This window comes from Aeromonas sp. R2-2, from assembly GCF_040908355.1.
In the GTDB taxonomy this organism is placed as follows: domain Bacteria; phylum Pseudomonadota; class Gammaproteobacteria; order Enterobacterales; family Aeromonadaceae; genus Aeromonas; species Aeromonas veronii.
The window spans coordinates 1-57,424 of the sequence record NZ_JBFODQ010000052.1 but is presented as its reverse complement, the minus strand read 5'-3'; the positions used below and the strand labels follow the sequence as shown (position 1 = coordinate 57,424).

Annotated in this window: 50 protein-coding genes, 2 tRNA genes and 1 riboswitch (1 of these 53 cut by a window edge); of the genes, 18 read left to right on the top strand and 34 right to left on the bottom strand. The window is 58.0% G+C overall.

Annotated elements, in window-relative coordinates; translation table 11 throughout:
- Together ppk1 and ppx are read left to right on the top strand one after the other, a co-directional pair.
- Positions 1 to 1,416, top strand: the 3' portion of a protein-coding gene (ppk1, locus tag AB5Z09_RS09455) for a polyphosphate kinase 1 (RefSeq protein ID WP_368195135.1). It extends 654 nt beyond the left edge of the window; only the last 1,416 of its 2,070 coding nucleotides appear in the window; its start codon lies off the left edge, out of view; it ends in the stop codon at positions 1,414 to 1,416.
- Positions 1,406 to 2,896, top strand: a complete 1,491-nt coding sequence (ppx, locus tag AB5Z09_RS09450) for an exopolyphosphatase (RefSeq protein ID WP_368195134.1) — start codon at positions 1,406 to 1,408, stop codon at positions 2,894 to 2,896. The genes ppk1 and ppx overlap by 11 nt, the downstream gene beginning before the upstream one ends.
- A gap of 60 nt (positions 2,897 to 2,956) precedes the next feature.
- Here ppx and mgtE read toward each other — a convergent pair whose 3' ends face one another.
- From mgtE to AB5Z09_RS09380, 14 genes are all read right to left on the bottom strand, one after another.
- On the bottom strand, positions 2,957 to 4,300 hold the full coding sequence (mgtE, locus tag AB5Z09_RS09445) for a magnesium transporter (protein ID WP_368195133.1): 1,344 nt from the start codon (positions 4,298 to 4,300) through the stop codon (positions 2,957 to 2,959).
- A 122-nt stretch (positions 4,301 to 4,422) separates the two neighbouring features.
- A riboswitch (M-box (ykoK) riboswitch) is annotated at positions 4,423 to 4,592 on the bottom strand.
- 183 nt (positions 4,593 to 4,775) lie between these two features.
- Positions 4,776 to 5,984, bottom strand: coding sequence for a flagellar hook-associated protein FlgL (flgL, locus tag AB5Z09_RS09440; RefSeq protein ID WP_107685157.1), 1,209 nt, complete (start codon positions 5,982 to 5,984; stop codon positions 4,776 to 4,778).
- 4 nt (positions 5,985 to 5,988) lie between these two features.
- On the bottom strand, positions 5,989 to 7,992 hold the full coding sequence (locus AB5Z09_RS09435; protein ID WP_368195132.1) for a flagellar basal body rod C-terminal domain-containing protein: 2,004 nt from the start codon (positions 7,990 to 7,992) through the stop codon (positions 5,989 to 5,991).
- Between the two features lie 3 nt (positions 7,993 to 7,995).
- On the bottom strand, positions 7,996 to 9,069 hold the full coding sequence (gene flgJ / locus AB5Z09_RS09430; protein WP_088869426.1) for a flagellar assembly peptidoglycan hydrolase FlgJ: 1,074 nt from the start codon (positions 9,067 to 9,069) through the stop codon (positions 7,996 to 7,998).
- Between the two features lie 43 nt (positions 9,070 to 9,112).
- The gene (locus AB5Z09_RS09425; protein ID WP_005350664.1) at positions 9,113 to 10,210 is read right to left on the bottom strand and encodes a flagellar basal body P-ring protein FlgI; all 1,098 of its coding nucleotides are present in this window, start codon (positions 10,208 to 10,210) and stop codon (positions 9,113 to 9,115) included.
- Positions 10,211 to 10,218: 8 nt separating this feature from the next.
- Entirely contained in the window at positions 10,219 to 10,890 is a 672-nt protein-coding gene (gene flgH / locus AB5Z09_RS09420) for a flagellar basal body L-ring protein FlgH (protein WP_005350662.1), read from the bottom strand.
- Positions 10,891 to 10,904: 14 nt separating this feature from the next.
- Positions 10,905 to 11,693, bottom strand: a complete 789-nt coding sequence (gene flgG, locus AB5Z09_RS09415) for a flagellar basal-body rod protein FlgG (RefSeq protein ID WP_005334158.1) — start codon at positions 11,691 to 11,693, stop codon at positions 10,905 to 10,907.
- A 14-nt stretch (positions 11,694 to 11,707) separates the two neighbouring features.
- A complete protein-coding gene (flgF, locus tag AB5Z09_RS09410) occupies positions 11,708 to 12,454 on the bottom strand; it encodes a flagellar basal-body rod protein FlgF (RefSeq protein ID WP_005334159.1) in 747 nt (248 codons plus the stop codon).
- 144 nt (positions 12,455 to 12,598) lie between these two features.
- Positions 12,599 to 13,966, bottom strand: coding sequence for a flagellar hook protein FlgE (gene flgE / locus AB5Z09_RS09405; RefSeq protein WP_019446134.1), 1,368 nt, complete (start codon positions 13,964 to 13,966; stop codon positions 12,599 to 12,601).
- 10 nt (positions 13,967 to 13,976) lie between these two features.
- Complete coding sequence (locus tag AB5Z09_RS09400; RefSeq protein ID WP_368195131.1) at positions 13,977 to 14,717, bottom strand: flagellar hook assembly protein FlgD; 741 nt, start codon at positions 14,715 to 14,717, stop codon at positions 13,977 to 13,979.
- A gap of 15 nt (positions 14,718 to 14,732) precedes the next feature.
- A complete protein-coding gene (flgC, locus tag AB5Z09_RS09395; RefSeq protein WP_005350658.1) occupies positions 14,733 to 15,152 on the bottom strand; it encodes a flagellar basal body rod protein FlgC in 420 nt (139 codons plus the stop codon).
- On the bottom strand, positions 15,152 to 15,550 hold the full coding sequence (gene flgB, locus AB5Z09_RS09390; protein ID WP_005334169.1) for a flagellar basal body rod protein FlgB: 399 nt from the start codon (positions 15,548 to 15,550) through the stop codon (positions 15,152 to 15,154). Before flgB ends, flgC begins: the two co-directional genes overlap by 1 nt.
- A 295-nt stretch (positions 15,551 to 15,845) precedes the next feature.
- Positions 15,846 to 16,670 carry a protein-glutamate O-methyltransferase CheR gene (locus AB5Z09_RS09385; RefSeq protein WP_005350656.1) on the bottom strand — a complete coding sequence of 275 codons (825 nt, stop codon included), beginning with the start codon at positions 16,668 to 16,670 and terminating at the stop codon, positions 15,846 to 15,848.
- Positions 16,671 to 16,687: 17 nt separating this feature from the next.
- Entirely contained in the window at positions 16,688 to 17,599 is a 912-nt protein-coding gene (locus AB5Z09_RS09380; protein ID WP_005334174.1) for a chemotaxis protein CheV, read from the bottom strand.
- Positions 17,600 to 17,743: 144 nt separating this feature from the next.
- Here AB5Z09_RS09380 and flgA point away from each other — a divergent pair, with 144 nt between their 5' ends.
- The 3 genes from flgA (at position 17,744) to AB5Z09_RS09365 (ending at position 19,252) form a co-directional block, all read left to right on the top strand.
- Complete coding sequence (gene flgA / locus AB5Z09_RS09375; protein ID WP_279624447.1) at positions 17,744 to 18,427, top strand: flagellar basal body P-ring formation chaperone FlgA; 684 nt, start codon at positions 17,744 to 17,746, stop codon at positions 18,425 to 18,427.
- Positions 18,428 to 18,518: 91 nt separating this feature from the next.
- Entirely contained in the window at positions 18,519 to 18,839 is a 321-nt protein-coding gene (gene flgM, locus AB5Z09_RS09370; protein WP_005334177.1) for a flagellar biosynthesis anti-sigma factor FlgM, read from the top strand.
- Entirely contained in the window at positions 18,836 to 19,252 is a 417-nt protein-coding gene (locus AB5Z09_RS09365) for a flagella synthesis protein FlgN (protein WP_368170950.1), read from the top strand. Before flgM ends, AB5Z09_RS09365 begins: the two co-directional genes overlap by 4 nt.
- Positions 19,253 to 19,288: 36 nt before the next feature.
- Here AB5Z09_RS09365 and yfcE read toward each other — a convergent pair whose 3' ends face one another.
- Complete coding sequence (yfcE, locus tag AB5Z09_RS09360) at positions 19,289 to 19,831, bottom strand: phosphodiesterase (RefSeq protein ID WP_129504308.1); 543 nt, start codon at positions 19,829 to 19,831, stop codon at positions 19,289 to 19,291.
- Positions 19,832 to 19,841: 10 nt separating this feature from the next.
- Positions 19,842 to 21,479: a peptide ABC transporter substrate-binding protein gene (locus AB5Z09_RS09355; protein ID WP_368195129.1), complete on the bottom strand. Its 1,638-nt coding sequence runs from the start codon at positions 21,477 to 21,479 to the stop codon at positions 19,842 to 19,844.
- 156 nt (positions 21,480 to 21,635) lie between these two features.
- On the opposite strand from AB5Z09_RS09355, the gene AB5Z09_RS09350 reads away from it, so the two are divergent.
- A complete protein-coding gene (locus AB5Z09_RS09350) occupies positions 21,636 to 22,535 on the top strand; it encodes a DMT family transporter (protein ID WP_043823314.1) in 900 nt (299 codons plus the stop codon).
- 19 nt (positions 22,536 to 22,554) lie between these two features.
- On the opposite strand, the gene rsuA is transcribed toward AB5Z09_RS09350, so the two are convergent.
- Entirely contained in the window at positions 22,555 to 23,247 is a 693-nt protein-coding gene (gene rsuA / locus AB5Z09_RS09345; RefSeq protein ID WP_139747477.1) for a 16S rRNA pseudouridine(516) synthase RsuA, read from the bottom strand.
- Positions 23,248 to 23,415: 168 nt separating this feature from the next.
- On the opposite strand from rsuA, the gene AB5Z09_RS09340 reads away from it, so the two are divergent.
- Positions 23,416 to 24,615, top strand: a complete 1,200-nt coding sequence (locus tag AB5Z09_RS09340) for an HD-GYP domain-containing protein (RefSeq protein WP_005350638.1) — start codon at positions 23,416 to 23,418, stop codon at positions 24,613 to 24,615.
- A gap of 17 nt (positions 24,616 to 24,632) precedes the next feature.
- Here AB5Z09_RS09340 and AB5Z09_RS09335 read toward each other — a convergent pair whose 3' ends face one another.
- Entirely contained in the window at positions 24,633 to 24,812 is a 180-nt protein-coding gene (locus AB5Z09_RS09335; RefSeq protein ID WP_021231068.1) for a hypothetical protein, read from the bottom strand.
- Between the two features lie 130 nt (positions 24,813 to 24,942).
- A complete protein-coding gene (fsa, locus tag AB5Z09_RS09330) occupies positions 24,943 to 25,596 on the bottom strand; it encodes a fructose-6-phosphate aldolase (protein WP_368195128.1) in 654 nt (217 codons plus the stop codon).
- A 128-nt stretch (positions 25,597 to 25,724) separates the two neighbouring features.
- Between fsa and AB5Z09_RS09325 the strand changes: the two genes are divergently transcribed.
- The 4 genes from AB5Z09_RS09325 (at position 25,725) to AB5Z09_RS09310 (ending at position 31,878) form a co-directional block, all read left to right on the top strand.
- Positions 25,725 to 26,621, top strand: coding sequence for a glycyl-radical enzyme activating protein (locus AB5Z09_RS09325; protein WP_368195126.1), 897 nt, complete (start codon positions 25,725 to 25,727; stop codon positions 26,619 to 26,621).
- A gap of 4 nt (positions 26,622 to 26,625) precedes the next feature.
- A complete protein-coding gene (locus AB5Z09_RS09320) occupies positions 26,626 to 29,058 on the top strand; it encodes a formate C-acetyltransferase/glycerol dehydratase family glycyl radical enzyme (protein WP_368195125.1) in 2,433 nt (810 codons plus the stop codon).
- Between the two features lie 95 nt (positions 29,059 to 29,153).
- On the top strand, positions 29,154 to 29,900 hold the full coding sequence (locus AB5Z09_RS09315) for a DNA-binding transcriptional regulator YciT (RefSeq protein ID WP_368195124.1): 747 nt from the start codon (positions 29,154 to 29,156) through the stop codon (positions 29,898 to 29,900).
- A 127-nt stretch (positions 29,901 to 30,027) separates the two neighbouring features.
- A complete protein-coding gene (locus AB5Z09_RS09310) occupies positions 30,028 to 31,878 on the top strand; it encodes an extracellular solute-binding protein (protein ID WP_368195123.1) in 1,851 nt (616 codons plus the stop codon).
- 94 nt (positions 31,879 to 31,972) lie between these two features.
- On the opposite strand, the gene AB5Z09_RS09305 is transcribed toward AB5Z09_RS09310, so the two are convergent.
- Positions 31,973 to 32,365: a DUF2750 domain-containing protein gene (locus tag AB5Z09_RS09305; RefSeq protein ID WP_005334204.1), complete on the bottom strand. Its 393-nt coding sequence runs from the start codon at positions 32,363 to 32,365 to the stop codon at positions 31,973 to 31,975.
- 159 nt (positions 32,366 to 32,524) lie between these two features.
- On the bottom strand, positions 32,525 to 33,073 hold the full coding sequence (locus tag AB5Z09_RS09300; RefSeq protein ID WP_107685144.1) for a hypothetical protein: 549 nt from the start codon (positions 33,071 to 33,073) through the stop codon (positions 32,525 to 32,527).
- Positions 33,074 to 33,318: 245 nt separating this feature from the next.
- Here AB5Z09_RS09300 and AB5Z09_RS09295 point away from each other — a divergent pair, with 245 nt between their 5' ends.
- Positions 33,319 to 33,567 carry a TIGR02647 family protein gene (locus AB5Z09_RS09295; protein WP_005334209.1) on the top strand — a complete coding sequence of 83 codons (249 nt, stop codon included), beginning with the start codon at positions 33,319 to 33,321 and terminating at the stop codon, positions 33,565 to 33,567.
- Here AB5Z09_RS09295 and AB5Z09_RS09290 read toward each other — a convergent pair.
- The 6 genes from AB5Z09_RS09290 to AB5Z09_RS09265 form a co-directional block, all read right to left on the bottom strand.
- Positions 33,554 to 33,859 carry a hypothetical protein gene (locus tag AB5Z09_RS09290; RefSeq protein ID WP_323892499.1) on the bottom strand — a complete coding sequence of 102 codons (306 nt, stop codon included), beginning with the start codon at positions 33,857 to 33,859 and terminating at the stop codon, positions 33,554 to 33,556. The genes AB5Z09_RS09295 and AB5Z09_RS09290 overlap by 14 nt on opposite strands.
- Positions 33,860 to 33,949: 90 nt before the next feature.
- The gene (locus AB5Z09_RS09285; RefSeq protein WP_005302803.1) at positions 33,950 to 34,159 is read right to left on the bottom strand and encodes a cold-shock protein; all 210 of its coding nucleotides are present in this window, start codon (positions 34,157 to 34,159) and stop codon (positions 33,950 to 33,952) included.
- Between the two features lie 208 nt (positions 34,160 to 34,367).
- Positions 34,368 to 35,468: a dihydrolipoamide acetyltransferase family protein gene (locus tag AB5Z09_RS09280; RefSeq protein ID WP_005359484.1), complete on the bottom strand. Its 1,101-nt coding sequence runs from the start codon at positions 35,466 to 35,468 to the stop codon at positions 34,368 to 34,370.
- Positions 35,465 to 36,451 (bottom strand): alpha-ketoacid dehydrogenase subunit beta, encoded by a 987-nt coding sequence (locus tag AB5Z09_RS09275; protein WP_021231077.1) that lies wholly within the window; start codon positions 36,449 to 36,451, stop codon positions 35,465 to 35,467. The genes AB5Z09_RS09280 and AB5Z09_RS09275 overlap by 4 nt, the downstream gene beginning before the upstream one ends.
- On the bottom strand, positions 36,444 to 37,532 hold the full coding sequence (pdhA, locus tag AB5Z09_RS09270; protein ID WP_139444028.1) for a pyruvate dehydrogenase (acetyl-transferring) E1 component subunit alpha: 1,089 nt from the start codon (positions 37,530 to 37,532) through the stop codon (positions 36,444 to 36,446). Before pdhA ends, AB5Z09_RS09275 begins: the two co-directional genes overlap by 8 nt.
- Before the next feature lie 269 nt (positions 37,533 to 37,801).
- On the bottom strand, positions 37,802 to 38,791 hold the full coding sequence (locus AB5Z09_RS09265; RefSeq protein WP_368195122.1) for a hypothetical protein: 990 nt from the start codon (positions 38,789 to 38,791) through the stop codon (positions 37,802 to 37,804).
- A 168-nt stretch (positions 38,792 to 38,959) separates the two neighbouring features.
- Between AB5Z09_RS09265 and AB5Z09_RS09260 the strand changes: the two genes are divergently transcribed.
- Both AB5Z09_RS09260 and AB5Z09_RS09255 read left to right on the top strand, forming a co-directional pair.
- A complete protein-coding gene (locus tag AB5Z09_RS09260; RefSeq protein ID WP_368195121.1) occupies positions 38,960 to 40,921 on the top strand; it encodes a TonB-dependent receptor in 1,962 nt (653 codons plus the stop codon).
- Positions 40,922 to 41,046: 125 nt separating this feature from the next.
- Positions 41,047 to 42,111, top strand: coding sequence for a 3-deoxy-7-phosphoheptulonate synthase (locus tag AB5Z09_RS09255; RefSeq protein WP_368195120.1), 1,065 nt, complete (start codon positions 41,047 to 41,049; stop codon positions 42,109 to 42,111).
- Positions 42,112 to 42,188: 77 nt separating this feature from the next.
- On the opposite strand, the gene AB5Z09_RS09250 is transcribed toward AB5Z09_RS09255, so the two are convergent.
- The 3 genes from AB5Z09_RS09250 to AB5Z09_RS09240 all read right to left on the bottom strand — a co-directional run bounded on the left by AB5Z09_RS09250 (position 42,189) and on the right by AB5Z09_RS09240 (position 47,870).
- Positions 42,189 to 43,187, bottom strand: coding sequence for a LacI family DNA-binding transcriptional regulator (locus AB5Z09_RS09250; RefSeq protein WP_005350588.1), 999 nt, complete (start codon positions 43,185 to 43,187; stop codon positions 42,189 to 42,191).
- Between the two features lie 177 nt (positions 43,188 to 43,364).
- On the bottom strand, positions 43,365 to 45,266 hold the full coding sequence (locus AB5Z09_RS09245; RefSeq protein ID WP_368195119.1) for a transglycosylase SLT domain-containing protein: 1,902 nt from the start codon (positions 45,264 to 45,266) through the stop codon (positions 43,365 to 43,367).
- A 99-nt stretch (positions 45,267 to 45,365) separates the two neighbouring features.
- On the bottom strand, positions 45,366 to 47,870 hold the full coding sequence (locus AB5Z09_RS09240; protein WP_236293808.1) for a bifunctional diguanylate cyclase/phosphodiesterase: 2,505 nt from the start codon (positions 47,868 to 47,870) through the stop codon (positions 45,366 to 45,368).
- Between the two features lie 368 nt (positions 47,871 to 48,238).
- On the opposite strand from AB5Z09_RS09240, the gene raiA reads away from it, so the two are divergent.
- Complete coding sequence (gene raiA / locus AB5Z09_RS09235) at positions 48,239 to 48,577, top strand: ribosome-associated translation inhibitor RaiA (protein WP_005334257.1); 339 nt, start codon at positions 48,239 to 48,241, stop codon at positions 48,575 to 48,577.
- A gap of 111 nt (positions 48,578 to 48,688) precedes the next feature.
- Here the strand turns inward: raiA and AB5Z09_RS09230 are convergent, their stop codons facing one another.
- Positions 48,689 to 49,198 carry a VC2046/SO_2500 family protein gene (locus AB5Z09_RS09230; RefSeq protein ID WP_042080361.1) on the bottom strand — a complete coding sequence of 170 codons (510 nt, stop codon included), beginning with the start codon at positions 49,196 to 49,198 and terminating at the stop codon, positions 48,689 to 48,691.
- A 124-nt stretch (positions 49,199 to 49,322) separates the two neighbouring features.
- On the opposite strand from AB5Z09_RS09230, the gene AB5Z09_RS09225 reads away from it, so the two are divergent.
- Together AB5Z09_RS09225 and AB5Z09_RS09220 are read left to right on the top strand one after the other, a co-directional pair.
- Positions 49,323 to 49,407: transfer RNA gene (locus AB5Z09_RS09225), tRNA-Tyr, on the top strand.
- Between the two features lie 34 nt (positions 49,408 to 49,441).
- A tRNA-Tyr gene (locus AB5Z09_RS09220) sits at positions 49,442 to 49,526 on the top strand.
- A gap of 177 nt (positions 49,527 to 49,703) precedes the next feature.
- On the opposite strand, the gene AB5Z09_RS09215 is transcribed toward AB5Z09_RS09220, so the two are convergent.
- The 3 genes from AB5Z09_RS09215 to tnpA form a co-directional block, all read right to left on the bottom strand.
- Complete coding sequence (locus AB5Z09_RS09215) at positions 49,704 to 53,504, bottom strand: translocation/assembly module TamB domain-containing protein (RefSeq protein WP_368195117.1); 3,801 nt, start codon at positions 53,502 to 53,504, stop codon at positions 49,704 to 49,706.
- 61 nt (positions 53,505 to 53,565) lie between these two features.
- Entirely contained in the window at positions 53,566 to 55,341 is a 1,776-nt protein-coding gene (locus tag AB5Z09_RS09210) for an autotransporter assembly complex family protein (RefSeq protein WP_005334265.1), read from the bottom strand.
- 396 nt (positions 55,342 to 55,737) lie between these two features.
- Positions 55,738 to 56,154 (bottom strand): IS200/IS605 family transposase, encoded by a 417-nt coding sequence (gene tnpA / locus AB5Z09_RS09205; protein ID WP_064338318.1) that lies wholly within the window; start codon positions 56,152 to 56,154, stop codon positions 55,738 to 55,740.
- Between the two features lie 21 nt (positions 56,155 to 56,175).
- Here tnpA and AB5Z09_RS09200 point away from each other — a divergent pair, with 21 nt between their 5' ends.
- Positions 56,176 to 57,381: an RNA-guided endonuclease TnpB family protein gene (locus tag AB5Z09_RS09200; protein ID WP_149153227.1), complete on the top strand. Its 1,206-nt coding sequence runs from the start codon at positions 56,176 to 56,178 to the stop codon at positions 57,379 to 57,381.
- Positions 57,382 to 57,424: the final 43 nt, after the last annotated feature.

Genomic DNA, 57,424 nt, shown 5'->3' with positions numbered 1-57,424 from the left:
GACGAGATTGCCGCCTATGCGGTGAAGCTGACCCGGGATGCCGAATATGATCTCTCCGACCAGCTGGACTTGAGCCTGGTGGACAAGATGAGTGACGGCTTGAAGCAGCGCCTCACCGCAATGCCGGTGCGCTTCGTCTATGAGCGGGAGATGCCCGCTGCCATGATAAGCTTCCTCAAGCTCAAGCTGCAGATCAGCTCCTACGATGCCATCATGCCGGGCGGGCGTTACCACAACTTCAAGGATTTCATCGGCTTCCCCAACGTGGGTCGTGACTATCTGGAAAACCCCAAGCTGCCGGCCCTCGATTGCCGCGATTTTGACGGTTTCGTCAACGCCTTCGATGCGATTACCAAGCAGGATATCCTGCTCTACTACCCGTACCACAAGTTCCACCACTTCACCGAGCTGGTGCGCCAGGCGGCGTTCGATCCGGCGGTGAGCGCCATTCGCATCAATATCTACCGGGTCGCCAAGAAGTCGCGGATCATCCACTCCCTCATCGATGCCGCCAACAACGGCAAGAAGGTGACCGTGGTGGTCGAGCTGCGCGCCCGTTTCGACGAGGCGGCCAACATCGACTGGGCCAATATTCTCACCGATGCCGGGGTCAAGGTGGTGTTCGGGGTGCCGAGCCTCAAGATCCACTCCAAGCTCTGCCTCATCACCCGCCACGAAAATGGCGAGGCGGTGCGCTATGCCCATATCGGCACCGGCAACTTCAACGAGAAGACCGCCAAGATCTACACCGACTTCTCGCTGCTGACCCGCAATCCGGATATCACCGCCGAAGTGGAAGGGGTGTTTGAATACATCGAGTACCCCTATAAGCGATACAAATTCAACCACCTGCTGGTCTCCCCCATCAACAGCCGCCGTCAGCTCTATCGTCTCATCGACAACGAGCTATCCAACGCCAAGGCGGGTCAGCCGAGCGGTATCATCCTCAAGATCAACAATCTGGTGGACAAGGATCTCATCAACCGCATCTATGCCGCCGGGCAGGCGGGAGTATCGATCCAGATGATCATCCGTGGCATGTGTGCCCTGCGTCCGGGCGTACCGGGCCTCAGTGACAACATCAAGGTGATCAGCATCATCGACCGCTTCCTCGAGCACCCGCGGGTGATGGTGTTCCACAACAAGGGCAACCCCCAGCTCTATATCTCCAGCGCCGACTGGATGAGCCGCAATATCGACGGCCGTATTGAGGTGGGCACCCCCATTTATGATGAGCGCCTCAAGCAGCGCATCATGGACATTCTCGAACTACAACTGAGTGATACATGCAAGGCGCGGGTCATTGATGCCGACCAGCAGAACGAATATGTGAAGCGGGGCAACCGCCGCAAGATCCGCTCTCAGGTGGCGATTTACGACTATCTCAAACGTATCGAGTCAAACAATGGACAATAGTCTCTATGCCGCCGTGGATCTCGGCTCCAACAGTTTTCATATGGTGATCGCCCATCTGAGCGAAGGGCGTTTTCGCATCGTCGATCGCATCAAGGAGCGAGTACGGCTGGCGGAAGGGATGGATGAGCAGAAGCGGATGAGCCCGGAGGCGATGGAACGCGGCCTCGCCTGCCTGTCACTCTTTGCCGAGCGCCTCACCAATATTAAACCGGACCAGATCCGCATCGCAGGTACCTATACCCTGCGCCGTGCCAGCAACGCGCGCGAATTTGTGAGTGAAGCAGCCAAGGTGCTCAACCACCCCATCGAGATCATCAGCGGGCAGGAAGAAGCACGCCTCATCTATCAGGGGGTTGCCCATACCCAGCATATCGAGGGCCAGGTACTGGTGATCGATATCGGCGGCGGCAGCACCGAACTCATCATCGGTGAAGGGTTTGAACACAAGGCCCTCACCAGTCGCAAGATGGGCTGCGTCAGCTTTACCCAAAGCTTCTTCGCCAGCGGCAAGCTGAGCGAGAAAAACTTCACCAATGCCGTGCTGGAGGCGCAGCACCAGCTCGCCCCCATCGTCAACCAGTACCGCAAGCTGGGCTGGCAGAGCTGCCTTGGCAGCTCAGGTTCCATTCGTACGGTACGGGATATACTGCAGGGTGAAGGGCTGACTGACGGCAGCATTACGCTGGAGGCGCTGGAGCGGCTCAAGGCGCTGATGATTGAGCGCAAGCGAGTCGATAACCTCAAGCTGACAGGGCTGACCGAGGAGCGCCAGGAGGTGTTTGCCGCTGCGGTCGCCATCCTGCTCGGGCTGTTTACCTCGCTGCCCATCGAGCGGCTCGACTACTCCGACGGTGCCCTGCGCGAAGGGTTGCTTTATGAATTCGAGGAGCGCTTGCAGCACCACGATATTCGCGAGCGTACCGCACAGGCGCTCGGCACCCACTACCGGATGGACCGCAAACAAGCCGCCCGGGTGGAGCAGAGCGTGCTGACGCTGTTCGATGCCTTGCAAGAGCCCTGGCAGATGGAGATAGAGCCCTATCGCGCCATCCTAGGCTGGGCGGCGCGGCTGCACGAAATTGGCCTTGCCATCAACTACAGCGGCATTCACCGTCACTCCGCCTATATCCTGCAACACACCGACCTGCCCGGCTTCAACCAGGACGATCAGGCCCTGCTGGCGGCGCTGGTACGCTTTCAGCGCAAGGGGCTCAAGCTCTCCGAGCTGCCGCCCCTGCCCAACCACGACATGCAGACGGTGCTGCGCTGCATCCGCATCCTGCGCCTCGCGGTCGCCGCTCATCACAAGCGCCAGGACGACCTGCTGCCTGAGTGGAAAGTCGCGGTACAAGGGGATCAGCTGGTCGTGACCCTGCCGATCGACTGGTGCGAAGAGAACCGTCTCCTGATGCAGAATCTGGAGAAGGAGCACCGCTACTGTCAGGAGCAGGGCTGGCCACTGTTGTTCCAGCTCGGCTAAACCGGAAAGATAAATACAAAAGGCAGCCCAATGGCTGCCTTTTTCATATCAATCTCCCGATTACTGCAACTCGGGCAACAACCACTTGGCCATCTCGAAGTAGATGATAAGGCCGGTACCATCCACCAGCGTCGCGATGAATGGCGCAGAGACCACCGCCGGATCGATGCGGAAACGGCGCAGCACCATGGGAATAATGGACGCGACCGTGGCACTCCAGAGCACGATAGCGATGATGGTAAAGGTCACCACCATGCCAATCTGGGGACCGACGCCAAGACTCCATGCCCGTACCCAGGCCGCCATGGCAATGGCACCCGAAATGAGCAGACCGGTGGAGAGCTCCTTTTTCAGCACTGTGCCGAGATTGCGCAAACTCACCTCCCCGACCGCCATGGCTCGTACTATGGTGGTGGTGATCTGGGTGCCGCTGTTACCACCAGTACCGATCAGGAGCGGAATGAAGAAGGCCAGCGCAATGGCCGCTTCCAACTGCTCCTCGAATGCCCGCAGAACAGTGCCGGTGTAAGCTTCCGCCACAAACAGGATAAGCAGCCAGCCCACCCGTTTGCGCCACAGCTGCCAGGGAGTCGCCTGCAGATAGGGAGTATCGAGTGGCGAGGAGCCACCCTGCATCTCGGCATCCTCGGTGGATTCGAGCTCCAGAATATCCGCAGCATCATCGACGTGGAAAATACCGACCAGTCGCCCCTGATCCTCGACCGGCAATACCGACAGGTCGCGGTCGATCAGCAGGCGCGCTGCCAACTCCTGATCCGCACGGGCGTTGATCCGCACCGTCTCCCGATCCATCAGTGTCGCGACGTTGGCCAGCGGGTCGGCGATCAGCAAGGTCTTGAGGGAGAGGCTCCCTTGCAGACGACCATCCCCGTTGACCACATAGATATGGCGAAACAGCTGGGCATTGTCCCAGGCATCGTGGATCAGCTGTTTGGCGTGACCGACCGTGTCCTCCTCCCGCACCGCCAGATATTCGTGGCGCATGTTGGCACCCACCGACTCGGTGGGCCAATCCAGTAGGGAGTAATACATGGCCTGCGCCTGGGTCGGGAAGCGAGCCAGCAACATGGTGCGATCCTGACGACCCAGTTTGCGCAGGATGGCGACCATCTCACGGCGGGGAATAGCCTCCTGCAACACGCTGACGATGCTGCCATGGAGCCGCTGCAACAGGCGCCCGGCACTCTCGGCCGAGAGTGAACCAAGCAGTTCGGCCCCTTGTGGGATTGGCAGGGTATCAAAGATGCAGTTGAGCTCTTCCGGACGCAGGGTCAACAGTTGATCGGCGCGCTGAACCGGATCCAGATTATGTTCCAGCCAACCCTGCAGGGAGGCCAGATCGAGCAGTTGGTGACGGTTAAGAATGGTATGTGTTTTCTTCATCACAGATATCCTCATGTGATTTCAGGCGAGCCTGAATGCCTCCGGAAATAGCCGGAGGCAACGACAAGAAAACAGCAATTTGATTGACGAGTAATAGGCAGGAAATGACGCCGTTCGGCGTGTCATCATCCCCACGTACCAGCTTTAGCACTGTATAACGTATCCGGCATGCCGGAAGCCACTTGGGTTTACACCTTAATCCGATGAAAACTGTCCTGATCTTGGGCGTCTCTGGACGTCGTGAGATCAGTGGCCTGTGTTTATACAGGAGCCTCGCCTAACGAGATGCTGCAAATAATTCGCACAACCCTCTGTTGTGCGGGCGGCATGATTATCCAATCCCGCTGGGAGGTCAACCCCGCAACCACCATTAAATTGGCAACGGCAACAGCTTGTTACAATTGGCAGGAGATGACACGGAACCAATTTACAAAACCTGGATAAAAGAAAAGGCCCCAAAGGGGCCCTTCTTTAATTAACGAATATAGTCAAATAGCGTCAGACGGCTTATTTTGCTGAAAGAGAGTTGCGAGGCACTCAATGCCGCATCCTCTTTTGACAGCGCGGAAATCACTTCATAGAGATCCGCTTCCGACACCTTGGCTCTCGCCTCGGCGTTGAGGGTACTCAATCCCTCATTGGAGCCCATAGCCTGTTCCAGACTGTTCATCCGGCCGCCCAACTCACCCAACCCATGATCGATATTCAGGCGGGCATTTTTCATATGAACGGTGGCATCGGCTATTTTCTGCTCGAAGGTCTCGGCAGAAATAGCCGGATCTCGCAGAGCCGTAATAAAGTCCGACATACCATTCAATATGTTGTCATTCTTCGGTGGATTAAGATCAAACTGCTGAGCCGCACCACCTGCAGGCAAATCAAGGGTCAACTCCAGACCATTAAAGGGGATCTTGGTGCCAGCAGTATAGTTACCGGTTTGCAGGGTAGTACCACCGGCATCCTTGATATCATAGGTATCAGGTGGGCCTATGGTGGTTGATACGGTATAGGTGTTGCTAGGCAGTGCCGAGTTATAATTGGACTTGTAGAAAGTATCAAAGTTACCCTGATCGCCGACCCCGACCTTGATATTTGCGGTGGTTGCACTGGCGGTTCTTCTGGTCGCCACTATTTCAAACAGATCCTGCCCGGAATCATTGGCAGCGATTTGTACTGTGGGTGAGACCTGAATATTTCGCTGACCTGGATCACCCTGATAAATATATTTTCCGTTGACGTCTTTTATATATGGCTGGGTCTTGCTCTGATTGCCACCAAATATAAATTCACCCGATGAGTTTTTGCTATTCATCAGGTCGAACATCTGCTGCTGTAACCCTTCAAGCTCGCTGGCGATGGCCTTGCGATCATCGTCACTGATAGAGCCGTTATTTGACTTCTGGATCAGGGTCTGGGCACTGAGCATTGCCGTATTAAGAGAATCCAATACTGTCTCTTCATGCCCCAGGCTGTTTTCCAGCAAGCTGCCATTGACACTGTACTGCTTGAACAGGTCAATCTCCTTGGTCAGTGCCATCTTCTGACTCATCCCTGCGGGATCTTCTCCAGCTGTCTGAAATTTATTGCCGGTTTGCAGTTGTTGATAGGCAGTATTCAACCGCTCGTTGGCACTGTTGAGGGAATATAAATTCCGGTCGTAGATCATGTTGGTGGTGATGCGCATGACGTTACCTCACGGAAGAGAGCAGTGTATCGAAAATGGTTTTGGCCGTGCTGACGATTTGCGCCGATGCCGCATAGGATTGCTGGAAGCGGATCAGATTGGCCGCCTCCTCCTCCAGATTGACCCCTGACACGCTTTCAAAGATGCCGGTGCTCTGGATAAGCTTGGACTCATTGGCCTTGAGCAGCGTTTTTGCCTGACTGGTATTGTTACCCACTTCCATCACCAACCCGGAATAGGCCTGATTGAAGGTCATCTTGTCGTTGGTCGTCCCGCCATTGGTGCTCTTGCGCACCAGATCCTTGTTTTGCAGCTCGGCCAGAACCAGGCCATTGCTGTTATCGGCAAAGCCATTGCTGTTGTAACTGAGCTTGAAGCTGTCACCGGCATCCACCCTGCCGGTGATGCTGAACTCGTAGCCGGGCGCCTGTTTCGGGTTTGGATAAGCTGGTCCACCAGTGGGGGGTGGCAGTTGCAAAGCAGCCATCAAATTCTGCCCCTTGCTGCTCGCAGGGGCCGTACCTATCAGAGTAGTACCATCGGCTTGAAACACCTGATAGTTACCACTAGCATCAATTTTGACCACCTGAGGCGCTGTCGGGCTCAGACTATTGGTACCAAAACCTGACCCCGCACCTGTATTGAATACGCCACCCAGTTTGATATCTGCCCCGCCGCCATTATTGGTGGTCTTTTCCGCTTTAAGCGGAGAGGCCAGGGCCAAATCTTCCGGTCGGGTGATCAACTGACCCAGACCGGCGGCCGCACTTTTGGTCGGTTGCAGCAACAGTCTGTCACCCGCAGCTGGCGTGCCGGTGAGATCGATCGAGATCCCGTGCCCGGTCAGCTCAAAGGTTGTTGGTGGGGTAGCCCCCGCAGTGATCAAGGTACGATTGCCAGACTTGTCCAGCGAAAACACCTCATAACCAGTGGCACTGCTAAATTGCACTTCGTAATCAAACGGGGTCACTGATGTCCCCTTGCCCGGCACGAAGCTGACATTCGCCCCGACCGTCCCGGTGTTATTGCCGTAGGGTAAGCCCTTGCTGGCAGGCAGGGTGAAAATATCGCCGCCAATCTCGTTATCCAGATCCATCCCGAGGCGGTTCTGCTGGTTCATCGCATCCGCCATCGCCACGGCCAGCTGCCCCAGTTCGCGCTTGGTCGGCTCAAGGTCGGTACGCGCCTTGAACAGCCCCCCCATGGCACCACCAAACGTATCGTGATCGATGGTTGCCTTGTTCGCCCCCAGGGTCAGCTGCAGCTCCTGATCCCGGGAGTCAGGATCTCCTGCAATCACCTTGAACTGGGCGACGCCCCCATCGAGGATCAACGAATGACCAGTGCTCATATTGACCAGCATGCTGCCGTTGGGTTGGGCTACGGTGCGAATATCCATCTTCTCCGACAGCTGGCGGATCGCCTCATCCCGCTGATCAAACAGCATCAGGTTCTCTTCGGGTGACCCCTGGGTGCGGATGATGGCCTGATTAAGATCATTGATACTGGTGAGCAGGCTGTTGACCTGCTTGGTTTCATCTTCGATACGGGTGTTGAGGGTATCGCTCTGCTTGTCGAGCTGCGCCGAGAGGGTATGAAAACGGTTGACCATGCCACTCAACTCCGTCATCACCACCTTGCGCCCACCGATCTCGGCAGGCGATTCATTGGCAGAGTGAAATGACTTGAAGTAGGAGGTGATGGCCGCCCCCACGCTGTTGCTGGTATCCCCAAGCAAGCTGTCAACGCCAGCCAGCTGTTCATAATGGGTCAGGGAGGCATGATAGGCAGAGGTATCACGGCGCACCTCCCCCTGCATATAGTCGTTGATTACCCGCTGGGTCTTGATGTCACCGGTCCCCAGACCGATGGTATTGGTATACACCAGCGTACGCTCACGCACATAGCCCTGGCTATTGACGTTCACTATGTTGTTACTGGTGGTCTGCAGCAGGCGTTGCTGTGCCAGCACGCCCGATGAACCAATCCCAAGCAGGTCGCTTGCCATACGTTACAGCTCCATCTCGTTGTATTGGGCAATGGCGTCACTGCGCAATACCTGTTTCAATTTTCTGGCGTAGTGCGGGTCGGTGGCATAACCCGCCTGTTGCAGCGCCTCAAAGTAGCGATCAGGACTATCCACCTTCGCCAGGGCTCCCTTGTAGCGAGAGCCGGAAGTGAGGAAGTCCACATAGTCGTTGAAGCTCTCTTCAAACGACTCATAGGAGCGAAATGCCGCTTTCTGGCGGGAGGCGACGCCTTGCTCATACTCGAGCGTGCTGACCACCGCCTTTGGCCCTTCCCAGCGCGGATCGGCCTTGATGCCAAACAGGTTATGGGTCACCTGCCCCTCGCCATCCTTGATCACCCGCTTGCCCCAACCGCTCTCCAGTGCCGCCTGAGCGACCAGTACCGCCGGGCTTAACCCCAACTTGTCGGCAGCTTTCTTGGCCAGCGGCATCAGGCGATTGACGAACTCTTCCGGCGTATCGAACTCCTTGCTCCCACTACCGGTGGCACTGCTCTCTTCGCTGGCCATGCGCCCCATGGGCGGAATGCTGCGGTGCGGTCGACGGGGCATAGTGAGTGCGTGGCTCTCCTTGACCCCCTCGGTCATCTCTCTTTCAGCAAAATCTTTGCCAACTTTTGATGCCGAGATCAAATCATCTGCTGCGGCCGTGGGTGGCTGATAGGGTTTGTAGGTCCGTTCGGTACGCTGCGGCATCTTGAGCACCCGTCCATCCTGATGGGTAAATGTCTCGGGAGAGAGCTGCTTGGCCACCATGTCAGCCAATCCCAGTCCCCCCTTGTTGGACATGTCGGCAACCCGCTGTTCATCCAGCATCCCTTCATAGAACTGGGTATAGCTGCTGTTCATCGGGTTGTCCTGAGTCAACACCCCGTTGGCCTGACGCATGCTCTGAAACAGCATCTGGGTAAAGATTGACTCGAACTGGCGTGACGCACTCTTGAGCGCTTCGGCCTGCCCCTCTTTGCTTTGGCTCATCTGGCGCAGGCGGTCCAGGTTCTTGATGTCCTGTACCATCCCGAGATTCATGCCGCTGTTGCTGTCAAACTCCGCCATTTTGCTTACCTCATTGCCACCCGTGGCAACCACTTGCCGCTTGTTACAATATGACCAGTTGCCCCTCGATGGCGCCTGCCTGTTGCAGCGCCTCAAGGATGGCCATCAAATCACCGGGGGCGACTCCAACCTGATTGACCGCCCGGACCAAATCGTCCAGGGTCGCACCGGTATCAAACTTGAACATCCGCCCCGGCTCTTGCTGGACATTGATGGTCGAGTTGTTGGTCACCGTCGTCTCTCCTCCCGCCAACGGGTTGGGCTGGGAGACCTGCTGGTTTTCGGCGATGGTCACCGTCAACCCGCCATGGCTGATGGCCGCCGGTTTGAGCTTGACTTGACTGCCGATCACTATGGTGCCGGTGCGGGAGTTGACGATGATCTTGGCCGCCTCGTTGGCCGGATCCACCTCCAGATTCTCGATGGTCGCGAGATATGAGACCCGCTGACCCGGATCCCGCGGGGCATAGACCTTGACCGAGGTGGCATCGAGCGCCTGAGCGGTATTGGGCCCCACCAGATCGTTGACCACATCGGCCAGACGGCGCGCCGTAGTAAAGTCGGGTCGGTTAAGGTTGAAGGTGATGGTGTCCCCCTGACTGAAAGAGTTGGGCACCTCCCGCTCCACGGTCGCACCGTTGGCAATCCGCCCGACGGTCGGGGTATTGATCACTACCTTGGAACCATCAGCCCCCTCGGCCCCCAGACCACCGACCACCAGACTGCCCTGCGCGACCGCATAAACCCGGCCATCGAGTCCTTTCAGAAAGCTCTGCAGCAGAGTGCCGCCCCGCAGGCTCTTGGCCTCGCCAATGGCAGAGACCGTCACATCGATGGTCTGGCCCGGCTTGGAGAAGGGGGGCAGGTCGGCATGTATCGCCACCGGCGCCACATCCTTGATCTTGGGCTTGATGTTATCCGGCACCTTGATGCCAAAGTTGTTGAGCATGGTGCGGAAAGTCTGCTCGGTGAAGGCGTTGTTCTTCTCGCCAGTACCGGGCAATCCCACCACCAGGCCATAACCAATCAGCTGGTTGTTACGCACCCCTTCAACCGAGCTGATGTCCTTGATCCGGGCCGCATTGGCCACACCCAAGGGCAGCAGACAGCAAAGCAGAGTGACAAGACGGAGTGACTTCATAACATCTCCTAGAGCGGCCACCAGGGACCATTGAAAAAGCTGGTAAGCCACCCTTGCTCCTGGCTATTGGCCAGATCGCCGGTACCACCGTAGTAAATGCGGGCATTGGCCACTTTCTGGGACGAAACGCTGTTATCAGACGTCACGTCCTCCGGGCGAATAAGGCCGGTGATCCGGATATATTCATTGCCATTATTAAGCATGATCCACTTCTCTCCGCGCACCACCAGATTGCCGTTGGGCAGTACCTTGGCCACGCTGACCGAAATATTGCCCTGCAGGCTGTTGCTCTGGTCCGCTTTGGCCTGCCCCTTGAACGCGCTGTCTTGAGCAATGGAGGCTGAGAGATCATAGGGGCTGGCGGTCACGGGCACGCCACCCAACTTGACCGGGTCCAGATTGAACTTGTTATTCTTGCCACTCTGGGTATTGGCCTTTTTCGAGGCGGAGGTCGACTCCGACAACTCGATGGTAATGATGTCGCCTACCTTGTGTGCCTTGATATCCGAATAGATGCCATTGACCTGATCCGGCTGGAAAATCGCCCCTGTCGGTCGCACCGACACCGGCTCCGACTCCCCGTAGACGGGGGAAAACTCGGGATCATCAGGCTTGGGCGTATTGGGAGTGCTGCTACACCCTCCCAGCACCAGCAATCCCAGCATCCATACGGCTTTCATCATGCACCTCCTAATTAGGTACGCTGGATCAGGAAGGACATCATGCCGTCCACGGCGGAGAGCACCTTGGAGTTCATCTCGTAGACCCGCTGAGCCTGAATGAGATTCACCAGCTCTTCGGTCACGTTGACGTTGGAAGTCTCCAGCATCCCCTGCTTGATCACCCCCAAGCCATCGGCACCGGCAGTCCCCTGAGCGGCAGCACCACTGGATTGGGTCTCGACAAACATGTTCTCCCCCATCGGCTGCAAGCCGCTGGCATTGACGAAGTCGGAGATGTTGATCTGACCGACGACCTGAGAAGCGCCATCGCCCTTGAGCTGCACCGAGACCTGGCCATCTTCACCCACCGTAACGCTCTGGGCATTTTCCGGGATCTGGATTTCCGGTTGCAGCGGGTAGCCATTACCCGGGGTCACTATGGTTCCTTCATCGTTGAGGGTGAACTGACCATTACGGGTATAGGCCGCACTGCCATCCGGCAGCTGAATTTCAAAGTAGCCACGACCACTGATCATCAAATCGAGCGAGTTGTCAGTGGTTTGTACGTTACCCTGACTGTGGTTTTTCTGGGTCGCCACCACCTTGGCACCCGCCCCCAGCATCAAGCCGGAGGGGAGCTCGGTATCGGCAGAGGAGCGGCCACCGGGCTGGTTGATGTTTTGATACAGCAGATCTTCAAAGATGGCCCGTGACTTTTTAAAGCCCACAGTGCTGGCGTTCGCCAGGTTGTTCGAAGTAACCGAAATATTGGTCTGCTGTGCATCCAACCCGGTCTTGCTGATCCAGAGTGCGGGATTCATAGGTAACTCCTTGATTAGCTGATTCGCAGCAGTTGGGTTTGAGCTTCATCATTCTCTTCGGCCGTCTTCATGATTTTGACCTGGGTTTCGAACTGGCGTTGCAGCCGGATCAGGTTGGTCATCTCATCCACCACATTGACGTTGCTCCCCTCAAGGGAGCCGGCAATCAGACCGACATTGGCAGAGGCGGGTTCATTCTGGCCATCCTTGCGGCGAAACAGACCATCTTGCCCCTTCTCCACCGCATCGGCGGCCGGGTTGACAAGCTTGATCCGCTGAAAATCTTCCGGCAAGTTGGCGGCCGCCCCCTCCGGACGACCGCTGATGGTGCCATCCCGATTGATCTCGAGTTTCTCCATCGGCATCGGCAACACGATGGGCTGACCACCGTCATCCACCACATTCAGACCGGTCGAGGTTTGCAAGTTGCCGGTCGCATTGACCTGCAAATTCCCCATGCGGGTATAGGCCTCACCGCCCTTGGGATCCTGCACGGCAATCCAGCCCGGACCATCTACCGCCACGTCCAGATCCCGTCCGGTGGTCATCAACATGCCATGCTGCAGGTTCTGACCCGGGCGCTCAGCCATGGCAAAGACCCTGCTTGGCAAGCCCTCTCCGAACGCCTGCATGCTTCTGGCCTGCTCGAAATCGGACTTGAAGCCGGTGGTATTGGCATTGGCGAGGTTGTTGCCCCGAACAGCCAGGCTGTTCATGGTCTCTTTGGCCCCGGACATGGCGATATAAAGCAGGTGATCCATGGAATTCTCCGTCAAACAGATGACTCTGACAGGAGAAATGCAATTAGAGTGCCAACAGCAGAAATATGAGGGGATAAGGAGAATGGGAATGCGACAGAAACAGAGAGGGGGCCAAGCCCCCTCTCATTATCATTTATTGCGCGATTAACGGATCTGCAGGATGGTCTGCTGCAGCGAACTGTTGACCTCCAGAGAACGGGAGTTGGCCTGGAAGTTACGCTGGGCCGTGATCAGGTCCACCAGCTCGGATGTCAAATCCACGTTGGACTGCTCCAGGGAGGATGACTTGATGGTGCCAAATGTCCCTGAGTTTGGCGTCCCCGGCAAGGCATCGCCAGAGAGCAGAGACTGACGCCAGGAGGTATCGCCAACCTGAGTCAATCCTTGCGAGTTGGCAAACTTGGCCATTGCCACCATGGCCACCTTGATGGTGGTTGCGTTACTGTAAGTCGCGGACACGATGCCGTCAGGAGTGATCTCCACCTTGGTCAACCGTCCAACAGTGGAACCATCCTGAGTCAACTTGTTGACTTCAAACGGTGAAGCATACTGGGTCACCGTTCCGAAGTTGATATCCACCTGCTGAGTGGGATCTGCACCATTGGTGATAATGCCAGCGCCTGTCGGGGGCGCGGCTCCCAATTGCTCTGTCTTGATGGTCGCCGGTGTAGTCGGGGTAATCATCTTGCCATCAGCCCCGAAGGTAACTCTTGCGCCAGCAGGCGCCTGACTCAAACCAGTCGCCATAGTGGGTGTGACACCACCGACAATATCAATAGGCTTATCACCTTGGTAGAGGTACATACGCCAAGCAGTAGGATTGGCGGGTTTGGTCAGATCTGCCGGGTCAGCCTCTTTGACAAAATATTGCGTGATGGTATGCGGCTCACCCAGTGAGTCATAAATCACCACAGAAGTTGAAGAGGAATATGTTTTCGAATCTTTGGGGTCAAAAGTAGAGGCATCACCCACCGCATTACCTGCGGGCAGGGGCGCCGCTGTCGATGGCAGGTTGAAACTGGCGTCAATCTTAGTTGTCTTGATTGGTTCACCGGCCTTGTCAGGTATCTGAATCGGCTTGGTCGCATTGATACTTACCGCCTTAGGCGTGCCATCGGCGTTGATTTCGTAACCTTGCAGATAATGGCCCTGATTGTTGACCATATAGCTGTTTTCATTGAGCTTGAAGGCACCTGCACGGGTGTAGGTGCGATCCAGGTTGGTCAGACCGTCAGAGGTCACAAAGAAGCCGTTACCCTGAATAGCCAGATCCAGTGCGTTATTGGTAAATTGCAGCGCCCCCTGGTGGAACTGCTGAGCAACCGCCCCGGTCGCCACACCGTTACCGACCTGGGTCTTGGCATTGACAAAAATGGAGTTGGCGTAGACATCCGCAAACTCGGCACGGGACTCTTTAAAGCCCATGGTGTTAACGTTGGCAATGTTGTTGGCGGTGACGTTCAAGTCTTTTTGTGCCGCGTTGACACCGCTCAAGGCATTGTTAAATGACATATCCAGCTCCTTAGATCGATGCTGTCGACGTGGTTTTTGACGGTGTAACCGTCTGGTTTGAATTAGTTCCTGATATTTGCAAGATGCTACTCAACAGCGTGCTACCCAAGCCTTTCACGTTAAGCATTGTCGGATTGCTCGCATTGCCCAGCGCCACACTATCCACCTTGCCGTAAGCATAAGCAGCAATACTTTCGGATTTGCCATCCAGAGTACCGCTTGCCTTAATCACATATTTACCTGACTTGACCCGCTTTCCATCTTTGTCTGTGCCATCCCAGGCAACTTCAACGTTGCCTCGCTGCTCCCCTTGGAGAGAGAATTCCTTGATAACCTGGCCTTTTTCATCTTCGATGGTGACCTTGACGCTCGAATATTTATTCGTCGTTCCCACAGCCACAACACCGGGGAGAGAGCCCTCCTTATCCAGATAGCCGGTATTGCTCTGCAACAGCACATTTTGTCCCACCAATGCGGAGGCTTGCAGTGCCTGACTGGAGATCATCTGGTCATTAAGCTTACCCATCTGAGTGGACAAACTGCTGATCCCCTCAGATGTCGACATGGATGCCATCTGGGAGAGCATCTGGGCGTTATCAACAGGCTTGAAAGGATCCTGATACGACAGCTGCATGGTCAGCAGCTTTAGAAAGGAAGCCTGATCCAGCTCTTTCTTGGGCGTCGTGGTGGTGCCTGTCGCCTGGGTCGTGGTACGGCTTATACCGTTAGCACTGTTGGTTGTATCGACCATGCTGCATCCCTCCTATCAGGACTTGCCAAGCTGGAGCGTCTGCTGCAGCATCTTCTTGGCCGAATCTGCAACTTGTACGTTGGTCTGGTAGCTGCGCGAGGCGTTGATCATGTCGGCCATCTCTTCAACCATGTTGACGTTTGGCTTGAAGATAAAACCGTCTTTATCCGCCATCGGGTGGTTGGGATTGTACTCCTTGAGCAGTGGCGCCTTGCTCTCGACAATCCCTTTCACCTCAACCCCGACCGAGCCCTGCTTGTCAGACATCGCCTGATCGAGCTGGGCGGCAAAGACTGGCCGCCTGGCGTGGTAAGTATTTTCCACACTGGAGCTGACGCTGTCCGCGTTGGCCATGTTGCTGGCAACCGTGTTGAGGCGCACTGACTGTGCACTCATAGCCGAGCCTGCTATGTCAAAGACCTTGAACAAACTCATCACTGCTCTCCTTTCAGTGCCTTGAGCAGGCCACTGATCTTGCTATTCATAAATTCAAGGGAGGTTTGATACTCGAGGCTATTGCGCAGAAATTCGCTGCGCTCCTGCTGCACATCGACTGTATTGCCGTCACCGGTATCCGGTTGCAGCGGGTTGCGATATTGCACGGTACCCGGAGCGTCCATATTCAAGGCAAAGTGCTTTTCGCTGGTCGTTGCCAAACCAAAACCCTGATGCGACTGAGCCTCCTGCAATGCCTGAGCAAAATTGATATCCCTGGCTTTGAAGCCTGGGGTATCTGCGTTGGCAATATTGCTGGAAAGCACCTCAGCACGCTTGGCGCGAACGCTTATGGTGTGTTGATGCACACCGAATGCCTTGTCAAATGAAAGAGCCATAGCACACCTCCTGCTTGGTATATTTTGTTAGCAAGAGGTGTGCCATAAGCAAATCACTCAGTTCGATGGTTTGGGTATGAGCACATTTCAGACCGAAAACGGCAGGAGCATCTCGTGCCTTGAGTCAGACGGCATCATTTGGCCACCTTAAGGCTTCAACCACTTTTGCGGTGGCGAGATATGGTAGGTAAATAGAAAGACTGAGCTGTAGATAAAGAAAGAGGGAAGCTCGTAGCTTCCCTCTTTACATGAAGTGGCAATATTCGGCAGACCACGAATATCAAGGCGGTCAGGCCTATTTGACCTTGTAGACAATCCCCGGATTGCAGCGGATCATCTCGAACCGATCGGTCAACCCGGCCAGTGACTCCGACGCTCCCAACATCAGATATCCACCGGGATTAAGACTGGCAGCAAACTGGTTGAGGATCTTCGACTTCACTTCCGGCGCAAAATAGATGAGCACGTTACGGCAAAAAATAATGTCAAACTTGCCGAGCAGACTATAGCTCTCCAGCAAGTTGAGTGGCCGGAAGGTGGTCAATTTTCTGACTCGCTCGGCAACCCGCATTTTGTTGTCACCGTAGGGCTCAAAAAACATCTTCTTGCGCTCCGGTGACAAACCGCGCGCCAGAGCAAGGCTATCGTAAACGCCTTCCTTACACTGATTGAGCATAGTCGTCGAAATATCCGTCCCGACAATCTGTACGCCACCAGGCAAGGTCCCCGGCTTTTTCATCTGCTGCTCCAGTGCCGTCATGGCAATGGAATAGGGCTCCTGACCTGACGAGGATGCGGCAGACCAGATCTTGATGGGGCGGCCACTTTTTCCCAACTCGGGGAAAATCTTGTCAGTAAGAAGCTGAAACGGATAGGTATCACGAAACCAGAGGGTCTCGTTGGTCGTCATGGCATCCACCACGGCCATTTTCAGGTCACGCTCTCGCACACTCATTGCACGGGTAACCAGATCAGACAGACTCTCGATGCCAAACTGAGCCATCAAAGGTGAAAGACGGCTCTTCACCAGATACTGTTTGTTATCCCCCAGCACAATTCCGCTCTGTACCGCCAGAAAGTTGCTGAACTGTTTGTATAAGTCGTCCGAAAGTGTCTTCATGCAGCTGTTCTTCTTTATTAGAGTGCGTTTTGTACGGCCTTGGCCAATTCATCAGGCTGGAACTTGGCGATAAAATTGTTCGCACCAACTTTCTGCACCATTGCCTGGTTGAATACTCCACTGAGTGAGGTATGCAGAATAACATGCAAATCCTTGAGATTGGGATTATTCCGGATCTCGGCAGTGAAGGTATAGCCATCCATTTCCGGCATTTCGATATCCGAAATAACCAGCGCAACCTGATCCTTGATAGGACCATTTTTGGTCATTTCCAGCAGCATGTTCAATGCTTCGCGGCCATCTTTTGCCAACACGCACTCGACACCGATAGCCTCAAGCGCACGTTGTACCTGTTTACGTGCCACTGAGGAGTCATCCGCAACAAGAACAGGACGCCCCAGAGTCGGGTGGTCGACACTGGCCTGAACCAACTCCTCACTAACATCCGTTGCAACCGGCGAAATTTCGTTCAATATCCGCTCAACATCAAGGATTTCGACCAACTCGCCATCGACTTCTGTCACGGCTGTCATATAGTTGATGCGACCTGCACCTTTGGGAGGAGGCAGGATGGATTCCCAGTTCATATTGATGATGCGCTCGACCGAATGCACCAAAAAGCCCTGAATAGAGCGGTTGTACTCGGAGATGATAATGAAGCATTTGCTCAGATCATCAATCGGGCGTTTGCCAACCGCCATGCTGAGGTCGATGACCGAGATAGTCTGGCCACGAATATGTGCGACCCCGCGGATGCAGGAGTTCAGTTTGGGCATCACGGTCAAGGGGGGACACTGCAACACTTCACGCACTTTGAATACGTTGATGCCAAATCTTTGACGTCCATTGAGACGAAACAACAACAACTCCAGCCGGTTTTGCCCCACTAGCTGGGTACGTTGGTTGACCGAGTCCAGGATACTGGCCATAAACACTCCCTAAAAACGCTTGGCATTAATCATGCATGCGTGATGGATTGCGTCAGACTATCGATGTGACAACGAACAGATTCTGAAGCAATCATAGTTAAATATGGTGATATGCGTGAACAACTTATCGACCAACGAGCGAAAATGATTAACCGACTTTTACTCATCAGCCTCTTTTTTGGCAGCATATCTTCCAGCTACGCCTCGGATGTCACTACTTATCTGCAAGAAAAGGCACAAGAGTTCGTTTACAGCCAGCTGGATATTGCGTTGGATGCCAGAGCCGAGGTCACCTCTGCCACGCTGGATGAACGGCTCCCACTGACCCGCTGCGAAGATCTGCTCACTATCAGCTTACCAGCAAAAATGGAAATTCGCCGTAATACAACAGTTTACCTTAAATGTGAGGAAGACAAACCTTGGGACGTCTATCTCCCGGTGCGTGTCAGTATTCAAAAGCCCTATGTCACTGTGACCAACCCCATCGCCAAGGGGGACCTGCTGAGTGAAAGCCAGCTGGTGTTGGCCTATCAGGATCAGACCCTGATCCGCGGCGACTACCTGACTGACACGGCACCTCTTATCGGAGTGCGCAGCAAGAGGGAGCTAAAACCGGGGCAACCCATCCGTTTGAGCCAGGTTTGTGTCGTGTGCAAAGGGGATCAGGTCACCCTGACGGCAGAAAACAGCAACTTCCAGATCAAAACCATGGCCCGAGCCTTGCAAGATGGCAGCTTCGGAGAGATCATCAAACTCGTCAATATTCGCTCCGGCAAAACCGTTGAGGGTAAAGTCAGTGCAGTAGGTGCCGTATCGGTCACTTTTTAAATCCGGATCCTTGACAACTTTTTTCTAAAGTTTTGATCTGCCGCACCGATAAACAGGTAAGCAAACCTTAAAGCAGACGAAGGTAACTAAAATGGCCATCAACAATATCAACAACTTGGCGAATAATCGGTTGCAAAATACCGCTAATAGCCAGGGGACAGGCAGCAAGTCAGTCACCTCATCGCCCGAAAACAAAGCGGCTACTGTCAAGCTGGACTCCGTCTCCTTGACCAGTGAGGCGCAACAATTGCAAAAAATGCAACAAAACCTCAATACCGCCTCGACCGGCAATGAGAGCAAGGTCGAACGGCTGAAAAAAGCCGTCGCGAGTGGCGAATATCAGGTTAACAGCGACGCTGTGGCCAAGAAGATGTTCAGTTTCGAGGCCAATCTGGACAAAGTTCTGGGATGATGGACTTACCTTCGTTACTGCACTCCCAAGATGATTACCTCAGCCAGATGCAAGGCATTCTGGAAGAGGAGTTCAGCTTGCTCGAACAGCATCAGGCACTGGCCCTGCCCGCACTGACCGAGCGCAAACAGCAGTTGCTTGCTGCGATAGAAACGCTGGACAAGACCCTCGCAGAGATGCCGGAACTGGCACTGCAGCTGGCTGCCTATCCCGACGAGATAGCACAGCTTCGTGCAAAACTGGATGCCTGCCAGGCACAAAATGATATCAACGGTCGCTTGCTTGAATTGAGCATCGTCTCCAACCGTCGTCTGGCAACCTTTCTGAGTCAGCTGCGCGATCGCAACAGCCTGACCTATGACGCCAAGGGTAACACTCGCTCTGGCACCCGCTCCTACGGTATCAAGGCCTGACATCTCTTATCAGGCCTTGCATTTTTGCTCTCCGTTTTAAAGCACCAGTCGCAACAACTCTCGCCCGTCCTCACACGCATTGACGCGCAGTACTCCGTCCTCATAGCTCCCGTAACTGGCAGGCAACTCGCCGCGCGGGAAACAGATCGACCCCGGGTTCATCAATATCCGTTCCCCTTGCCACTCCAGCACCGGCACATGGGTGTGACCGCTCAGGAACAGACTGCCCGCCGGGAGCTGTACCTCGTCCGGGCGATAAAGATGGCCATGGCTGACAAACCAGCGCCGCTCATCGACCAGCAGCTGGTTGTAGGGGGCTGTGATGGGAAAGCGCAACAGCATCTGATCCACTTCGGAATCACAATTGCCCCGCACCGCGATGATTTGCGGTGCCAGCTCGTTGAGCCGATCAGCCACGGCGGCCGGGTTATATCCCTCCGGCAGAGGATTGCGCGGGCCATGGTTGAGCAGATCGCCGAGCAGCAGATAGTGGTCCGGCTGCCAGGGCTCAAGTTGGGTCAGCACCCGCTCCAGCGCAATGATGCTGCCGTGGATGTCGGAAATGATGGCAAGTTTCATGAAATGCTCCTCACTGCGGGCTGAAATAGAGATCCTTGGTGGCAATCGTCCCTTTCAAATTCTGGCTGGGCAGCCCTCGCAGCGCGGGATCGACCAGTCTCATCTGATTGTAATGATACACGGGGAGGATCGGCGCCTCCTCAAGCAGCAACTGTTCGGCATGCCGGTAGAGTTCAACACGGCTCGCGCTGTCCAGCGTATTGGCTGCCTGCTCCAGCAACAGATCAAAATCGGGATTGCAGTAGCCGCTCTCGTTGCGCAGATCCTGACAACGGAAGCTGCCCAGCATGGCTGATGGCTCCACATAATCGCCAAACAGGAAGCTTCTGGCCACCTGGAAATCACCGCTATCCTTGGCCACCTGATAGGCACCCCACTCCAGACTGTTGAGGGTGACCTGTACCCCCAGCTTCTGCCACATGGCGGCAATGGCCATCGCCATCTGCTTGTGGGTTTCTGCGCTGTTGTAGGTAATGCTCAGCTTGAGTGGATTGGCACTGTTATACCCGGCCGCTGACAACAACGCTGCCGCTTTGGCCTGGCGGGTTGGCATATCTTCAAGCGCCACAGGCAATATCACCCGGGGGTAACCCGGCATCTCCGGCAACAGCGACCATGCCGCCTGTTCATCCTGCCCGCTCACCGATCCAATGAGCTGCTGTCGATCAACCGCCATGGAGAGCGCCTGACGCACCCGCACATCCTGCAGTTCGGGGCGCTTCAAATTGAACGCATAGAGATAGGTGCCAAACAGCGGCAAGCCCCAGAGCCGCTCCGGAGATTCGCGCTTCATCTTCTGGTAATAGCCGAGGGAGACCTTGTTGGTAAGCTGGATTTCACCAGCCTCATAGCACAGCTGTTCGGCATGTTGCGAAGTGATAGGCAGATAGGTGACCCGTCCGATACGGGTGTGAAGGTCATCCCAGTAGTGGATATTGCGCTCGGCTTCTATCCGCTCGTTCGGCGTCCAGCTTGCCAACCGATAAGCACCATTGCTCACCAGCTTGCCAGGCTCGGTCCACTGCTTGCCAAATTTGGCTATCGCCTTCTGATTGACCGGCACAAAGGGGCGCTGACTGATGAGCTGCAGGAAATAGGGCGCCGGCCGCTCCAGGGTGATTTTCAAAATCTGATCGCTTTGCGCTTCAATGCCCAGATTGCCGAGCTCCAGCGCACCGGCATAGATGGATTGCGCATTGTTGATCCCCGTCGCCAGCAGCAATCCGGCAGAAGGGGAGTTGATGGCCGGATCGAGCAGACGGCGCCATGCATAGACGAAATCAGCGGCCACCAGCGGCTCGCCATTGGACCATTTCAGTTGAGGGCGCAGGAAGAATCGCCACTCCAGCCCATCTTCACTCACCTCCCAGCGCTGTGCCTGAGCGGGGACGATATTCCCCTGCCCATCATCACTGACCAGCCCTTCAAACAGATCGACCAGTACCGCCTCCCCCGGAAAACCGGAGCGCACCAGCGCCGGATCCAGCGACTCCGGCTCGGCACCGTTGCCCTTTACCAGGGTTTGCCGATCGGCAAGCAGAGGCTGCTGCTCAACGGTGGTGGCATGGGCCAGGGGCCCTGCCAGCACGGCAAGCAATAGCGGGGAGAGCCAGCGTTGCGCCAGCTTGGGGAAGAAACCATACCTCATGACAAAACCTCGAATAAAACCACTGCAGGAGGGGAAGGCCGACGGCGCGCCTGATGAATGCCTGATGCCGCTCTTGTTATCCCCGAAAACGCCCCGTATTGTATCGGGCTTGCCCGGGAGATGGAGTCTTTCGGGTTAATTTTTTCAGGAGTTTTTATGGGTTATGAGTGGCTGGCCCTCGCGTCGGCCAGTTTATGGGCAATTGCAGCGCTAATTTCGGTCAAACCGGCCCGTCATCTCGGCGCATTTGCCTACAGCCGCTGGCGCATGTTTCTGGTCAGCCTGATGCTCGGCACCATGAGTCTGCTCACCGGTGGCTGGCAAACCCTCACCGCAAGCGCCCTGCCCCTGCTCGCCATCTCGGGGCTGGTCGGCATCTTCGTGGGCGATACGGCGCTGTTTGCCTGCATGAACCGGTTGGGGCCAAGACGCAGTGCCCTGCTCTTCTCTTGCCATGCGCTGTTTTCCGCCCTGCTTGGGCTATGGCTCTTTAATGAACAGCTGACGGGCTGGCGACTGCTGGGGGCCATGCTGGTCTTTGCCGGCGTGATGCTGGCAATCCTGTTTGGCAGACGCAGTAGCAGCAACGAGTGGGAGCAGATCCGTGGCAATCTGGCGCTGGGAATTGGCCTTGGCCTGACGGCGGCACTGTGTCAGAGCGTGGGAGCCATCATCGCCAAGCCGGTGATGATGAGTGGTGAGGTGGATGCGGTGAGTGCATCGGGTATCCGGATGGGCAGTGCCCTGCTGGCCCACTGCGTCCTGCGGCTGGGGCGCTTGCCGCTGGCCATGCCGCTCAAACCGGTCAATCGCCATATCCTCGCCATGATTGCCACCAACGGTTTTCTGGCGATGGGGCTGGGGATGACGCTGATCCTGATGGCGCTGCGGCAGGGCGAGGTGGGCATGGTGGCCATTCTCTCCTCCACCACGCCGGTACTGCTGCTGCCGCTGTTGTGGTGGCACTCGGGGGAGCGGCCATCCGTTGCCGCCTGGGCGGGTGCACTGATTGCCACCCTGGGCACGGCGCTGGTGCTGGGTTTCAGCACTCACTGACCCCCGGCGCTATCCCTGATCAGAACAGGGCTATCTCCTCAGCGGTCAGCTCGCGGTATTCACCAGGGGCCAGCTCTTCGTCAAGCGTCAAGCCCCCCACCCGCTCGCGATGCAAGCCAATGACCTTGTTGCCGATGGAGGCAAACATCCGCTTGACCTGATGGTACTTGCCTTCGTGGATGGTCAGGCGGGCCTCGCACTCACCGAGAATTTCCAGCTGGGCAGGACGGGTTTTATCGGACTCGTTACGCAGGTAGACCCCTTCGGCGAACAGCTCGATTGCATCCGGGCTCACCGGATCGGCCAGCCAGACGTGATAGGTCTTGGCACACTCATGGCGCGGCGAGGTGATGCGGTGGGACCACTGACCGTCGTCGGTCACCAGCACCAGACCCGTGGTATCGAGGTCGAGGCGCCCCACTACATGCAGCTTGCCCATCGCCGGTTCATCCATCAGGAAGAAGACGGTCGGGTGATCCGGATCCTCGTTGGAGCAGACGTAACCTTCCGGCTTGTGCAGCATGAAATAGCGGTTGCGCTGCTCCAGCGTCAGCAGCACGCCGTCAAACTCGATCTGGCTCTGCTCATTGATATGAAAGGCGGGCTGCTTTACCACAATGCCATCCACCATGACCTCACCCTGACGGATCAGTTTGCCTGCCAGCGAGCGGGTCAAATCGGAACAATCGCACAGAAATTTATCAAGCCGCATTCACAACCTCGGAGTCCAACAAGTAAAGGGGCGTCATTATATCGGGCGGGGGCGACAACGCCACTGTTAAGGGGTTGCCAATTATGACGAACTGGTCATCCGATGTTACACTTCTCCGGTGTGACCCATCCGAACGATACTCATAATAATAAGAGTCAGGAAGCCCTCATGAAGTCTCAAGCATCCTATCCCGTCATTCCCGTCAACCAGCTGAAACCCGGCATGTATGTCATTGCTATCGCCAGCCAGACAGGTGGGATGGAGATCGCCCAGATGGGCTTGGTGACCAGCGTGGCGCAAATTGCCAATCTGGTGCGTCAGGGGGTGCTCACGGTACGCATCGATCTGGCCCGCAGCAAGCTGGGCAGTGCCGAGAGTGACGCCGTTACCTCCCCCGATCTCAATGCCAACAGCGCCCAGGTAGGGCGCCGTGCCAGTGCCAACGGCGAAGGACGGGAGCTTAAAATCCGCCGCCTCTATCAGGAAGCGCGCGAGCTGCAAGGCAAGTTCATTCGCCACCTCAAAGCGGGTGAACCTATCGACATCACCCCGCTGGCAGAAGTCGCCGAAGAGATGGTGGACACCATGTTCACCCACGGCGATGCCATGCTCTGTCTGGCTCGTATTCGCGCCAAGGATGCCTACCTGATGGAGCACTCCATGAATGTGGCCATTCTGCTGGCCAACTTCGGCCGCTATCTGGGACTGGAGCGCAGCGTGCTCAAGGAGCTAACCCTGGGTGGCCTGCTGCACGACGTGGGCAAGATCATGACCCCGGACGAGGTGCTCCACAAACCGGGCAAGCTGACCGATGAGGAGTTCGCCATCATGCGTCAGCATGTGGTGCACAGTTACGAGATCCTCAGCAATACTCCGGGCATCACCCCCACCATGCTGGAGGTGGCCGCCAACCACCACGAGCGGCTCGATGGCTCCGGCTACCCGCAGCGACTCAAGGGGGAGCAGCTCTCTCTCTATACCCGGATGAGCGGCATCGTCGATGTCTATGATGCCATCACCGCAGATCGGGTCTACAAAGCAGGTATGCAGCCGACCCAGGCCTTCCGCATTCTGCTCAAGGGGATCAATCAGCACTTTGATGCCGAACTGGTTACCAAGTTCATCAAGTGCATGGGAGTCTATCCGGTGGGAACCCTGGTACAGCTCTCAAACCAGCGCCTGGCTATCGTGATGCAGCGCAACGAGCAGCAGCCGCTCAAGCCGGTGGTCAAGGTGATCTATCACGCCACCCAGCGTCACTACCTCGACGTACAGTGGCTGGATCTGGCCAAGTCAGGAGTGCAGGAGAGCATCGAGAATACAGTCGACCCCAAAGAGTTTGGCATCAACCTCGCCAACTTCTTCTAATCCCTCACCTCAGATATTCATGATTGGCGCTGGCTGTCGAGCCAGTGCTGGATCAGAAACTCCTCATCCAGCGGCGAGAGATCAAAACGTAGGCTGGCCTCTTCAATGGCAGAGATATCATGCTGGTGATGCTCGCTGAGCCAACGCACCGCACGACGCAAATCTTCACCATGGGGGAGTAGCAGATGGTCGCTCATGGGATACCTCCGGTAGACTGCAGGGCGGCCCGCGAATGTAGCCACCTCTTTCCAGTCTAGTCGGTCAATCCCCATCACCCGCGCTTCTTCACCCTCCCCCTCAATCACGGCAATCAGCTTGTCACCGGGATCAGCGACCGAAGGCGCGCTGCCAATCCTGATCAAACTTCGCTAGCGCCGCATCCACTGCCGGTACGTTCAGCAACTGCTCGGCCACGTCGAGCGGCAAGGTGATCGATTGGCAACCCGCCAGCAGGCAATCGAGCGCCTGACGGGGAGTACGGAATGACGCCGCCAGCACCTTGCTGTTCGGTGCGTGCAGCGCAAGCAGCTGTTGCAACTCCTGCACGGTGGCAATGCCATCGCCACCCTGGGCATCCAGCCGGTTAACGTAGGGCGCGACATATTCCGCCCCCGCCACCGCCGCCAGCCAACCCTGCAGCGGGGTATAGACAGCGGTGCCCAAAGTCGGCACACCGTTGGCTGTCAGGCTCTTGATGGCAGCCAGCCCCTCTGCGCACACCGGGATTTTGATCACCAGATCCGGGTCCAGCTCACGCAGGGCAAATGCCTCGCGCACCATATCGGTTTCGGTTTTGGCCATCACCTGGGCAAACAGGCGCGCCTTGGGGCCCAGCACGTCGCGCAGGGCGGGCAGCAGCTCACAGAGCGGCAATCCACCGGCCGCGGTAATGGAAGGATTGGTGGTGACACCGGCCAACGGCAGGATCCGTGACCAGCGACGCACTGCCGCCACATCGGCGGTATCGAGATACAGCTCCATCTCTGACTCCTTAACGGGATGTTCAATATGTCGCCATTCTAGCGATAAAACATCTGCAAATAGCTTGATCGAAATCAAATCAACTTTCGAATGAAAGCAAATAGAATGCACATACAAAAGGAGGCGGTATGATTTTCGACCTGCAACGATATTCAACTCACGACGGCCCCGGCATTCGCACCCTGGTGTTTCTCAAGGGGTGCTCGCTGGCCTGTCTGTGGTGTCAAAACCCGGAAAGCCGCTCTCCCAAGCCAGACATACTACTCGACCGGCGCCAATGCATCGAGGGATGCCAGCTCTGCAGCCAGGCTTGTCCGGCAATCTTGCGTGACAGCGAGGGCATCCAGCTCAGCCGCTCTGCCCTCAAGGCCGACGATATGGAACGGCTGCGCGGCCTCTGCCCCAGCGAAGCGCTGCAGGTGTGCGGCCGCGATGAAACCCTGGACACCCTGATGGACACCATCTTACGGGATCGCCCCTTCTTCGAGCGCAGCGGCGGCGGCGTCACCCTCTCCGGTGGCGAGCCGTTTATGCAGCCCGACTTTGCCGCGTCCCTGCTGGCCCGCTGCAAGGCCGAAGGGCTGCACACCGCGGTCGAGAGCTGCCTCCATGTACCCTGGCACCAGATTGAGCCAAGCCTCCCATCACTGGATCTGCTGCTGGCGGATCTCAAACACGTGGATAAAGAACGTTTCTTCCACTGGACCCGCGGCAAGGTGGAGCTACCCATCGCGAACCTCAAACGCCTCGCCGAGCACGGCGTGCCGATGCAGATCCGGGTGCCGCTCATTCCCGGCTTCAATGCCGACCGCGCATCGATCTGCGCCATCACCGACACCGCCGCCAGCCTCGGCACGGTGCAGGAGATCCACTTCCTCCCCTACCACACCTTAGGCGTGGGCAAATATGCCCTGCTGGATCTGCCCTATCAGGCGCCAGAGACACCGCTCGACGACCCCGATTTACTCCACTTTGCCCATGCATACGCCCAACGTCAGGGGCTGACCCCTGTGACCAGAGGATAAGATCATGACCCAGCTCGACCTCAATACCCTCAGCCCGCGGATCCGCGCCCACAAAGAGAGCCTGATCCACATCGTTCAGCCGCCGGTCTGCACCGAGCGTGCCCGCCACTACACCGAGGCCTATCAGGCTCATCTCGCCCGGCCGCTGCCGGTGCGCAGCGCTCTGGCGTTGGCCCATCACCTCAAGGAGCGCACCATCTGGATCAAGCACGACGAGCTGATCATCGGCAATCAGGCCTGTCAGGTGCGGGCGGCGCCACTGTTTCCCGAATACACGGTGAGCTGGATTGAGAAGGAGCTCGACGAGCTGGCTGACCGCCCCGGTGCCGGCTTTGCGGTCAGCGAAACCGACAAGGAGATCATCCACGCCCTCACCCCCTTCTGGCGCGGCCAGACGGTGCAGGATCGCTGCTTCGGCCTCTTTACCGACGAGCAGAAAGCGCTGCTGGAGAGCGGCATCATCAAGGCCGAGGGCAACATGACCTCAGGGGATGCCCACCTCGCGGTCAACTATGAGGAGCTGCTCACGCTGGGTCTCGATGGCTTCAAGGCCAAGGTGGCCGAGCGCCGCAGCCGGCTGGATTTGGCGGATTGGGCCGATCTGCAGCGCGAGCAGTTCCTGCACGCCGTCGCCATCACTCTGGATGCGGTCAGCGCTCACATCTCGCGCTACGCCGCACTTGCCCATGATATGGCAGCACAAGAATCTCGCCCCGAGCGCCGAAACGAGCTTGAGACCATCGCGCTCAACTGCGCCCACATCGCCCACCAGCCCCCCCAGACCTTCTGGCAGGCACTGCAGCTCTGCTACTTCATCCAGCTCATTCTGCAGATCGAATCCAATGGCCACTCGGTGTCATTCGGCCGGATGGATCAGTACCTCTACCCCTGGTATCGCCGCGAGGTGGAATTGTCGGAATCCCTGCCTCGAACGCGCGCCATCGAACTGCTGCAAGGGTGCTGGCTCAAGTTGCTGGAGGTGAACAAGATCCGCTCCGGCACCCACTCCAAAGCCTCCGCCGGCAGCCCGCTCTATCAGAACGTCACCATCGGCGGCCAGAACTGGCGGGATGGCAGTGCCCATGACGCGGTCAACGGCCTCTCCTACACGATTCTGGAGTCCTGCGGCCAGCTGCGATCCACCCAGCCCAACCTCTCGGTGCGCTACCACGCCGGGATGAGCGAGGACTTCCTCGACGCCTGCATTCAGGTGATCCGCTGCGGCTTTGGCATGCCCGCCTTCAACAACGACGAGGTGGTGATCCCCGAGTTCATCAAGCTCGGGGTGAGCGTCGAGGATGCCCACCACTACGCCGCCATCGGCTGCATCGAGACCGCCGTGCCCGGCAAGTGGGGCTACCGCTGCACCGGCATGAGCTTTATCAACTTCGCCCGCATCCTGCTGGCCTCCCTTGATGGCGGTCGCGATGCCACCACCGGCAAGGTATTCCTGCCCCAGCCCCAGTCGCTGCGAGACGGGAGCTTTGGCAACTTTGACGAGGTGATGGCCCGCTGGGATGAGCAAGTGCGCTACTTCACCCGCAAATCCATCGAGATCGACTGCGTGGTCGACAGCGTGCTGGAGGCTCAAGCCCATGACATCCTCTGCAGCACCTTGGTGGATGACTGCATCGAGCGCGGCAAGACCATCAAAGAAGGGGGCGCCGTCTATGACTGGGTCTCCGGTCTGCAGGTGGGGATCGCCAACCTCGGCAACAGTCTGGCGGCCCTAAAGAAACTGGTGTTCGAGCAGGGGATTGTGGATCAGCATGAGCTGGCCGAAGCACTCGAACAAGATTTTGCCGGGCTGGCGGGGGAGCAGTTGCGCCAGCGCCTCACCAATGCCGCCCCCAAATATGGCAACGATCTGGACGAGGTAGACCTGCTGCTGGTGCAGGCTTACCAGAGCTACATCGACGAGCTCAAGGGACTGCACAACACCCGCTTCGGCCGCGGCCCCATCGGCGGTACCTACTATGCCGGCACCTCCTCCATCTCCGCCAACGTGCCGTTCGGTGCCGCCACCATGGCCACCCCGGATGGTCGACATGCCCGCACGCCGCTGGCAGAAGGGGCCAGCCCCTCGTCGGGTTCGGATCGTCTCGGCCCGACGGCGGTGTTCAACTCCATCGGCAAGCTGCCCACGGCGGCCATCCTCGGCGGGGTGTTGCTCAACCAGAAGCTGAGTCCGGCGAGCCTTGAGAACGAGCGGGACAAGGCCAAACTGATGAGCCTGCTGCGCACCTTCTTCGAGGTGCACAAGGGGTGGCACGTGCAGTACAACATCGTCTCGCGGGAAACCCTGCTGGCAGCCAAGGCCCATCCAGATCAATACCGGGATCTGGTGGTGCGGGTGGCGGGCTATTCGGCCTTCTTCACCGCCTTATCCCCGGATGCGCAAGATGATATCATCGCCCGCACCGAGCACAGTCTCTGACGGGGCGCTCCCCATGGCGCCAGTGACGTCATATGATTGGCAAGCCACCCCACGGGTGGCTTGCCGCTATCCACCACCTTGCATGTGAGCGCACCATGAATCCACGCCACCAACTGATCCTCACTCTGGTCCATCAGGCTCGCAAGATGAGCGTGAGTGAACTCTCCCGACATACCGGCGTGTCTGAGGTGACGGTGCGCAACGACCTCACCGCGCTGGAGAAGCAGGGACTGCTCAGACGGGTACACGGCTCGGCCATGGCGCTGGAGACCGATGACCCGGATACCCGGATGAACATCAATTACCTGCTCAAGGAGCGCCTCGCCGAGCGTGCAGCCCAGCTGGTAGAGGATGGCGAAACAGTCTTTATCGAAGGGGGCAGCGCCAACGCCATGCTGGCGCGCCATCTGGCCCTGCACAAACGGGTCACCATCATCACCATCAGCAGCTATATCGCCCATCTGCTCAAAGACACCCCGGCTCAGGTGGTGCTGCTCGGTGGGCTGTTCCAGCATCAGAGCGAGAGCGTGGTGGGGCCGCTCACTCGCCTCTGCATCGAGCAGGTGCACTTCTCCAAGGCCTTCATCGGGGTGGATGGCTTTCATCCCGAGATGGGTTTCACTGGCCGCGACATGATGCGGGCCGACGTGGTCAACAGCGTGCTGGCCAAGGGGATGACCAATGTGGTGATCACCGACAGCAGCAAATTTGGCGCCATCCACCCGAGCCAGCTTGGCGCGCCGGGTCAGATCAACGTGCTGGTTACCGACGATGCACTTCCCGCCCCCATGCGTGCGGCCATCGCGGCCAAGGGGATCATCCTGCACTGCGTTGCGGCCTAGGCCACCCGCTAATTCACGCTATTTCATTGACCTGACAGGATAAAATTTTCATGATGAGCCAGTCCCCATCGGGACTGACATCACCAGTGCGTGATCTGCAGGAAGCAGACTTCAGGAGAGCAAGGACATGCCATCGACCATCACCGCCGGGGAGCGCCGACTCTCCCCTATCATTCGCGCCACCGCCATCACCCTGACCCTGTGCTGGAGCCCGTTTGGCTGGAGTGCCACACTACCCGCCGACTTGAAGTGGGAGAGCAACAACCAGGATCCTCTCTATGCCGATCCGGCCGCCAAGCGCGGCGGCACCTTTCGCACCTTTATGACCAGCTTCCCCCTGACCCTGCGCAAATATGGCCCCGACTCCAACGGAGGCTTTGCCGGTTACGTGCGGGAAACCAACCTGCCACTGCTGAGCACTCATCCCGTCACCGGCAACCCCATGCCGATGCTGGCAAACGAGTGGGCTTTCGGCACCGACAACAAGACCCTCTATTTTCGCATCAATCCCAAAGCGCGCTGGTCAGACGGCCAGCCGGTCACCGCCGATGACTGGCTCTTTACCCTCAAGATGATGCGCAGCAAAGAGATCAACGACCCCTGGTACAACAACTACTACAGCACCCAGATAGCAGACATCACCAAGTTTGATGATCACACCCTGGCCATCACCAGCGGCACCGAAAAGAGCCGCCAAGATCTGCTCGAGTCACTGCCCATCAGCCCGGAGCCGAGCCACGCCATCAAGCTCACCGCCAACTGGGTCAAGGAGTACAACTGGAAGGTGTTGCCGGTCACCGGCCCCTATCAGCTCGATCAGGTGAAAAAGGGTAAATCGGTCACCTTCAAACGGATTGAAAACTGGTGGGGGGATGACGAGCGCTACTTCCAGCATCGCTTCAATCCTGCGCGGATCGAGATCAAGGTGCTCAGGGATCTGAACATCGCCTGGCAGCACTTCCTGCGCGGCGATCTCGACACCTTCCCGCTGGTGATGCCCAACTGGTGGCACGACAAGACCAAAACCGCGGAGTTCGAGAAGGGTTATATCGGGCGCACCTGGTTCTACAACCAGACTCCGCAATCGCCGATGGGGCTCTATCTCAACACCGCCGATCCGCAGCTGAATAATCTCGATGTGCGGCTCGGGGTCCAGCATGCCCTCAACCTCGACAAGATGCTCACCACCCTGCTGCGGGGGGATTACCAGCGACTCAACAGTTATGGCTCCGGTCAGGGTGAATTTACCAACAGCGAGATCAAGGCCCGTCCGTTCGATCCCAAACTGGCACGGGAATACTTTGCCAAAGCCGGTTTCAACAAAGTGGGGCCGCAGGGGATTTTGCAAAACGACAAGGGGCAGTCACTTACCCTCGCTATCACCTACACCACGGCGGAGCACGCCCAGCGGCTCACGCTGTTGCGGGAAGAGGCCAAGAAGGCGGGGCTTAATCTGGAGCTCAACCTGATGGATGCATCGGCCGGTTTCAAATCGATGCTGGAGAAAAAGCACCAGAGCGCCTGGATGGCCTGGGCGGGCAGCCGCTATCCCGCCTATTGGGAGTTCTTCCACAAGATCAACGCCAACAAACCCCAGACCAACAACATCATGAACATCGATGACGACGCCATCACGGCCTTGGTGGAGCAGTATGACAAGGAGTTCGACTTTGCCAAAAAGGCGGCCCTGTCACGACAGATCCAGCAGCGGCTCTATGAGCTGGCGAGCTTCGTCCCCGCCTATCAGGTGCCCTACACCCGGGAAGGAGCCTGGCGCTGGATAAAACTGCCAAAAGTACCTGCAACGCCTAAGAGCGAGCAACTCTACTGGCCCCTCGGTGGCGACAACAGCGGTTACAGCTATGGCGGTCTGCTGTGGATCGATGAAGAGCTAAAATCCGAGACCAGGGCAGCTATCAAGAGCGGCAAGACCTTCCCGGCCGAGCCCATCATCGACACCACCTATCGCCAGCCCTGATAGCCACAACTCGTTTGGCAAACAGACCTAAAACAAAGACCCCGCAAGATAGCGGGGTCTTTGTTGGCAACCGGTGTTGCGAATCGAGCGGTGATCAGCCGCGCTTGGCCTGCTTCTCGGCAATGGCGTCAGCCACGTCGGCCGGCTCCAGTACGATGCCTTCCTGATCCGGGGTCGGGAACACAGCAACACACAGCTCATCCTGCTCCATACCGTCAACCCAGCGCTCCAGCCATACCTTCAGGGTGATGGACTGCGGCTTGCAATCGGCCCACTCGCCTTCAGCCCACGCCTTGGCGTACTCCGGGTGCGGCCATACCGGGATGCAATCTTCATCGTCGGTGGTCAGCATCATGACGCCATGCTCGTCTGTCAGGACGAACAGCTCTTCATGCTCGACCAGCTTGCTGATGAAGTGATCGTAACGGTAATCAGCGTTCAGTTGCAGCGCGGCATTGCGCTCGGTGTCGCTCAGTTCATAGCTCATTGGCCAAGTCTCTCTCTCGATAAAGGGCGCCATGTTCACATCTTGTCGTCAGCTTGTCCAGCTTGCAGCCCCTTGGCACCGGATGGGGAGGACAATGACGCAAATAAGGATAGAGCAGCCTCCTCGATAGCGAGACCGCCAGCCATCATATTGCCCCTTTTACAGCGCAGGGGTGATCAGCTCCACATCAGGCTGCTCGCTCAGTTTTTGCCGCAGCCAGTAGGCGGACTCCACCTCGACAAAGCAGAGCAGATCCCGGCCATTGGCCGCCATCGCCATCAGCTGCTCAAAACGCAGCTGTTGTTGCTGCTCCCAGGCGGCAGCGAGTTTGGCACCGTGGGCCTCATCCACCACTTCGCGACGCAGCTCGAACAGGTTATCGGTGATCGGGCTGTTGATCTTGGCGGCGGTGTGCCAGTACATCAGCAGGTTATCCATCATCTCGCTGTCGTAGTTGGCCAGTGCATCCAGCTCGGGTGTATCACCGCTGTCGCTAGCGGCAAAATCACACCAGCCCGCATCGAGTGACGCCAGCTCATGAGCCCCATTGGCATGCTTGCGCAACAGTGCAATGTCGGCCCCCTTGCGTGCAGGTAACCATACCTCGCCCTGATGGGCATCCAGCAGGGACGTCAACGAAGCAGCGGGGTAAACCGGAAAGCGGGTACAAAGTGAATGCAGCAGGGATACCAGAGTGATCTTGACCATGAGCGATACCTTGAACAGGGCGAACAGCCACCAATAGACCGTCCGATATAAAGAAGTGCCCTATCCTACCACGTTTGGTCCGGCTCGGCCCTTGGCGAAGCTGTCAGCCAACCATCTGATTACGCCGAAAAAAACAGCATTTGAAACGCAGCATCCAGCCAAAGATCAATAATTTGAGCCAGCGCCCACTAAAGTGGATCCGGGGATGCTAGTTTGCATACATCTTTAGCGTAAGGAGTAACTCCATGATTGGGATCGACCAGGTTTCTAACGAATTCGTGAACGATTTGAAAATACTGGCATGCTTTGATCCGGCCAACATGAGCCTGGGGATTAAATTACGCAGCGATATGTCTGAAGAGTTGTGCCAGGCGGCAGCCCGTCTGCATCAACAGGGGCTCATCAGCGCAGAAGATGGCGGCTATCTCACCCCGTTTGGCATGACCATGGTTGAACACCTGCAACATCTGCTGGTTGCACTCAAACCGCTTTGACCGGCTGTGGTGACCAGAGGGAAAAGTTGAGTAGCTCCCAGCGCTCCCCTTGGTGAAGATGACAGGCAAACAGCAAAGGACCTTCGGGTCCTTTTACTTTGCCATCCACCAGCCACTCCCCCTCCCTTTCAGGCACCAGTCGCGCATTCACCTCATCGGGTTGCAGCGCCGCGCCCATCCGGACCTGGACAAATTGCTGACAGATCACCTGTGCTTCCATCGCGGATTGCACAGGTACCGGCGCATCGGACGTCGGAGTCAAGGTGGCAGCAAGCAGGAGCGATAGCAGCATGATTCAGCACATGGGAGTCAGTAGCAGAAGCCAGATAAACAAAAAGCCGTGGCACCAGAGGTACCACGGCTTTCTTAAATTCTGTAAGAATTACAGAGCGGTTACGTTCTCAGCCTGCGGGCCTTTCTGACCTTGGGTCACAGAGAACTGTACGCGCTGACCTTCAGCCAGGGTACGGAAACCGTTACCTTGAATGGCGCTGAAGTGAACGAAAACGTCCGGGCCGTTTTCTTGCTGGATGAAGCCAAAACCTTTGGTTTCGTTGAAAAACTTAACGGTACCGGTGATCATGTTAGACATATCTTTTAAACCTGTATTCAAAATAATTACTTATGCTTTTCAGCGGGTAAAGCTCAAAAAACGGGATTAACTTATGAACAACAGGACAAGATGTGAAACATCGTATTCATTGACATAACTATCGCCCTTTCAAGCTGGTTTGGATTATACGTGGCTTTGTAGATTACGCAAACAAATTTGTGCCCTGCCAACGGCAGGGCACAAACCGTTATAAGGTGGCCGCTTCCAACGCTTCGACCAGCGCTCTGAGAAAACGAGCCGCCTCGCCGCCGGTGCAGGCTCTGTGGTCAAATGTCATCGACAGCGGCAATGCCCTGACGGGACGCGCTTCACCATGGATGAACACCACTTTTTCGAACAATTTGCCTGCTCCTATGATGGCTACCTGCGGTGGCGTGACAATGGGGCTGGCATAGCGGCCTGCGATGGCGCCGAAGTTGGTGAGCGTAATGGTCGCCCCCTGCAACATCTCGCGCGGCACGGCGCGCGCCTTCACATCGGCGATCATCCGATCCAGCCCCTGCCGGATATCTGCCCCCTCCCGCTCGGCCACGTTCTCCATCACCGGCACATAGAGGCCATGCTTTGAATCCACCGCGATGGCCACATTGACCTCTTTGAACAGCCGCCGTGACAGGGTGTCGCCATCAAACCAGGCGTTCATCGAGGGCTCGGCGCGGCACGCCACGCCAATGGCCTTGATAAGGCGCACCGTCACATCCTCATCAGGCCGCCAGTGACGCAAATCCACCTCGTCGGTGATGCTGACCGGCACCACAGTCTGATGAGAGAGCTCCATCGCCTTGGCCATGGCCCTGCGCGACCCTTTGAGGAATTCGTTGCCACTGCTCTGCTGCGCCTCGAATGCCTGCTGTACATCCAGCTCGGTCACCATGCCGCCGCTGCCACTCCCCTTGATCCGCTCGATATCCAGACCCAGTTTTTGTGCCAGCAGGCGCACGGCAGGCATGGCTTGCACCAGCGATCCCCCCGGGGCAATGGCCCCCACCACGAAGTGATCCTCGATATGTTGCTGATGGGCGCTCACCTTGCCCACCACGGTGCCATCATCTTCGCCCCCCTCGAACTCCACCAGCGGCGCACCGATATGGAGGATATCCCCCTCGGCGCCGCAGAGACGGGCAATCACCCCGGCTACCGGAGAGGGTACATCCACCAGCGCCTTGGCGGTTTCCACTGACAAGAGCACCTGATCGACCGCAACGGTATCACCGGCACTCACCTTCCACTCGACGATCTCGGCTTCGGCCAACCCTTCACCCAGATCCGGTAATTTGAAAAATTTCATAGCCACTGGTTCTCCATCAGCTGGTGAGCGGCATCGGCGATATCCTGCTCGGTGATGAGGTAATACGCCTCGTTGCGATAGTAGGGGACGGCGGCATCCACCCCGGTCAACCGTTTGGGTGGCGCCTTGAGGCTGGGAAGTGCCTGCTCGGTCACCCGCGCCACAATTTCGGCCCCGACCCCGAAGCTGCCACACGCCTCATGCACCACCAGCAAGCGACCGGTCTTGCGCACCGAGGTGAGGATGGTCTCCATATCCAGCGGCTTGATGGTGGCCAGATCCAGCACCTCGCACTGGATATCCTGCTCGGCCAGCAGGTTCGCCGCCCGCATCACCTCCTGGATGCAGGCCCCCCAGGCCACTACCGTGATATCCCGGCCCGGGCGCAGGGTGAAGCAGACATCCAGCGGCAGGCCGACACCGTCATCCACCACCTCGGATTTCATCGAGCGATAGATGCGATCCGGTTCGAAAAACATCACGGGATCCGGATCGCGGATGGCCGAGAGCAGCAAACCATAAGCGCGCCTCGGGCTGGAGGGGATCACCACCCGTAGCCCCGGAATATGGGCAAACAGCGCCTCGACACTCTCGCTGTGATGTTCAGGCGAATGAATGCCCGCGCCATACGGGGAGCGATAGACGAGGGGACAGGAGAGGCGGCCACGGGTGCGGTTTCGCATCCGCGCCGCCTGACAGATGATCTGCTCCATCCCGGGGAAGATGAAGCCCTGAAACTGGAACTCCGCCACCGGCTTGAGCCCCTGGGTGGCCATGCCGACCGCCACCCCGGCGATCAGCCCCTCGGCCAGCGGCGTGTCGATCACCCGCTTGAAACCGAACTTGTCGCGCAGGCCCACGGTGGCGCGAAACACCCCGCCGTTGACCCCCACATCCTCGCCCAGTACCACCACATCCGGGTCGTGCTCCATCTCGTAGTGAAGGGCCATGTTGACCGCTTCAAGCAAACTGATCTCACTCATGGCCAACCTCCTGCTTCATCCCCTTGGCAATCACTCGCTCGCGCTGGGGCACGAGTTCGGCGGGCAGGCTGGCGTAGTGATAATCGAGCATCGCCTCCGGCGGCTGGGGCGCCATCGTCTCATAACGGGCGACCGCCTGCTCTACCTCCCGGGTGGCTTCCGCCAGCAGGCTCTGCTCCTGCTCTTCATCCCACCAGCCCTGGCTGTGCATAAACTGGCGCAGCCGCTTGACAGGCTCTTTCGCCCAGGCGGCCTCGACCTCAGCCCCATCGCGATAGCGAGTGGCATCGTCGGCCGTGGTGTGATCGCCGAGGCGATAACTGACCGCCTCGATCAGAGTCGGCCCCTTGCCGCTGCGGGCCCGTTCGACGGCACTGCGGGCGGCATCGTAGACCGCCACCACATCGTTGCCATCCACCTGCAGGCTGCGCACCCCTGCACCAATCCCCTTTTGGGCCAGCGTAGGGGCACTCGATTGCAGCTTGCGCGGCACCGAGATGGCCCACTGGTTGTTGTTGACGATGATGACCATCGGCAAGTGCCAAACACCGGCGCAGTTCAGCCCCTCCAGAAAATCCCCCTTGGAGGTGCCGCCGTCGCCGATAGTGACTACGGCAACGCGCGGTTGATTCCGCAGTTTGAAAGCCGAGGCAATACCGCAGGCGTGGGTGATCTGGGTGGCGATGGGGACGCAGATGGGGAGATCTTCAGAGGGAGTCCCATCGGGTTTGAGAAAATAACTGCCCCGCTCGTCACCGCCCCAATATTGCAGGTTTTTCTCCATCGGTACGCCCCGCACATAGAGGGTGGGCATGTCCCGATAGTAGGGGACGTAGACATCCTGCGGCTGCATGGCCAGACCAATGCCAATCCCCACGGCTTCTGCGCCGAGATGGGAGGGAAAAGTACCGAGTTTGCCGGTTCGTTGCAGCGCAATCGCTTTTTTGTCATAGCTGCGCACCATCACCATATTGCGATAGAAGGTGTGCAGTATCGCCTTGTCCAGCCAGGTCGGTAAGGTGGCGACCGGGCACCCTTCCGCATCGAGGTAACGAAGGAAAGGGATGTCGACATGGGTCATAACTGGCTCCTTGCCGTTGTAGACGTCACCGATGCTGGTGACACCTAGATGTAAATATCTTGTTAAATAAAAAGCAAAGGGATTTACTCAGGTAAGACCAGTAGAAACTTCTTTAAAGTAGCGAAGGAGCTGAATTTTCGGCGATGAGTGGCAAGGTATGCCGTAAATGGTGCAACTTTGCAGCGCTGAATGCAGGATGCAAAATGTGAAAAAGGGGAGCCTTGCTCCCCCATTGAGTTACTTCAGTCAGCCGTTACTCCAACCAGCAGTTACGCCAGCCACTGTTGCAGCTGGCGGGCCATGCCAGCTGGCAGCAAGTGAGCGCGACTTAGCAAGCGGCTGCGCCAGGGCTCGGCCAGCAAGGTCGGGCAAATTCGCATCTCCCGTCCCCGGTCAGCCACGCGCACCAGCCTGTCGACAAGAGTCTCCAGCGGCGGATACACCGGCCAGTGGGGATAGAGATCGGCAGTCGCGATCCCGGCCAGATCGCACACCCACTCACCTTTCTCATCTCCCTTCCCAGCAACCGTTGGCCAGGGGTGAAGGACATACAGCCAGACCGGCCGTGCAGCCTCCAGCAACTGACCCAGCGTCGGCTGCGCAAAATGGGGATCCCCTGCGGCTTTGAGCAGATGACGCGCCCCCGCCAGCACCACCACGCCGTGGGCGGGAAGTGCAAGAAGATAGTCGGCCAGCGCCTGATCCCGCCCCCTGTTGTGCTGCTGCCAGCGCTCCGGACTCATCTCCTCCCACTCGAATGAGGGCTCGCAGAGATGCACCCGCAGCCGCATATGTTCAGGGCGCGCCAGATTGCTCTGGCGCAAGTCGGTAAAGAGGGCCGGAAACTCGGGGGCCATCCAGGCAGGAAAGGCGCAGGAGTCGAGCCAGGCCGGATAGAGCCGCCCCAGCGTCAGCGGCTCACCCTGCCAGCACTCCTCCCCCGTCAGCCAGGCATCGAGCAAGCTCTGATGGCGGCGGTTGCCGCACTCCAGCACCAGATCGGTCATGACTCCCCAGAGCGCAGGATCACAGAGCCAGGCGTGCTGGTGCCGGATAAAATCCGGGTGCCAGTGCGGCTCCCCCAGTCCCACCAGCTTGCCCGCCAGCAAGGCTTCCCGGATGGCGTCTATCGGAGTCATGGCGACCACTCTGACCACGTTTTCATTTTCCTGCGCTATCCCCGACATCAGGTTTATCTCCTCGCTCCCACCCACCATAACAACCCGCTTCTCGCGTTTATTGATGACATCAGTTATCACGGCCAGATCCATTCCCCCCTGATAGTCTCTGCCATCGATCACAGGTGGTGGTTGCCATTGCACCGTACCCGCCCCGTCAGCTCGTCAGTAAAAAAGTGTTGCGAACGGAACAAGATAGCCGAGATAATGATAATGCTTATCATTTGAATATTATGGAAGATGTAAATAATGAAATCCTCAACCTCCCGTTTTATTGCTCCCAGCCTGCTGGCCACTACCATCGTCCCCCTGCTGACCCAGCAAGCGATCGCCGCCAGCAACGCCCCTCAAGCCGATGAGGTGATTACCGTCACCACCACGGCGCACAATACCCGCTCGGCACCGGCCTCTATCTCTGTCATCACCGCAGAACAGATCGCCGCCGCACCGGTCAATGACCTTGCCGACCTGCTGCGCCACGAAGTTGGCATTCAGGCTGAAGCTGACACCAATGGCCGCAGCGATATCGGTATTCGCGGCATGTCCGGCAAGTACACGCTAGTGCTGGTGGATGGCAAACGCCTCTCCTCCTCCAATGCCCTGTGGCGCGGCGGCAACTTCGACAACACTCCCGTGCCCCTTGGCATGATCCAGCGGGTCGAGGTGATCCGTGGCCCCATGTCGGCACTTTATGGCTCCGATGCCATCGGTGGTGTCATCAACATCATCACCAAGCAGCCGGGCAAAACTTGGCAAGGGGCGGCCGATGCCGACTTCAAGGCCATCGAGGGCAAGGATGGCGGCGATCAGCACAGAACCAACCTGGGCTTTACCGGCCCGCTGACCGACAACCTGCTGATCCGGATGAACGGTGAGGTGTATGACCGTCAAGCCTGGACCCCCACCGAAGCCGCTGACGGCATCCCCCTTATCGAAGCCAAGCAGACCCGCAACTTCGCCTCCACCCTGAGCTGGCTGGTGGATGAGCAGCAGCGCTTCGAGCTGGATTACCTCTACAACCAGGATGAGCGACCTCTCGATACCTTCCGCAAAATCGGCAATAAGATACACAGCCGCCAACAGCAAAACGATCGCAACCTGTTTGGGCTGACCCACAAGGGGAACTGGAGCTGGGGTGACACCACCGTCATGGTCAACTACGAAAGCTCCAAGATAGATGACTTCAACGACATTCTAAAAATCCACCAGCAGCCTAAAGAAGAGAACAACTTTACTTTGAAGGGCTACACCAACCTGACGCTGGCCAACCACTACCTGACCCTGGGTGGTGAATATCTGGATCGGGAGCTGGTGGATGCGGTGAGTTACCAGGATATCGGCGGCAAGGAGAGCAACTCCCAGGAGGCGCTGTTCGCTCAGGACGAGATCGGCCTGACCGACAGCCTGAGCCTGACTCTCGGTGGCCGCTACGATCACCACGGGCTCTACGGCAGCCACTTCACCCCGCGCGGCTATCTGGTCTATGAGATGAACGATGTGGTGACCGTCAAGGGCGGTGTTAGCCAAGCCTTCAAGGCGCCAGCCTCGCATCAGTATACAAACGGCTACAGCACCGAGAGCTGCGGCGGCAGCTGCCGCATCTATGGCAGCAACAAGGTCAAACCGGAAACCAGCACCAACTACGAGCTGGGGGTCATCGCAGGAGAGGGGATCTGGGAGACCAGCGCCACCCTCTTCTACTCGGACATAGACGACATGCTAATCAACAAGGCGTTACCTGGTCCTCAAAAGCAATATTCTGACCGCACCTGGTACAACCTGGAGAAGGCCACCACCAAGGGGCTGGAGCTGACCGGCAAGCTCGATCTGACCGACGATATCAACCTTGGCGCCAACTACACCTACCTCAAGGCGGAAGGCGATCAGGGTCAGGCCCTGCCCGAACGGCCGGAGCACAAGGCCAATGCCAAGATCACCTGGCAGGCCACCGAGCGGGTCAATGCCTTCGTTGGCACCACCTACACCGGCACCCAGTTTGCCGAGCAGACCGTCAACAAGGTTGTCGTACTGCACAAGCTGCCCAGCTATCAGACCTTCGATCTCGGTACCGGCTTCAAGGTCACCGAGAACTTTGACCTGCGACTGGGGATCAACAACCTGACCGACGTGCGCCTGCAAGAGAAAGACACCCTCTTCCAGAACGTCGAACCGGGTCGCAGCTACTACGTCAGCGGCTCAGCCCGCTTCTAAGGTAGCCAAGGTCGATATAACAGAGCGCGGGCCCATGCGCGCGCTCTGTTAACCAAGAGAATAAGGGGAAGATCCCCACTGGACAGCAAAGAGCATGCAGATTTCCATTTTCATCAGGATCGCTCATGTTCACCTCACTTCTGAATGCTTCACCCCTTGCCACATTGCCCACCCCTGACGAGATGTTAAAGGCCAGACCCTGTCCGGCACGGCTCGCTCGCCAAATCGCACGCAGCCGCCAGCAAGCCCGCCATATTCTGCAGGGAGAGGATGATCGCCTGCTGCTGGTGATCGGCCCCTGCTCCATTCACGATCCGGCAGCCACCCGTGACTATGGTGGCCGGCTGGCTGAACTGCAGGGCCAATACGGGGAGCAGCTGCAACTGGTGATGCGCACCTATTTCGAAAAGCCGCGCACGACGCTCGGCTGGAAAGGATTTATCTTCGATCCCGACCTCGATGGCAGCGATCGACTGGAAAAGGGCCTATCCCAGGCCCGAGAGTTACTCCTGATGCTTGGACAGGAAGGGCTCGCCTGTGCCACCGAATTTCTCGATCTCACCAGCATGCTCTATCTGGGGGATCTCATCAGCTGGGGTGCCATTGGCGCTCGCACCACCGAATCCCAGCTCCACCGCCAACTGGCCTCGGCCCTCCCCTGCCCCATCGGTTTTAAAAACGGTACCGACGGCAATATCCGGATCGCGGTAGAGGCGATCCTCGCCAGCCGGGCGGCCCACCTCTATACCCAGCCTTCCGGTGATGGCCAGCTGGCACTGGTGCGCAGCCATGGCAACCCCGACTGCCACCTGATCCTGCGCGGTGGCCGCCAACCCAACTATCAGAGCAATCATGTGACAGAGACTGGTGAGCTGCTGCGCCAGCATCATCTCTCCCCTCGCCTGATGATCGATTGCAGCCACGGCAACAGCCAGAAGCAGCATGCCCGCCAGCTGCTGGTTGCCCGTGACATTGCCGACCAGCTGGGTGCTGGTAGCCATGCCATCGCCGCCATCATGGTGGAAAGTTTTATCTGCGAAGGGCGTCAGGATATCGGCAGCAAACCGCTGCACTACGGCCAGTCGATCACCGATAGCTGCATCGGCTGGGAACAGACAAGGCAGCTGCTCGATATGGTGGCAGAAGGGGTAGAGGTGCGCCGCCAGCAGCGGATCGCCCTGGCGGGATAAATAGCGGATTATTCAGATAACGCAGAAAAGAGTGTGGCCCCAATGGGGCCACCTTGTTGTTCACTGTCTGACGCACGTCAGGCGACTGACTCACGCTCCACCAGCTGGGCTTCAAACTTGAGCGCCAGGCCGTCCACCGGCTTGTGATCGAGCAGACGCAGCGCCAGCTCGGCTGCGCGGCTGCCCATCTCCTCGATGGGGTAGCGCACCGTGGTGAGCTTGGGATAGATGTAGCGGGCGTAGGGGATATCGTCGAACCCCACCACCGACACCTGCTGCGGGATCTTGTAACCCCGCTCCAGCAGGCAAGAGATCGCCCCCGCCACCATGCCGTCATTGAAACCGAGCACGGCCGTGAACTCGACACCACGGGCCAGCAGTTCACTCATCGCCACATAGCCGCCATTTTCGTCGGCATAGGCGCGGCTGACGAGTGCAGGATCAAAGGCGATCCCGGCTCTGGCCAGGGTCTGGGTGTAACCGGCCATCCGCTGCTGACCATCGACAAACTCTTCATCATCGGAGGTGATAAAGGCGATGTTGCGATGACCGGCATCCAGCAAGTGCTGGCACGCGGTGGTGATCCCCGCCTGGTTATCGAGCCAGACGCAGCGATCTTCCGCGCCCGGCACCTGACGGTTGATGAACACGATGGGGGTAGAGCCAGCCGCCAGCTCGCTCAGCTCCTCGTCAGGGAGCGCCTTGCTGTGGAGGATCAGCGCATCGCACTGTCGCTGCAGCAGCGCCTGAATGGCGTGACGCTCGCGCGCGATATCGTGGTTGCCAGACATGACGATGGTGAACTTGTTGGCCTGATCGACCATGGTTTCGATGCCACGCATCATCTGGGCAAAGAAGGGGCCGCCGCAGAGGTCGCCAACCAGCACGCCAATGCAGTTGGAACGCTTGCTGACCAGTGCCTGGGCAAAACTGTTGGGTCGAAAATTCAGTTCCTTCATGGCCGCCAGTACGGCCTCACGCTTTTCCGGTGCTACCTGTGCCGTGTTGTTGATAACCCGCGACACGGTGGAGATAGACACATTTGCCAGCTGAGAAACGTCTTTAATCGTTGCCACTATCCATTCCTTTATTGTGGGGGAACCTGTCGGTGCCGACGCCCGAGTATACCCTGCGGCCTGATGCAATTCCCGGAGCCAGGTCACCAGGCATGTTTCCTTTGGTAACAAAACCTTACCCGATGATACCCGGCAGCAGGGAAATTTGAAAACAGGGGCCGGCTGGCGGCCCCCGACTCAATAGGCGTGATTGAGCTCCCGCTCTGACATAAAGCGCAGCGGCTGCTGCAGCTTGTGCTGATAGATGAGATCGAACGACAACACGTTTTGCACGTAGTTGCGGGTCTCCTTGTAGGGAATGCTCTCGACCCACACGTCCATCGGCTTGTTGTCACTCTGCTCTCGCCAGCGTTTTACCCGTCCTGGCCCGGCGTTGTAGGCGGCCGCCGCCAGGATCCGGTTGCCATCATAGACATCCAGCAAGCGCTTGAGATAGGCGCTCCCCAGACGAATATTCATCGTCGGATCAAACAGTTGTTGCTCGTTGCGATAGGGCACCCCCAGCTTGCCGGCAGTCTCTTTGGCAGTAGCAGGCATCAGCTGCATCAGACCGCGCGCCCCCACCGGCGACTGGGCCAGCGGATAGAGGGCACTCTCCTGACGGGAGATGGCGTAGAGCAAACTGGTGTTCATGGTGCGCTCTTGCGCCATCTGGGAGAAGGTGCGTTTGAGCGGCAGCGGGAAGCGCAGGTCGAGGGCATCCCACGCTTCGGCGCGAATGCTGGCGAGAATGGCCAGCTCGTGCCAACCCTGATTGAGGGCAATATGACCAAACTCGATGCGCTGGGCCACCGGATTGCGATCCATGTTGTGGATCCACTCCGAGCGGGCCGCCGCAATCTCGTTCATCGACAGCAGCTCGCGCACCCGCAACAGGAAGGGCCAGCGCTGACTGGCCGTGCGCCAGTCCGGTACATGCTTGACGCTCTGGTTCTTGATGCGATAAGGCACCCCGGTGCGCTGGGCGGCCATAAAGCCGTAGAAACCGCGCAGGTTGGCGGTCTCCAGATAGAGATCCCGCGCCGGTTTTTGCTGCCCCTGCACTTCAAGGGAGCGCGCCATCCAGTAGCGCCAGCGATCCTCTTTCTGACGGGCCATCGGCATCATCTTCACCCAGCCGGAGAGGCCACGCCAATCCTGCTCCCAGATGGCCAGTCGTGCCCGCAGCTCGGTGATATCGGGATCCGCCAGCTTTTTCACCGTGCTGTCGACCCAGCTGCGCTGGGCTATGGAGCGATCCAGCAGCAGGCGGCGGACAATCGCACGCTCTACCGGTTTCACCTCGGCCTGGGTCAGGCCGAAACGGCTGCGCAACAGCGCAAGCTGGCGCAGCACCGACTCCGGCTCCTGATTGGCATAGCGGGTCAAACCGAGGGAGAGCAGCTTGCGGGAATAAGGATTGCTGCTGAAATAGGCTGGGTTCATCGCCTTGGCGGGCTGCTCGAACAGGGTCACCATCTGATCGCCATAGCTTTGCAAGCCGCTACCCAGGGTCGCGCCAAGATGGCGGATCAGATTGGGGTTTTCCGCCTCGAACGCCAGCGTCATCCGCTGCCAGATCTTCTCCTGGGTTCTCTGACCGGATGCCTGCCACAGCTGGAATAGCGGGGAGCAGGCATCGGGACGGGATTGGCCGCTCATCCAGATCTTGCCAGCCCCCTGCAACGCCTCTTTCGGCTTGCCGGTGTAATAGAGCGCCTGATAGTGCATGCAGAGCAGATCGGTGGAGCTCGGCTTGGCCGGATAGAAGCGCAGGAACTGCGACCACTGCTGGCTCTGGGCCAGATAGGTCAGATAGCTGCGCTCCAGCCGGTTGGACTGGGGGGTATCCCCATGCTGGCGGATAAAGCGGGTCACATCGTTGTAATCCGCCGCCCCCGGACGAAAGGCGAGCTGATAGTAATCGAGGTAAGGGAGCAGGGGGTAATGGGTCAAACGGGCACGAATTTGCTGGAAACGGGCCTGATCATTGGCCCGTACGGCGTCATACGCCTGACGGTAGAGCGTCTGGTCGGCAGTCTGCGCCATCAGGGTCGGCACAAACAGCGCCGACAAAACAATTCCCCATACAGCTTTCACTGAACATCTCCATTGAGGGCAATACACCGCCCGGTGGCGGTGGGTCTACTGCCTCTCATTCTACCCGTTGCCGGGCAGCGCTACAGCGGGGAGCAGGGACTATTTTTCTGCCTCGCTCAGCTGCATTTCGCGCAGTTGCTCAGGTCTGGTCAGCCGCTGTACATATTTCTCCAGATAGGGCACCGGCAGCGGCTTGGAGGCGAGATAGCCCTGATAGAAACTGCACCCCTGCGCCTTGAGAAACTCCAGTTGCTGACGGGACTCCACCCCTTCCGCCGTGACGTTGAACCCCATATGTCGCGCCATGGCGATCACCGCCTCGACGATGGCCATGTTGTCACCATCTTTCGGGATGTCCTGAATGAAGGAGCGGTCGATCTTGAGCTCATCGGCAGGCAGCCGCTTGAGGTAGCTCAGGGAGGAGTAACCGGCGCCAAAATCGTCGATGGCAAAGCTGATGCCGAGCTCCTTGAGCTCGGTCATCTTGCTGATGGTGTCCTCTGCATGACCCAGCACCACGGATTCGGTGATCTCCAGATTGAGGCAGGCCGGATCCATGCCGGTTTGCGCCAACACATCGTGGATCCGCTCGACAAAATCGGTGGCATGGAACTGCTTGGCACTGACGTTGACCGAGATCTGCGGAATGTGGATGCCGTTCTCCTCCCACAGCACATACTGGGCGCACGCCTCGTGCAGCACCCAGTTGCCGATATCGACAATCAGGTCCGTCTCCTCGGCAATGGGAATAAATTCGGCCGGCGAGACCAGCGAGCGACCGGCCGGCTGCCAGCGAATGAGCGCCTCGACACCAATGATATCGCCGCCATCGACCATATGCTGGGGCTGATAGTAGAGGGTCAGCTCTTGCTGGCTGAGGGCGTTGCGCAATTCGTTGTGAATGAGCAGACGGCGATCCGCCTGCTGCTGCATCGAGGCATCGAAGAAGCGACGGGTCTTGCGGCCAGCGGACTTGGCCTGATACATGGCGGTATCCGCCTGCTTGAGCAGATCATCGACCCCCTGCTCCCGATCCGGAAACAGGGTAATGCCGACGCTGGCACCGATGTGCAGCACCTGCCCCACATAGGTATAAGGAGCGGCAATCTCGGTGATGAGCCGCTCGGCAATGATATCGGCCTGCATCTCCGCCTGGGGCGGGCTGGCCGAGAGCGATGGCAGCAACAGAACAAACTCGTCACCACCGAGGCGGGCCAGACAATCCCCCTGTCGCACCAACCGTTTGAGACGGGCGGCGACCTCCTTGAGCAGCCAGTCACCGGTGGCGTGGCCGAGGGAGTCGTTGATGGTCTTGAAGTGATCGAGATCGATAAAGAGCAGCGCGCCAATCAAGCCATCGCGGGTCGCCTCGTTGAAGGTCTGCACCAGAGTCTCGTGGAGCTGACGGCGATTGGGCAATCCGGTCAGCTCGTCGTAATAGGCGAGATCCTGAATGCGTCGCTCGGCCGCCTTGCGCTCGGAGATATCCTCGAAGCAGATGACAAAGTGGCTGATCACCCCTTTTTCATCCTGCACCGGCGTCACTATCTCCCACTGGGGATAGGTGTGACCATCGGCATGGCGACGCTGGGTCTCCCCCTGCCAGCGGCTGAGGGTATTGAGCTCGTAGCCGAGCCCCCCCAGATTGGGCCAGAGATCCTCTTCCAGATGCAGGCCCAGCACCGACTGGCTGTCAAAGCCGGTGATCTGGCTGAAGGCGTTGTTGACCCGCAGGATCTTGAACCCCGGATCCGTGATAATGATCCCTTCGTGGGTCTCGAATGCAACGGCAGAGAGGCGCATCTGGGCATCTGATTGCAATCGCTCCAGCTCGGCCACCATCCGTACCGAAAAGGTATTGAGCACCGAGGTGAGATTGCTGGTATCTGCCGGGGCCGAATAGAGCAGCGCCAGATGGCCCAGAAGTTGGCCTCTGGCATCAAACAGCGGCTGACCATAATAAGTCTGCCCGGCCGCCAGCCAGGGTTGATACTCCTGCGACTCATCGATCACCTCGAAACAGATGGCCCCCTGCTTATAGAGCTCCTGACAGGGGGAGCCCGCCAGCGGGTAGTCTTTAAGCGACAACCCGTCGGCAGCCAGCACTTTGACCCGATCTGCACCGCACAACTCACCCACCCAGACCGCATCCACCTTGAGGATATGGGCCAGCTGGCTGACCAGGGTATTGAAGAAATCGAGCCCAGTGCGGGCAGAGAGAGCTTGCGCCAACTGGGTGAGCAGGGTGGTTTGCAGCAATGGCAAAGAGAGATTGAGGGAGGAGACCGCACTGTTGGCGGTATCAAGAGGGGCCAGCCAGCCACAGCAGATCTGCTGGGTGGGCACAAACTGGCCGCTCCAGAGCACATGGTTAAGCTGCCCCTGATCATCTTTCAGATGACCGATGAACTGTTCAGGCAGATGTGATTCATGAAGCCGGACGAGAAAGTCGGCAAAGCCTGCCTCATCTTCCGGTAACAGGCGAGCGGCCCAGGGATGATTGCCCTCCCCTTGCCACTGCTGGTAGGCCCCCTGATCAGAGAGACTCCACTGATCATGTTGCCGATCGAAAAACCACATGACTTGCGTGGCCTGCTGCTTCATTTACCACTCCAACACAACAACCAACCACGTTTGATGTCCAATCAGGCATAGCAACGCCCCCTGCATCCGCTCATCAGATCAGAGGTTGCGAGGGAAGAGTACAAACATGCGATATCAAGCAGTGGAAACCGGACATGAGGTCGACACGAAGTGCTGCCAAGAAGGGACAGAAACGATCCTATTCCCGTCATACTGCCTGCCAGTTTCATGGAGCTCAAGCTGTTTTTGGCACGAAACCGGAAAAGATCACAATTTATAAGTTGCTGAATAGCCAAGGGAAGGTTATGTGACACAGATCACATTTCAATCTTTACCAATGAGTAATCTGAAGGTGAAGACACAAGCAAGACGACCCGAAGGGGGCCAATATGAAAATCGAAATTACCAGCAAAATCATCGACATCACCCCGGCTATCCGCGAGCGCATCGAATCCCGTTTTGAAAAGCTCGAACGTCTTCAGGTGCCTCTCATCACACCCCATGTGATTGTTTCCAAAGAGCGTCTGATGTTCACTGTCGAAGCCAGTGCTGGCATCCCCAACGGCAAACTGTTTGCCCAGGCAGAGCATGAGGATCTCTACGCCGCCATCAACGAACTGGGGCAAAAACTGGAGCGCCAACTCAACCGTCACACCGAAAAGCCGATCGCCCGTCGTGCCAATGCAGCGCTCAAAGAGCAGCCGCAACCGGATGAAGCTGACGCTTGATTGCATGCCGCAAGGCTAAAAATTCTAAAGAGCATAAAGGCGGGGTCGCCCGCCTTTTTGTTGCCTGTGATTTGCCAACAAGCATCGCGTTACACCAGTGAACAGGCGCCATCAACTGAGCCAGTGCAACCGGGTATCCACCCCCTGTTGCAAACGATCGAGGATCGGCAGCAATACCAGCGGATCCTCTTGGCGTGGCATATCGGCCAGCTTTCCTTGCAACCGCTCCCGCGCCAGCGGCGACAGGTTGTCGTAGACAGCCTCATCCAGCAGCGGCTGTTTGACCGCCAGCGGCGGTGTTTGCAGCGCCAGCCAGAGCCGCACATCCACCATGCTTCCCCCCTGCTGCAGCCGCTCATTGATGGCACTGCAGTCACTCCCCGCCCCTTCAGCCACCAGCACCTCTGCCGGTCTCAGCTCAAAGTGCAGACGCCAGTCACGGCTCTGGGGAGTGGCCGCCGGTTTGGCATCAAACCAGGGCTGTTCCTCCACCGCATCGGTCAGCAGGGCCAGATGCAACCGGAAATCAGCCCGATCCCCATGCTGCAGGTCACGGTTGAGGCGCTGCCCCAACTGGCCCTCATCAACGAGCAGGTGATTACGGATTGAACTGGGCAGCATGAGATAACTCTCGAAAATGGCGATTTCACTGGTTATCGGCCACAAATCCAATTCTTTTAATGGAAAAATCCTGCTTGGGGGTTCACAAAACCGGAAGATCTGTTAGTATGCGCCTCGCACTTGTGGAGGGGTTCCCGAGCGGCCAAAGGGATCAGACTGTAAATCTGACGGCTCTGCCTTCGAAGGTTCGAATCCTTCTCCCTCCACCATTTCAAGTGCGACAAGTTGAAAGCAATACCCCGTGGAGGGGTTCCCGAGCGGCCAAAGGGATCAGACTGTAAATCTGACGGCTCTGCCTTCGAAGGTTCGAATCCTTCTCCCTCCACCATCATTCAGAAAACCCGGCCTCGCGCCGGGTTTTCGCATTTTTGGCCCATCGCAATTCATTCTCCCTCTGCACTGCCAACCTTTATCACGGCTTGCCCGCGGCCGAACGCGCAATAAAAAAACGGGAGGCCTGCGCCTCCCGTTTACGTTCATATCAGCCCTGTTACGGGATGAAGCGTTACAGAGTAAAGCGATAGAAGATATCGACCGCCTGGGCCACTCCGCTCATCGCCTGCAGATAGAGCCGTGGCAATACCTCGTAGCGCAGCTTGAATTCGGCGATGGGACTGAAGACCCCGACCCCGTACTGGAACTGCAAGCCCGGCAGCAGATAGGCCGACAGAGTCACCTGGGTGTTGTCACCACTGCCCGCGGTATCGAGGGAGACATCGCTCATCCCGAGCGACTCGCCAATGCTCGACACCACGCCGTTGGCCTGACTCACCGCACCGGCCACCAGCAGGCCGTTGAAACCGCCATCCTCACCGCCAGTCTGCAACCCTTTGCCACGCAGCAGATAGGAGAGCTGTTCCGACTGCGCCATCTGCGGCTCGGAGTAGACAGTGATCTCAGGCTTGCTGGCAGGGCCTGTCACCCGCACCCCGACCGTCACCTGACCCTCGATGGTATCGGGATCCCGGTTGGCTTCGATGTTGAGGAACGGCCGATCCAGCGGACCGGAGAAGAGGATCCGCCCCTCCTTGATGATGAGGTTCTGACCATAGGCCTTGAAGCGGCCGTTGGTCAGCACCAGCTGGCCGTTGCCTGCCAGCGGTTTCTCGGGATCCTGACGGATATTGAGACCGCCGGAGACATCGGTCTTCAGTCCCATGGCATCGAGCTTCACATCGTTGCCAAGGCGGATCGCCACCTTCATCGCCAGCGGCAGACTTGCCTGCTTGGGGGCCGGGGGCAGATCGTCATAGACCACAGTCACATCGTCGGAGACCGCCACCGCCGAATCCGGCAGGCTCTTGACCAGAATGCGCGCCCAGGGAATATCCACCTGACCGGTAATCCGGGTCTCCTCCCCCAGCGACACCGCGATATCGGGCGAGACTCTGACCCGGCCCATGCCCGGATATTGCGCCTCCAGATCCTTGCCCTGAATGGTGAGGCTGCCGCTGACCGGCATCTTGGCCCAGCTGAGCCAGCCGCCCAACGCCAGCGGCCCCTTGCCCACCAGCATGGAGCCATCGAGCTCGGCGCGGTTGCCCTCGATCTTGAGGCGGGTCACCAGCTTGGTCAGGGTCACCATGTCGGAGTGGGTCTGCACTTCACCGTCACGCAGGTTGAGCTGGCCAAACAGCAGGGGCGCCGCCAGGGTGCCGTCGAAGCGGGCATCGGCGGAGATGATCCCTTGCAGGGAGCGCACCTCAGGGATGAGCGGCGCGAAGGTATTAAGCTTGAGGTCGTCAAACTTGAGCTGACCGCCGAGCAGACCGCGACCGGCGGGCTCCTTGATCAGCAGGTCGGTATCGATATTGCCGATCTGCTTGGAGGCAAAATCGAGGCGAATGGCCGCCTGCTGCCGCTCGAAATCCAGGGCCAGAGCCAGCTGCTGATAATCGGTCTTGAGACCATCTGCCACAAAAGTGCCCGGCGTGGTGCGTACCACCGCATGCAGGGTAGGCTGATTGCCACGCCAGCTGGCGCGGCCATCGGCGGAGAGCATCGCTTGCCAGCGGAAGTTGTCCGGCAACCAGGGGCGCAGCCGCTTGAGATCAAACTCGCTCAGAGCAAACTCCAGGGTGCCCTGCGCAGCGGAGACCTGACTCCCCTTGACGCAGAGGCTGGCCCCTTGGGAGCCGAGGCAGAGATCCCCCATCGCCAGCCGTTGACGCGGCAGATCAAGATCCAGTGCCCAGGGGGAGCTCAAGTCCCAACGGCGCAGCGGGGTTTTCAGCTGCAACTCGGAGAGCGCCCCGCGCCAGTGATCCCCGCGCACGCCGCCACCCAGCTTGAGGTTGGCGGCAACAGGGTCACCCTTCATGGTCAGGGTCAACAGATGCTGACTGATATCGCCGCTGAGATTCAGGGCCAGCTGGCTGAGCTTGGTCTCACCCTGTTTCAACTGCGCCACCAACAGCGAGAGCTCACCGGCCGGTTTGGCACCGATCACCGCATTACCCTTGAGGCTAATGCCCTTCAGGTCGGTGCCGGCATAGTAGAGCCGCTCGGAGGCCAGATCCGCATCGATTTTTGGCGTCTGCTGATTGCCACTGACCTTCACCTGTCCCTTGATATCCCCTTTCAGGCCGGGATAGATGCCCCCCAGCTGGGGAGCCTGCAGGTTGGCATCGAGCTTCCACTGGGCGCTGCTGATACTGCCCTTGGCCTGCAACTGGTTGGGGCCACTTTGCAGCGAGAGCGCCGGGATCTGCCACTCCATCTTGTCGTTGCCGCTAAGCTCCCCCTTTAGGGCCAGCGGGTACTGGTTGAGCTTGCCATCCACCTTGAGCTTGGGCAGTTTCAGCTCCCAGTGGCCCGCCTCGTTCATCACGAAACGGCTCTCCAGCTCACCGGCCAGCGTCCCTTTCAGCTCGGGCAGCAGCTCGGCCGGATTGATCCCCTTGAACAGAGTGGTTCCCTGCCACTCGATCCCCTTGTTCCAGGCGAGCTTGCCATCGAGCTTCAGCTCCCCCTTGAGGGCGTTGAGCTGCAAGGCTATCTTGCTGAGCCGCTCCAGATCCCCCTTCCCATCCAGCGCAAGCTTGAAGGGGGGCACATCGGTCCCCTTGCCGGAGGTATTGAGGGCAAACTGGTAGCCGGAGAGCTTGCCCTTGGCAGTCAGGCTCCCTTTGTCCAGCCGATAGCTCGGCTCATCTTTGGCTGGCTTGTGCAGAGGCCAACCGAGGCTCTTCCAGTCGAGGGCCAGATCAAAAGGGAGATCCGGGTCGAGCGAGGCCAGAGAGCCCTTGAGATTGGCGGCGACCGGCCCCTTGGCCGACAACGCCAACCCCAGCTTGCCGACCGAACCGCTCAGCGCCAGCGTGGCCTGCTCACCCTGCAGCTCGCCATCCAGCAGCCCCTTGCGGGCCTTGGCATCCAGGGTCACCGCCAGCGGGTAGTCGTCACTGAGCTGGATGTAGCCCTTGAGCGCCAGATCGGCCATGGCGTGGCGCAGCGAGAGCTCGCGCACCTCGATGCGATCGTCGGCAGCAGTGGCCGATAGCAACAGCTTGTCGAGCCCTTCAATCAGCTCGCCCTGCTTATATTGCACCCGGGTCGCGCTGACCCCTTCCAGCTGGATGGGGAAAGGAAGATGAATGGCGGGCAGGACAATGGGGGCTGCCTTTGCCGTGTTCGCAGCTGGCGTCCCTTTGCCCTGTTTGACGGTCTTGGCGCTGGCCTTGTCGTTGCGCGCCACCGCAGTCACGGCTTGCTTCTCGTTAGCGGCCGGCTGCTTGGCAGATTTGGCTGTGTTGACGGGTGCCGCGTCATCCAGCGTCACTGTCAGGTTATCGAGCACCGGGCCGCGTACAATCAGCCCCTTGCGGTTGAGGGTGGCGCCGATATCGAGGGACCCCAGGGTCACGGCCACGCCGGGCACCGCCAGATCGAGATCGGCCACCTTGAGGCTATCGACCTGGATCTTGAGTGGCAGCGGGTGCCAGACAAAGGGTTCGGAAGGCTCTTCCGGCGCAGGCTCGGAGTCGGCTACCTTGACCACCGGATGGGTCACCACCAGGGATTTTATCCAGAGCTTGCCCTGCAGCAACTTGCCGAGATCCCAGTCGAGCACGGCGCGATCCACAGTGACATCCACCAGCTCATCCTGCCAACCCGCCCCTTCCAGAGTCCAGCCATAGCCAAGCTGGCCCGCCACCAGCTCCCCCTTGAGGGAGGGCAGCGCCCCTTTGGCCTGTTGCCACAGCCACTTGTTGCCCTGATGGGTAAAGCCCAGCAGGCTGACACCGATGAGCAGCAGGAACACCAGCCCCATCAGCCAGAGAAAAATGCGTTTTAGCCAGATCACAATGCAGACCCCCGCGCAAGATACAGCCGCAGCGGCCAAAGAAAAAAGCGTTTAGACAACATCATAATTCAGGCCCCAATGCGAAATGCAGCCGCAAGGGCTTGTCCTCCTCCGATACCCCGACCGCCAGATCCAGCCTGACCTGACCGATGGGGGTGACCCAGCGTACACCGACGCCGGTACCTATTTTCCAGGGCTCGCTGTAATCGGTGGTTGAGGTGCCGCCATCCACAAACATGGCCCCCAGCCACTTCTCGCTGAAGCGGTAGTTGTATTCCAGACTGGCCACGCTGGTGTAGCGGCCACCGGTCAGCTTGCCATCCGGCCCGGTGGGGGAGATGCTCTCATAACCAAAGCCGCGCACCGTCTGATCGCCACCGGTAAAAAAACGCAGAGAAGGCGGCACCAGCGAGAAGCTGTCACCTATAATGGCCCCCTGCTCGGCCCGCATCAGGAATCTGTGGTTATCGCCGAGGGTACGCAGCCACTTGCTGCGCCCCCACACCCGCATAAAGCTGATGTCGGAACCCCATCTGGGGTCGGAGAACTCCAGCGTCAGCTGCTGGCGATCCCCCCAATCGGGCACCAGGGTACCGCGCACCCGCAGTCGGGACCAGGAGACCCCGGGGATCAGCAGCAAGCTGTTCCCCTCGTCGGCGCCCTGGGTATAGATCTCGTTCTCCAGCCGGATAAAGACGTCCCGATCCCAGCTCTCCGGCCGTCGCGTCCAGCGGTGCACACCGATGGTAGTGAGATCGGAGCGGGTATCGTTGTTGTCCTTGTACTGGTAACCGGTCTGGATGGAGTAGTAGTCCCGCAGCGGGTTGCCCACCGGGATCTGATAGTCGAAGCTGAGCTCTGCCTCCGGCGCCGACACCTTGGCGGTGGCAAACAGGCGGTGACCATAGCGGTTGACCCAGGGCTTCTCCCAGGTGGCACTCATCCGCGGCCCCACGTCGGTGGCGTAACCGATACCTGTCTCGATTTCGTGATCGACCCGGTTATCCAGCGTCACCGCGATGGGTACCCGATAGTTGCTCGCCTCGCTCAATACCGGCTTGATATCGACCTGACGGAACAGCTTGGTGGAGGAGACATCCTGCGACATCTCGGCCAGACGGATGGCGAGATAGGGGTCGCCGCTCTTGATGTTGATAAGCGGGCGAATAAGGTGAAGCGCTTCGGGAGTGGCATCGTAGCGGATCTCGCCAAAACGGTAGCGATGGCCCGATTCGAACAGAATAAAGATCTCTGCCGTCCCCTTGTCCGGGAACACCTTGACCTGACTCTTGCTCAGCTTGGCATCAAAGTAACCGCGCGCCAGCCCGAGGCTGCCCAGATCGGCCTTGATGGATTCATACTTGGCGTGGTTGAGGGGCTCGCCCTCTTTGAGGGGCAACTTGTCCAGCAGGGCGCTGTAAAGCTCGTCGCTGCCCGCATCCCCCTCCAGCAGAATATCGAGGCGGGAGACGATAACCGGCTCCCCCTTGTCCACCTCAATCACCACTTTGGACGGGGTTTTCTTGTCGCGACTCAGGGTGATTTTCGGCTGGTAGTAGCCATAAACCTGCAGCGCCTTTTGCACGCTCTCGGTGATTTTGGCGCGGGCCGGGCGGTATTGCCGCTCCTGATAGACTGGCAGGGCATTGAGATAGGCTTCAACGTTATCTTTGTTCTCCCCTTTCAACCCCTTGACCTGATAGGTGAGCTTGGCGGCAAACGCGGGCGAAGCCAGCAGCGACAGCAACAGGCCCACCCCCAGTACCCGCAGGCCGCGGCGAAACGCAGGGCCGGACAGTGAACGCCCTGCCAGCAGGGATGAAATGCATCCTGTCAAAGGTCAATATTCCTGAATCTGTGGTGAAGGAAACCAGCGCCCTTTCGGGCCAACCCCGAATGCGGCGCAGCACGCCATGCAGTGCATGGCCGTGACACAATAATGCGCGCCAGAAAAATGGCGAACCTTATCCTAACATAGGCATCGGCCAGCGACAGCGCGGTGCCATTGGCAAATTCGCCATATCTTTTAAGAGGTTGACCACAAATCACACATTTTGGTGACAATGACGACGCCCGCTTTCCCGATGAGGGCGAGCTGACCTGCCCTGAACATGCTTCACCCCGTCGTCAGGCACCATTTGTCACCTCTCCCCCTCTCTTTACCCAAAAGCACCGTAAAGCCCCGTCATTCATGGCGGGGATATAAGGTGTGAATGGCGTAGCCGTTCCATGGTTAATGAGGTGTTTGCTGTTGCTCGATGTACTGCCGGATGATCTCTATCGGAGCGCCGCCACAACTCGATGCAAAGTAAGATGGCGACCACAACATGCCCTTGTAGTAGAACTTGGCGGCGATGTCTGGCCGCTCTTTTCGCAGCACCCGACTGGATGCCCCTTTTAGGCTGTTCACCAGCGCCGATACTGCCACTTTTGGCGGGTAATTCACCAGCAGGTGAACATGATCAACCTCTCCATCCATCTCTTTTAGCTCTGCCTCAAAGTCAGCGCAGATCTTGGAGAACAGCTCTCTAAGGCGGTCGATGGCGGCATTGTCGAATACTCTTCTGCGATATTTCGTCACAAAGACCAAATGAACATGCATAGAGAAAACGCAGTGTCTGCCAGTTCTAATGTCATTGATTTTGCTCATAGACCAAAGTATATTATAGCCATGCAACGACTTCAAGCCTTCAAATATGAACTTCGGCCAGACGGCCAGCAACAGCTGCGAATGCGCCGCTTCGCTGGTTCATGCCGTTTCGTGTTCAACAAGGCGCTGGCGTTGCAGCAGGAGCGCTTTGAACAGGGCGAGAAGAAGCTCGGCTATGCGGAGCTGTGTAAACAGCTCACCCAATGGAAGTCGGAAGACTCAACCGCTTGGCTTGCCGAAACGCCCTCCCAACCCTTGCAGCAAACGCTAAAAGATCTGGAGCGAGCCTACACTAACTTCTTCGCCAAACGCGCCGATTTCCCTCGCTTCAAAAAGAAGGGTTTATCCGATAGCTTCCGCTATCCGCAAGGTTTCAAGCTCGATCAGGCCAATAGCCGTCTGTTCCTGCCTAAGTTGGGTTGGCTACGCTACCGCAACAGTCGGGATGTGCTCGGGGTGATCAAGAACATCACCGTGAGCCAATCAAGCGGTAAGTGGTATGCCGCTATCCAGACCGAGCGAGAGGTTGATGTGCCCGTTCATCAAGGCACAGCTGTTGGCCTCGATATGGGGATTAAACGCTTTGTCACCCTGTCAGATGGCAGCCACAAAGACCCACTTAACAGCTTCAAGGCTCACGAAAAAGCCTTGCGCAAAGCGCAGCAGGCGATGAGCCGCAAAGTCATATTCAGCCGCAATTGGAAGAAAGCGAAAGCCCGTATTCAGCGCATCCAGACTCATATCGGCAGTGCCCGCCGCGACTACTTGCATAAGATCTCGACCGCCATCAGCAAAAACCACGCGCTGGTATGTGTCGAAGATTTGCAGGTGCGAAATATGTCCAAGTCAGCGGCGGGCACAACTGACACGCCTGGGCGCAACGTGCGAGCCAAGTCGGGCCTGAATAAGGCTATTTTAGATCAAGGCTGGGGCGAGTTTCGGCGTCAGCTCGACTACAAGCTGGCTTGGAATGGCGGGCATTTGATAGCGGTGCCGCCGAAGAACACCAGCCGAACGTGCCCATGTTGCGGGCATATCTCGGCTGATAATCGTCAAACACAAGCTACGTTCGAATGTGTGGAGTGTGATTTTAAAGAAAACGCCGATCTAGTCGGCGCGATCAATGTGTTAAGGGCGGGACACGCCCAGTTAGCCTGTGAAGTGAGTGGTGCAATAAGGCCGCCAGCAGCAGGAACCCACCGAAGCGAATTAAGCGTAATCGCCTAACCGCAGTAGGAATCCCCGTCCTTTAGGGCGGGGAGGATGTCAA

Bases quoted from the DNA above. Each gene is read 5' to 3' on its own strand.
- ppx (WP_368195134.1), top strand. From the start codon at position 1,406: ATGGACAATAGTCTCTATGCCGCCGTGGATCTCGGCTCCAACAGTTTT.
- mgtE (WP_368195133.1), bottom strand. From the start codon at position 4,300: ATGAAGAAAACACATACCATTCTTAACCGTCACCAACTGCTCGATCTG.
- flgL (WP_107685157.1), bottom strand. From the start codon at position 5,984: ATGCGCATCACCACCAACATGATCTACGACCGGAATTTATATTCCCTC.
- AB5Z09_RS09435 (WP_368195132.1), bottom strand. From the start codon at position 7,992: ATGGCAAGCGACCTGCTTGGGATTGGTTCATCGGGCGTGCTGGCACAG.
- flgJ (WP_088869426.1), bottom strand. From the start codon at position 9,069: ATGGCGGAGTTTGACAGCAACAGCGGCATGAATCTCGGGATGGTACAG.
- AB5Z09_RS09425 (WP_005350664.1), bottom strand. From the start codon at position 10,210: ATGAAGTCACTCCGTCTTGTCACTCTGCTTTGCTGTCTGCTGCCCTTG.
- flgH (WP_005350662.1), bottom strand. From the start codon at position 10,890: ATGAAAGCCGTATGGATGCTGGGATTGCTGGTGCTGGGAGGGTGTAGC.
- flgG (WP_005334158.1), bottom strand. From the start codon at position 11,693: ATGAATCCCGCACTCTGGATCAGCAAGACCGGGTTGGATGCACAGCAG.
- flgF (WP_005334159.1), bottom strand. From the start codon at position 12,454: ATGGATCACCTGCTTTATATCGCCATGTCCGGGGCCAAAGAGACCATG.
- flgE (WP_019446134.1), bottom strand. From the start codon at position 13,966: ATGTCATTTAACAATGCCTTGAGCGGTGTCAACGCGGCACAAAAAGAC.
- AB5Z09_RS09400 (WP_368195131.1), bottom strand. From the start codon at position 14,717: ATGGTCGATACAACCAACAGTGCTAACGGTATAAGCCGTACCACGACC.
- flgC (WP_005350658.1), bottom strand. From the start codon at position 15,152: ATGAGTTTGTTCAAGGTCTTTGACATAGCAGGCTCGGCTATGAGTGCA.
- flgB (WP_005334169.1), bottom strand. From the start codon at position 15,550: ATGGCTCTTTCATTTGACAAGGCATTCGGTGTGCATCAACACACCATA.
- AB5Z09_RS09385 (WP_005350656.1), bottom strand. From the start codon at position 16,670: ATGAAGACACTTTCGGACGACTTATACAAACAGTTCAGCAACTTTCTG.
- AB5Z09_RS09380 (WP_005334174.1), bottom strand. From the start codon at position 17,599: ATGGCCAGTATCCTGGACTCGGTCAACCAACGTACCCAGCTAGTGGGG.
- flgA (WP_279624447.1), top strand. From the start codon at position 17,744: ATGATTAACCGACTTTTACTCATCAGCCTCTTTTTTGGCAGCATATCT.
- flgM (WP_005334177.1), top strand. From the start codon at position 18,519: ATGGCCATCAACAATATCAACAACTTGGCGAATAATCGGTTGCAAAAT.
- AB5Z09_RS09365 (WP_368170950.1), top strand. From the start codon at position 18,836: ATGATGGACTTACCTTCGTTACTGCACTCCCAAGATGATTACCTCAGC.
- yfcE (WP_129504308.1), bottom strand. From the start codon at position 19,831: ATGAAACTTGCCATCATTTCCGACATCCACGGCAGCATCATTGCGCTG.
- AB5Z09_RS09355 (WP_368195129.1), bottom strand. From the start codon at position 21,479: ATGAGGTATGGTTTCTTCCCCAAGCTGGCGCAACGCTGGCTCTCCCCG.
- AB5Z09_RS09350 (WP_043823314.1), top strand. From the start codon at position 21,636: ATGGGTTATGAGTGGCTGGCCCTCGCGTCGGCCAGTTTATGGGCAATT.
- rsuA (WP_139747477.1), bottom strand. From the start codon at position 23,247: ATGCGGCTTGATAAATTTCTGTGCGATTGTTCCGATTTGACCCGCTCG.
- AB5Z09_RS09340 (WP_005350638.1), top strand. From the start codon at position 23,416: ATGAAGTCTCAAGCATCCTATCCCGTCATTCCCGTCAACCAGCTGAAA.
- AB5Z09_RS09335 (WP_021231068.1), bottom strand. From the start codon at position 24,812: ATGAGCGACCATCTGCTACTCCCCCATGGTGAAGATTTGCGTCGTGCG.
- fsa (WP_368195128.1), bottom strand. From the start codon at position 25,596: ATGGAGCTGTATCTCGATACCGCCGATGTGGCGGCAGTGCGTCGCTGG.
- AB5Z09_RS09325 (WP_368195126.1), top strand. From the start codon at position 25,725: ATGATTTTCGACCTGCAACGATATTCAACTCACGACGGCCCCGGCATT.
- AB5Z09_RS09320 (WP_368195125.1), top strand. From the start codon at position 26,626: ATGACCCAGCTCGACCTCAATACCCTCAGCCCGCGGATCCGCGCCCAC.
- AB5Z09_RS09315 (WP_368195124.1), top strand. From the start codon at position 29,154: ATGAATCCACGCCACCAACTGATCCTCACTCTGGTCCATCAGGCTCGC.
- AB5Z09_RS09310 (WP_368195123.1), top strand. From the start codon at position 30,028: ATGCCATCGACCATCACCGCCGGGGAGCGCCGACTCTCCCCTATCATT.
- AB5Z09_RS09305 (WP_005334204.1), bottom strand. From the start codon at position 32,365: ATGAGCTATGAACTGAGCGACACCGAGCGCAATGCCGCGCTGCAACTG.
- AB5Z09_RS09300 (WP_107685144.1), bottom strand. From the start codon at position 33,073: ATGGTCAAGATCACTCTGGTATCCCTGCTGCATTCACTTTGTACCCGC.
- AB5Z09_RS09295 (WP_005334209.1), top strand. From the start codon at position 33,319: ATGATTGGGATCGACCAGGTTTCTAACGAATTCGTGAACGATTTGAAA.
- AB5Z09_RS09290 (WP_323892499.1), bottom strand. From the start codon at position 33,859: ATGCTGCTATCGCTCCTGCTTGCTGCCACCTTGACTCCGACGTCCGAT.
- AB5Z09_RS09285 (WP_005302803.1), bottom strand. From the start codon at position 34,159: ATGTCTAACATGATCACCGGTACCGTTAAGTTTTTCAACGAAACCAAA.
- AB5Z09_RS09280 (WP_005359484.1), bottom strand. From the start codon at position 35,468: ATGAAATTTTTCAAATTACCGGATCTGGGTGAAGGGTTGGCCGAAGCC.
- AB5Z09_RS09275 (WP_021231077.1), bottom strand. From the start codon at position 36,451: ATGAGTGAGATCAGTTTGCTTGAAGCGGTCAACATGGCCCTTCACTAC.
- pdhA (WP_139444028.1), bottom strand. From the start codon at position 37,532: ATGACCCATGTCGACATCCCTTTCCTTCGTTACCTCGATGCGGAAGGG.
- AB5Z09_RS09260 (WP_368195121.1), top strand. From the start codon at position 38,960: ATGAAATCCTCAACCTCCCGTTTTATTGCTCCCAGCCTGCTGGCCACT.
- AB5Z09_RS09255 (WP_368195120.1), top strand. From the start codon at position 41,047: ATGTTCACCTCACTTCTGAATGCTTCACCCCTTGCCACATTGCCCACC.
- AB5Z09_RS09240 (WP_236293808.1), bottom strand. From the start codon at position 47,870: ATGAAGCAGCAGGCCACGCAAGTCATGTGGTTTTTCGATCGGCAACAT.
- raiA (WP_005334257.1), top strand. From the start codon at position 48,239: ATGAAAATCGAAATTACCAGCAAAATCATCGACATCACCCCGGCTATC.
- AB5Z09_RS09230 (WP_042080361.1), bottom strand. From the start codon at position 49,198: ATGCTGCCCAGTTCAATCCGTAATCACCTGCTCGTTGATGAGGGCCAG.
- tnpA (WP_064338318.1), bottom strand. From the start codon at position 56,154: ATGAGCAAAATCAATGACATTAGAACTGGCAGACACTGCGTTTTCTCT.
- AB5Z09_RS09200 (WP_149153227.1), top strand. From the start codon at position 56,176: ATGCAACGACTTCAAGCCTTCAAATATGAACTTCGGCCAGACGGCCAG.